Below are 50,150 nucleotides of genomic sequence, written 5' to 3' on the forward strand. Positions count from 1 at the left end.
GGCAACCAAACCTGAGGGCAGGGTGATGGCCGGTCGCCTCATACCCCTTGCCAAAAGTTTGGAATACCATAATATGATATCCCGTAGACCTTAAATCTGCAGGCCGGCACCTACAATTAAAAACGGCCACCCAGACACTTTGTTTTAGCTGCTCCCCGAACACTGTTGGCGGGCGCACCACAAGCCCCGCCTCGAATAACAAAAGCAACGAGGGCGTAACCATGCTGTTGAGCAAACGTGTAACCGCAGTGCTGTCCGCCAGCCTGCTGACCCTGGCATGTCAAGCCGCCCAAGCCGCTGACAGCCTCAACTTCGTCAGCTGGGGCGGGACCACCCAGGACGCCCAGAAAGAAGCGTGGGCCGTACCCTTCACCAAAGCCACCGACATCAAGGTCGTGCAGGACGGCCCCACCGACTACGGCAAGCTCAAGGCCATGGTCGAAAGCGGCAACGTGCAATGGGACGTGGTGGATGTCGAAGCCGACTTTGCCCTGCGCGCCGCCAGCGAAGGCCTGCTCGAACCCCTCGACTTCAACCAGATCAAGCGCGACAAGATCGACCCGCGCTTCGTGTCCGACCACGGCGTCGGCTCGTTCTTCTTCTCCTTCGTACTGGGCTACAACGAAGGCAAGCTCGGTGCCAACAAGCCGGTGGACTGGACCGCACTGTTCGACACCAAGACCTACCCTGGCAAACGCGCCCTGTACAAATGGCCCAGCCCCGGCGTGCTTGAACTGGCCCTGCTGGCCGACGGCGTAGCGCCGGACAAGCTGTACCCGTTGGACCTGGACCGCGCCTTCAAGAAGCTCGACACCATCAAGAAAGACATCGTCTGGTGGGGCGGTGGGGCCCAGTCGCAGCAGCTGCTGGCTTCGGGTGAAGCTTCCCTCGGGCAGTTCTGGAACGGCCGTGTCTACGCCCTGCAGCAAGACGGCGCTCCCGTGGGCGTGAGCTGGAAGCAGAATCTGGTCATGGCCGATTTCCTGGTCATCCCCAAAGGTGCCAAGAACAAGGAGGCGGCCATGAAGTTCCTGGCCAACGCCAGCAGCGCCGAAGGCCAGGCCGAGTTCGCCAACAAGACCGCCTACGCCCCGGTGAACGTCGACAGCGTGGCCAAGCTGGACAAAGACCTTGCGCCAAACCTGCCCACTGCCTACGCCCAGGACCAGGTCACACTCGACTTCGCCTACTGGGCTAAAAACGGTCAGGCCATCGCGGCCCGCTGGAATGAGTGGTTGGTCAAATGAAAGTCGCCATCAACGCCCTGCATAACGCGCAAGGTGCCCCCACGGGCACCGGCGCCCCTGGGACGGCCCCTCGCCGCACCAGCCTGAGCCAACGCTGGAAAGGCAGCCGCAACCTGCTGCCGGCCCTGCTGTTTCTTGGCTTGTTCTTCTTCGCACCGCTGGTCGGCCTGTTGCTGCGTGGCGTGCTGGAGCCAACGCCGGGGCTGGGCAACTACGAGCAGCTGTTTGCCAACTCAGCCTACGCACGGGTGCTGTTCAACACCTTCTCGGTAGCTGGCGTAGTCACCCTGATCAGCGTGCTGCTGGGCTTCCCACTGGCTTGGGCGATCACCCTGGTGCCCAAGGGCTGGGGCCGCTGGCTGCTGAACATCGTGCTGCTGTCGATGTGGACCAGCCTGCTGGCGCGCACCTACTCGTGGCTGGTGTTGCTGCAAAGCTCGGGGGTGATCAACAAGGCGTTGATGGCCATGGGTATCATCGATACCCCGCTGGAAATGGTGCATAACCTCACGGGCGTGGTAATCGGCATGAGCTACATCATGATCCCGTTCATCGTGCTGCCGCTGCAGGCCACCATGCACGCCATCGACCCGATGGTGCTGCAGGCCGGTTCCATCTGCGGCGCCAGCCCGTGGACCAACTTCTGGAAGGTGTTCCTGCCGCTGTGCCGTTCGGGGCTGTTCTCCGGGGCGCTGATGGTGTTCGTGATGTCGCTGGGCTACTACGTTACCCCTGCGCTGCTGGGCGGGGCGCAGAACATGATGCTGCCCGAATTCATCATCCAGCAGGTGCAGTCGTTCCTCAACTGGGGCTTGGCCAGCGCCGCTGCGGCATTGCTGGTGGCGATCACCCTGGTGCTCTTCTACCTGTACCTGAAGCTGCAGCCGGAATCCCCGGTCGGCAACGCGAGGTAAACCGCCATGCTCCTGTCTCCCAATGCCATGGGCCGCCCGCTGCGTACGGGCCTGTACCTGACCACCGGGGTCATCGCGGCCTTCCTGCTGCTACCGGTGGTGTTCATCGTGTTGCTGTCGTTCGGCTCGTCCCAGTGGCTGGTATTTCCGCCCCCGGGCTGGACCTTCAAGTGGTACGGCCAGTTCTTCTCCAACCCGGAGTGGATGGACGCCGCGCTGGCCAGCCTCAAGGTGGCCGTGCTGACCACCGTCGCCGCCGTGCTGCTGGGCCTGCCCAGCGCATTCGCCCTGGTGCGTGGCCGCTTCCCGGGCCGTGAGCTGCTGTACGGCCTGTTCACCATGCCGATGATCGTGCCGCTGGTGATCATCGCCGTGGCGGTGTACGCACTGTTTCTCAAGCTCGGCTACACCGGCACGCTGTTCGCCTTCGTGGTCAGCCACGTGATCGTCGCCCTGCCCTTCACCATCATCTCGATCATCAACTCGCTGAAGCTGTTCGACCAGTCGATCGAAGATGCCGCGGTGATCTGCGGTGCCTCGCGCCTGCAGGCTATTTTCAAGGTCACCTTCCCGGCCATTCGCCCGGGGATGATCGCCGGTGGCCTGTTCGCCTTCCTGGTGTCGTGGGATGAGGTGGTGCTGAGCGTGATGATGGCCAGCCCCGACCTGCAGACCCTGCCGGTGAAAATGTGGACCACCCTGCGCCAGGACCTCAGCCCGGTCATCGCCGTGGCCTCGACCCTGCTGATCGGCCTGTCGCTGCTTGTCATGTTCATTGCCGCCGCCTTGCGCCGGCGCACCGAAACAAACGCCTGAGCGCGCGGAGAAAACAACAATGAGTGCAGTGATCAAAGACAACGCGCCAGGCAAGACCCTGGTCAGCCTGCGCGGCCTGAACAAGCACTACGGTGACTTCACCGCCGTGGACAACCTTGACCTGGAAATCCAGGACGGCGAGTTCCTGACCTTCCTCGGGTCCAGCGGCTCGGGCAAATCCACGACCCTGTCGATGCTGGCCGGCTTCGAAACACCCAGCAGTGGCGAGATCCTGGTGGATGGCCAGTCGCTGGTGAATGTACCGCCGCACAAACGTGACATCGGCATGGTGTTCCAGCGTTACTCGCTGTTCCCGCACCTCAACGTGCGCGACAACATCGCGTTCCCCCTGGCCATCCGCAAGCTCAGCACCAGCGAGACCCAAAAACAGGTCGACGCCATGCTCAAGCTGGTACAGCTGGAGCAGTTCGCCCACCGCAAGCCGTCGCAGATGTCCGGCGGGCAACAGCAGCGCGTGGCGATTGCCCGGGCACTGGTGTACGAGCCACGCATTCTGCTGATGGACGAACCGCTCGGCGCACTGGACAAGAAGCTGCGCGAAGACCTGCAGGACGAGCTGCGCCAGTTGCACCGTCGGCTGGGTATCACCATCGTCTACGTCACCCATGACCAAGAGGAAGCCATGCGCCTGTCCCAGCGCATCGCCATCTTCAGCCATGGCAAGATCGTCGGCCTGGGCACCGGTTACGACCTGTACCAAAACCCGCCGAATGCCTTTGTCGCCTCGTTCCTGGGCAACTCCAACTTCTTGCGCATCAAAGCCAGCAGCAACGGCGCAGGCAGCTTCGAAGGCCAGTCGGTGGCCATCCGCCTGACCCCGGGCCTGACCGCTGCGCAGGATGCGCTGATCATGGTGCGCCCGGAAAAAGCCCTGGCCCTGACCGTCGAACAGGCCGCCCGCGAACCACTGCCGGCGGGCTGGAACGAGGTGAGTGCCAAGGTTGGCGAAGTGCTGTTCCTGGGTGAAAGCCAGACCTGCCATGTGGTGACTGCAGGGGGCACCGAGCTGACGGTGAAAGCACTGTCGGCTGCGGGCATGCCGATGCAGCCGGGTGACAGCGTGAAGGTGCGTTGGGCGGTAGCCGATGCGTGCATCTATACCGAGTGGGCCGAGAGTGACCTGAGCAAATCCGCCGGGGCGCATTGAGTCCATCACTCGCCGCACAGGGAGGGCAAGGCCCTCCCCTAGCGGCTGTCACATTATCATCACGCCACTGTCGTAATCTGCCGGCCATCTCTATGCCATAGGCCACCCGGCATGCCCCGCCTGTTTGTCTTGCTGCTCACTTTGCTACCGCTGGCCACCCTGGCCGAGCCTGTACACCTGCGCGTTCAAGGCTCCAACACCATCGGCGCAGCGCTGCTCCCTGCCCTGGTAAAAGGGCAACTGCGCGCGCAGCAGGCCACAGTCGTCGAGCAGCAGCCGGGCAAGGTCGCCAACGAGTTGGTGATAACCGCGCGCGACGCACAGGGGCAAACCGTACGCATCGACATCGCCGCTCATGGGTCCAGCACCGGCTTCGCCGCCCTCGGCCGTGGCGATGCCGACCTGGCAGCTGCCTCGCGGCCGATCAACGACAGTGAAGTGCGCCTACTACGGGCCCTTGGCGACCTGCGCACTGCCAGCGCCGAACAAGTGATCGGCCTGGACGGTGTCGCGGTCATCGTCCACCCCGACAACCCGCTACCACAATTGAACACGCAGCAGCTGGCGCAGATTTTCTCTGGGCAGATCCAACGCTGGGAGCAATTGGGCATTCCTGGCGGCGCCATTCACCTGTACGCCCGCGACGACCGCTCCGGCACCTTCGAGACATTCAAGGCGCTGGTGCTGGAGCCCCATCACAACGAGCTGTCAGCCAAGGCTCTGCGTTACGAGTCCAGTGACGAACTGGCCGCGCAGGTGGCCACCGACCGCCAGGCCATCGGCTTCAGCAGCCTGGCTGCGGTGCACGGGGCCAAGGTGCTGGCGGTAGCCGAAGGCGACGCACCGGCCATGCTGCCGGAGCGCGCCTTGGTGGCCAGCGAAGATTACCCGCTGTCACGGCGCCTGTACTTCTACCTGCCGGCCAACCCCAAGCCACAGGCCAGAGCCCTGGCCGACTTTGCCCAGAGCCCGGCCGGCCAGGCCATCGTCGCCCAGCAGGGCTTTGTTTCGCAGCAGATCAAGGCCCAGCCAGTCGTGCCCCAGGCAGACATGCCGCCGCGCTACCGTACCTTGGCCCAACAGGCGCAGCGGCTGAGTGTGAACTTCCGCTTTCAGGAAGGCAGCGCCAGCCTCGATAACAAGGCCCTGCGTGATGTGCAGCGGGTGGCCGAATACCTGCGCCAGGCTGGCAAGCTGCAGAGCAAAGCGGTGCTGGTAGGGTTTGGCGACCCCAAGGAAACGCCTGGCCGCGCCGCCCTGCTCTCGCGCCTTCGGGCCCAGGCAGTGCGCCGCGAGCTGGCGCGCGATGGCGTGGAGTTGCTGGAGGTGACGGGCATGGGCGATGAACTGCCGGTGGCCGGCAATGAGCTGGAGCAAGGGCGACTGCGCAATCGGCGGGTTGAGGTGTGGGTGTACTGAATTGATGCAGGGACCCTGGCAAAGAAATGTAACAGCTCCCCATTCGGTATCTCCTGCAATCGGGTCTAGGCTCAAAGTCATGTGATACCGGGCCCCTCTGACGGCTGCCAAGCCGCCATGTCGGATCACTGTTGCCATGCAACGTCGACATTCAAGGAGGGGCTCATGACAGCTCTGCAAGCATTCCTCACCACCCCCGTACTCGGTACCAGCACCTGGTTGTGGCTGGTGTTCATTGCCATCGTCATCGGTTTGCTGGTGCTCGACCTGGGCGTGCTGCACCGCCACGACCGGGAAATCGAAATGCGCGAAAGCCTGCTGCTGTACTCGGGCTACTTCAGCGTTGGCGTCTTGTTCGGCGTCGGGGTCTGGTACCAGCTGGGCGCGCAATCGGCGCTGGAGTTCTACACCGGTTTCCTGGTCGAGCAATCGCTGTCGATGGACAATGTCTTTGTCATGGCGATGATTTTCAGCTACTTCGCCATTCCCCGCCGTTACCAGCATCGCGTGCTGTTCTGGGGCATCCTGGGGGTGGTATTCCTGCGGGCGATCATGATTGGTGTAGGCGCCGCGCTGGTGCAGAACTTTGCCTGGGTGCTGTATCTCTTCGGTGCTTTCCTGTTGTTTACCGGGGTGAAGATGGCGCTTTCGAAAGAAGACAGCCACCCTGACCTGGCCAACAACCCGATACTCAAGTTCGTGCGCCGGCACATGCGGGTCACCGACCAGATCCACGGCTCGCACTTCTTCGTGCGCCAGACCCCGCCCGGGCACAGCAAGGCGCTGCGCTACGCCACCCCGTTGTTTCTGGCGCTGGTGCTGATCGAACTGGCCGACCTGGTGTTTGCAGTCGACAGCGTGCCCGCGATTTTCGCCATCACCCAGGATCCATTCATTGTCTACACCTCGAACATCTTCGCCATTCTTGGGCTGCGATCGTTGTACTTCGCGCTGTCGGCGTTGATGCACCGGTTTGTATACCTCAAGTATGCGTTGGCGCTGGTGCTTATCTTTATTGGTTGCAAGATTTTCTATCACGGCATGGTGGGCAAGGTGCCGGCACTGCTGTCGTTGGGGGTGACGTTCGGGTTGTTGCTGGGTGGGGTGGTGGTTTCGTTGGTCAAGACGCGGGGGGAGAACCCGGCGATCGCGGATCATTCGCCTGAGCAGTCTTCAAATGCCGATTGTCCAGTCAGCCCAAAAGACGAAGACCCGCAGATGCGGATCTGATACGGCTACTTGATTTTAAATAATGCCCATACAACTACCATCCAGATGAATCCAGTCATGCTTAGCCACGCAGCAACCTTCAACTTACGCTTCAGCTTCTGCGGAAAGGCATTCAACTCGCCAGCATCCAGTTGCCCCATACGCAGCGCTAACCACGGAAATGCAACTAGTCCACTTACCGTACAAAGGGTCAGCCAGCGCCACTTAAATGATCCAGAACCCCATACACGCTTAATGCTTTCGAAGTAGGGATTGCTCGTGATGGCCGAGCAGGCGACGCCATAATCTTTCGTCAACGTCGCGACAACACTAAGAGCTAGCCCAGGTATACCGATAACAAAAGGACTTAGTAGAATTACCAATTTGGCAAGTGGTTGCCAGCCAGTAATATCAATCACTGGTCGCCTCGTAGATAACCTCGCCTACCGACTCACCGAGCTTGCCGCCCAGCACTCCCCCAGCCATACCGCTGGCACCCACCAGCACTATGCCGCACACTGGCCCGGCCAGACCTGCAGAGCCCATAGTAACCACGGCACATACTGTTCCGGATACGAGGACTGCTCCTGAGGAGCCAAGCATAGCTCCGGCGGTTCCAACAGCAAAACCTCCTGTCTCGGTCAGTCTGACCTTTTTACAAGCTGCGAAAAACGCTGGGCTGTTCAAGTGGCCATGGCGCATGAACTCTCGCTGGTGCAACTGCTCGATACTGGTCAATGTATGACTGACCTGTTTCAAACCTTGATCGAGCATGCCCTTGCCGACGCCCATGGTCAGATACTTCCTACACATTGCGGGAGTTTGCGCGATCACTGTGGGAGCGGGTTCACCCGCGAAGAGGCCGGTGCAGGCCGCTGACTCAGCGCCCGCTACGCAACAGCTCCACCGGCACATACTTGCCAATTTCATATTTGCCAATCGCCGCCCGGTGCACTTCATCCGGCCCGTCGGCCAGGCGCAGGGTGCGCTGCATGGCGTACATGTAGGCCAGCGGGAAATCGCCACTCACCCCTGCCCCACCGTGAATCTGAATCGCCCGGTCGATCACCTTCAACGCCACGTTCGGCGCCACCACCTTGATCTGCGCGATCTCGCTGCGGGCCACCTTGTTGCCCACGGTGTCCATCATGTATGCCGCTTTCAGCGTCAGCAGCCGGGCCATGTCGATTTCCATGCGTGAGTCGGCGATCTTGTCGACGTTGCCGCCCAGCCGTGCCAGTGGCCGACCAAATGCAGTACGTTCCACCGAACGTTTACACATCAGCTCCAGCGCACGCTCGGCCATGCCGATCGAGCGCATGCAGTGGTGGATACGGCCAGGGCCAAGGCGCCCTTGGGCAATCTCAAAGCCGCGCCCCTCACCGAGCAGCACGTTTTCATAAGGCACCCGCACGTTCTCGAAAAGCACTTCGGCATGGCCATGAGGGGCATCGTCATAGCCGAACACCGGTAACGGGCGGACGATCTTCACGCCCGGCGCATCGGTGGGCACCAGCACCATCGAATGCTGCTGGTGGCGTGGCCCTTCAGGGTCGGACAGGCCCATGAAAATCATGACCTTGCAGCGCGGGTCGCAGGCGCCGGAGGTCCACCACTTGCGGCCATTGATGACCCATTCGTCACCGTCACGCACGGCAGTGGCTGCCATGTTGGTCGCGTCCGAGGAGGCCACGTCCGGCTCAGTCATGGCAAACGCCGAGCGGATCTCACCGCGCAACAACGGCTCCAGCCACTGGCGTTTCTGCGCTTCGCTGCCATAACGCACCAGCACTTCCATGTTGCCGGTGTCCGGCGCCGAGCAGTTGAACGGTTCTGGCCCGAGCAGCGAGCGGCCCATGATTTCCGCCAGCGGGGCGTATTCCAGGTTGCTCAGGCCGGCGCCGTATTCCGATTCGGGCAAGAACAGGTTCCACAGCCCTTCGGCGCGGGCCTTGGCCTTGAGTTCTTCCATGATTGCCGTGGGCTGCCAGCGGTCGCCCTCGGCAACCTGGCGCTCGAACACGGCTTCGGCGGGGTACACGTAGGCGTCCATGAACGCAGTAACGCGCTCGCGCAGTGCCTGGACCTTGGGCGAATAGGCGAAATCCATCGGGGCTACCTTCACGGTTCGGAGTACATGGGCAGAGCCTAGAGCAGCGCAGCCCCATCCACCTAGTCTATTTTCCGCGTGTATAAACATTCATAACCGATATATGATCGGCCAATAATTCCAACAAAGAGCGGCGCCCATGAACCTCAGCAAGGTCGACCTCAACCTGTTCATCGTGTTCGATGCGATCTACACCGAAGCCAACCTGACCCGCGCCGGGCAGATTGTCGGCATTACCCAGCCAGCGGTGTCCAATGCCCTTTCGCGGCTGCGCGAAACCTTCAACGACCCGCTGTTTGTGCGCACTGCACAAGGCATGGTGCCCACGCCGATGGCGCAGAACATCATCGGCCCGGTGCGCAACGCTTTGGCACTGCTGCGTACCTCGGTGCAGGAAAGCCGCATCTTCAACCCGCAGCAGGCCAACAAGACCTTCCGCATCAGCATGACCGACCTGACCGAAGCGGTCATCCTGCCGCCGCTGTTCCAGCGCCTGCGCTGTCTGGCGCCTGCGGTGCTGATCGAAAGCTTCCTGTGCAAGCGCCGCGAGACCACCAAGGAGCTCGCCGCCGGCCGCCTGGACTTCGCCATTGACGCGCCCCTGAATACCGACCCGCAGGTGCGCCACATCAAACTGATGCAAGACCGCTATGTGTGCGCCCTGCGCCAAGGCCACCCGCTGGCTGACAGCAAGCTGACCCTCGACAGCTACCTGAGCATGACCCACATCCATATTTCCAGCCGCCGCAACGGCCTGGGTTACGTCGACCTGGCGCTGGGCAAGATGGGTGTACAACGCAAGGTCGCCCTGCGTTCGCAGCACTACCTGATGGCCTCGCAGGTGTTGCAGCAGACCGACATGGCGATGACCGTCCCCGAGCGCTTCGCCCGTCGCCACCAGTTGCGTTACCAGCCACTGCCAGTGGAGGTGCCGGCACTGGAAACGCACCTGTACTGGCATGAAAGCACCGACCAGGACCCGGCCAACCGCTGGATGCGCGAGCAGATCACCGAATTGTGCGAACGCGTGGTAGCCGAGGAAGAGAAAGCCCCACAGCCCGCCTGAAGACGCCTGCGAGCGGCGGCGCCTCAGCCCCGCCCGACTGTAGAAAAATATTCTCCAAATAGTTCGCAGGGGAGAAATTTTTATTACAGAGATTCAGAAAAAATTGCCGGGAAGCGAAAACTATCTTCTTCATGGCGGGTACGCTTATCCCAACAATCGCCGATTTCACGGCGACAGATATGGACCCGCCCGAATGCCTAGCGCCCCCCTTTATTTCGATTACGCCGCCACCACCCCCGTCGACGACCGGGTCATCGAAACCATGCTTGCCTGCCTTGGCAGCGAGGCCAACTTCGGCAACCCGGCGTCCAGTGGCCATGCCTACGGCCAGGCCGCGCGACAGGCCGTGGAGCACGCTCGCCAGCAGGTGGCCGAGCGCGTCGGCGCGCAAGCCGACAACCTGGTCTGGACCTCGGGCGCGACCGAGTCCAACAACCTGGCACTCAAAGGCATTGCCCAAGGCATCGACCAGCCCGGGCACCTGATCACCAGTCAGCTAGAGCACAAAGCCGTGCTTGACACCGCGGCCGAACTTGAACGCCAAGGCTGGGCCGTCACCCGCCTGGCGCCGGATGCTGCCGGCCTGATCCAGCCTGCAAGCGTGCAGGCAGCGTTGCGCGCCGATACCCGCCTGGTGTCGCTGATGGCGGTCAACAACGAGCTGGGCACGGTTACCGATTTTGCCGCCATCGGCCAACAGGTGCGTGACCACGGTGCCCTCCTGCACGTGGACGCCGCACAGGCCGTAGGCAAGCTGGCCATCGACCTGAAGGCGGTGGCCGTGGACATGATGTCATTTTCGGCGCACAAGGTTTACGGGCCAAAAGGGATCGGCGCGCTCTATGTCGGCCCACGCGCCCGTACGCTGATGCGTGCGCAGATGCACGGCGGCGGCCATGAGCAGGGCCTGCGTTCCGGCACCCTGGCAACCCATCAGATCGCGGGCATGGGCAGCGCCTTTGCCTTGGCCGGCGAACCAGGTGACAGCGAGCACCAGCGCCTTGAGCAACTGGCCACGCGCCTGCGCGAGGGCCTGCTGGCTTTACCCGGCGTCACCCTCAACGGCAGCGCCAGCCAACGCATCCCCCACACCCTGAACCTGTGCATCGACAGCAAGGGCTTCAACAGCGCGGCCCTGGCCAGCGAGCTGGCCTTGTCGACCACTTCGGCCTGCAACTCGGCGAGTAACGCCGCCTCCCATGTGCTGCTGGCACTGGGGCTGGACGAGCGTCAGGCGCGCAACAGTGTGCGCTTGAGCATCGGCCGATTCACGACCGAGGCGCAAGTGGACCAGGCGCTCGCAGTGTTTGGCCGGGTGCTGACGACGGCATCGGCTGCACTGTGGTGAACACACGCTAGAACAAGCGGCTGTCCGGGGTAAAATCCTCGACCTGGATTTTCGCACGCTGTGCCTGCGCGTGCCGTGGGTTGAACAGGTAGTTGATGGTGCTGGGCATGATCGCGCTCGGCACGGGCAGCAGTAAAGCCGAGCAGTCATCCAGAAAGCGATTGCCCAGCGCCCGGGTCAACTCAGGCTGAGCGGACCAGCCGGGCTGCAGGGCGGGCAACTGCGCCTGTGAAACCGTGTCAGGCAATTCGATACGGATCAGGCGCATGGTGGTAGGAAAATCCTCTGGGTCGATCTCCAGGTGCACAAGCACCTCGAGCATCGCCCCGGAAGGGCTGGTGGCGGCATACACCACGGGCCGGCCCGCCTGGTGCCAGCGTCCGCTAACACGCAGCCCCCCAGTGCCGCTCAAATCTGCATAGGCGCTGATACGCCACAAAATCACAGGCCAAAACCCTCGGCAATCTGCAGCAGCATCTCTTCGACCTGAGTGGTGCCTTGCTGGGTTGTGAGCATCTGCATCGGCGTCAGCCCCGAAAAACGTTCCTTGGGCTTGGACAGCCAGCGCTTGGCCTTGTCCGCCTCGCCAAACACGGCTTCGGCCATGGCGGTGATGTGGGCCGAACGGAACAGCCGATCACTCTCTTCCACGGTCAGCGGCTGGTCACGTTCGATACGGGTTTTCAGGGTGCGCAGGGGAATGATCTGGTCCCGCTCCACCGGCGTGAACACACCGCGCTCGGTCAGCTTCACCAGCCAGGTAGCGGCAAAACCGTGGGTGATCCGGGTGTGGATTTCGAAGTCACTGGCAAGTTCGGGTATTTCCAGCAGCGCCTGCAGGCGCGCCCGGTACTCGTGGTAACCGTTGTCACGAAGCACTTCGGCAAGCATGGCATACTCCTGTTTCGGCGTTTGCCGACAAGTATGCGGTATTCACCGGATCATTGCCAGTTTGACTGGCCCCTTGGTTGTAGGGGCACTGCGCCCCCGCACCTTTCAGAAGGTACCCGGATAAGCCCCGCCATCGATCAGCAGGTTCTGCCCGGTGATATAGCCGGCATGCGCACTGCACAGGAACGCACAGTACGCGCCAAACTCCCCGGCATCGCCAAAGCGCGCCGCCGGGATGGCCTTGCGCCTGGCCTGGGCAGTGGCTTGCACATCGCCACCCGCCGCCTGCAACGTTTTTTGCAAGCGCGCGGTGTCGAACGCCCCAGGCAGCAGGTTGTTCAGTGTCACATTGCTGCCCGCCAGGCGCTGCTGCCGGGCCAGGCCGGCAATGAAACCGGTCAGGCCACTGCGGGCGCCGTTGGACAGACCAAGCATGTCGATCGGCGCCTTCACCGCGCCTGAGGTGATATTCACTACCCGCCCGAAGCCCCGCTCGGCCATGCCGTCGACAACTGCCTTGATCAGCTCGATGGGGGTGAGCATGTTGGCGTCCAGCGCCTTCAGCCAGTCGTCACGCCCCCAGTCACGGAAGTCCCCCGGTGGCGGGCCACCGGCGTTGTTGACCAGGATGTCGACCTGCGGGCAGGCCGCCAACAGCGCCTGGCGCACCTGGGCATCAGCAACATCGCCGGCCACGGTAAGCACCTCGATGCCCGGGCAGGCCGCACGCAACTCGCTGGCGGTCTGTACCAGGGTGGCTTGGGTGCGGGCATTGATGACCAGGTTCACGCCTTCTTTGCCAAGCGCCTCGGCGCAGCCTTTGCCCAAGCCTTGGCTGGCCGCGCAGACGATGGCCCAGCGGCCGGTAATGCCTAGATCCATTGTGTTGGTCCTTGATGCAGTAGGGTTTCAGGGGGGTAATCTAGAGCACAGGACAGGGCCGCCGATAATGAAAAGAGCTGATCCACCAATAACCGGCATTTATCCCCGCCAGCAACAGGCTGAAGGGCTGGCGCCAACAAGTTTCAATCGGCCGTCAATTCCTCTACCAGCAACCGCGCCGCTGGCGCTAGCGGCGTCGCCACACGGTGCACGATGCCGAACGGCTCGCTCAAGGCCCGTAGCTGCACCGCCAGCGACACCAGTAACCCGCGCTGCTCGGCAAAGCTCGCCACAGCACTGGGAATGACCGCCACCAGCGTCGGGTCATCTTCCAGCAGCATGAAAGTAGCGAAGGTTGAAAAGGTTTCCAGCGGATAACGGGGCACCTCCACCCCTGCCTCGCTCAACTCGCGCTCCAGCGCCTGGCGCATGGGCATGTTCGCCGGGTAGACCACCCAGCGGTAATGGCTCAAGTCGCTGATATGCAGTGACGCTACCCCGGCAAGCGGGTGTTGCGGGTGCGCGACCACTACCAATGGCTCCTGGGCCAGTTCGACAAAGGCATAGTCTGTGGCGTTGCGGCCCAGCCCCGGCCGGCAGATCGCCAGGTCCAGGCGCCCCTCGTCCAGCTGGGCGAGCAGGTTGGCGCTGGTATTCTCGGCAATTTCCACTGCCAGCTGCGGCTGCTTGCGGCGCAAGCGCCCCAGGGCGCTGATTAGGGTCGGCATGGCCCCCATGATGCTGCCCACCGCCAGCCGCCCACCCTGACCTTGGACGATGCCCAGCACCTCTTCGCGCAAGTGCCCCAGGTCGCTGTGGATCAGCCGCGCGTAGCGCACCACGCAACGGCCCACGTCGTTGGCTACCAGGCCGCTGGGCAGGCGCTGGAACAAGGGTACACCCAACACCTCCTCCACCTCGCGCAACGCCTTGGTGGCCCCGGGCTGGGAAATGGCCATGGCTTCGGCAGCCTTGTGCAGCGAACCACAGCGATCCAGCTCGATCAGCAGGCGCAACTGGCGCAGGCGCAGGCGAGAAAAAATGGAATCCAGGGAAGGGATCATCAGGCAGGCTCGACATGGGTCTTGTAATGCCGAGCACTATAGAGGGTCGTCAACGGGGGAGTATTGAGTTTCAAGCAAATGACCCTTGATCGCAGAACACGCATACCAGCCCGTTATGCTGCGCTGTCGCCCGTGGAACAAGGCTTCGGCAAACGCCGCTTTATCCTGTGGGAGCGGGCGCGCCCGCGAAGAGTGCGACGCGCTGCATGGCACCGGCTGCGCCGGTGTTCGCGGGCTTGCCCGCTCCCCCAGGGGCCCCGCCCAATCAGGTATTTATGTTCGAGTAACGCGCTTACCGCAGTCTACGCCGTGCCAGGCAGGCGTAACCCAGGCCCAGCACACTGATCGCCAGTACGCTCAGCAACACCATCAACTCGCGGCTGTAGCGCGCCACCATGGCCGGAAAACCGATGACTTCGTGGTACACCTGTACATTGGCCACGCCGTCGGCGTGGCTGATGCTGACCCCGCCTTGGCGGATCTGCAAATAGTCTGCATCGAAATAGACCCAGACCTTGCACGTGCCACCCGGCTCGATGGCCGGGATGTCCACCTGCGCGGTGGCGGTTTCCAGCAGGGTGTCGTTGCCGGCAGCATCACGCACCTGCACCAGGCCCTTGGCTGGCAGACGGACCTTGACCTCCCGTACTGGCGCATCACCCCTGTTGCGTAGTTCGATGAGCAAGCCAGTACGGTGATCGACCAGCCCGGCCTCGAAAGGCTTGGCGAACAGCTGGGCATAGGGTGCCTGGGCCATTTCTATCAACCGCTCGACCTGATCGTGGCTTAGCTCGCCTTGGCCAATGTTGTTGATGCGCCCCTGCAACTGCTCATACTTGAGTTGCCCGCTGGCTTTGCTTATGCGCTCGCTGAACTGGGTGGGATAGGTGAGGTAGGCATAAGTCAGTGACGCCTCCAGACGCGGGTTTCCCCTGAGCAACACGTAGGCGGCCAAAAGGACCATCAGGCCCGCAAGCACGGCTACGAGGAATTTCCCCACCTTGTCCCAGCTCAATGCGAACTTCCTTTTGTGGTGATACAGACGATTCAAACCGCCCAAGGGTGCCAAGTTAAGGCCCCCCAGGCAAGCTTGACTAGCGTTCGCGTTCACCTTCCCGCGCCTGACGCATCTGCAGCAGCTGGCCATCGATCAGTGCTTTGGCCATGCCCGCCAGGTAAACCGTGGCCTGCATCATCACCTTGCGGTCGCCAGGCCTGTCGATGGCCTTGCGAGTGATTTCAGTCATGCAGCCCATGATGCTAGATGCCTCCATCAGTGCGGTCCTCATCGGCAGCTGCGGTTTCATCTGCACCAGTTCGGCATCGGCGTTGCCAAACCGGCTCGCTGCACGCACAACATTGAGCTTGCTGCTTTTCGGGTTGTCGTTGTCCATGTCCATTCCTCGGGCGGTTGCGGGCATGCCCAGACTAGGACGCTGCTTTGCCCCCCACAATGACCAGCAGGGTGGTAACAATCACTTTCGGAAATGGACTACAAGCACTCCATGAAGTGTGCCCTCCGCCACCGATCAGCCCTTGACCGCCACCTGGCAGTGTCGGACGATCAACCTCCCCCACCCCAGGACGAACACCATGCTACGGATACTCGGCAGAGCCTCCTCCATCAATGTGCGAAAAGTGCTGTGGGCCTGCGCTGAATTCGAGGTTGCATTCGAGCGCGAAGACTGGGGCTCTGGCTTCAAGGCCACTGACAGCGCCGAGTTCCTGGCGTTGAACCCCAATGCCATGATCCCGGTGATCCAGGATGGCGACTTCACCTTGTGGGAATCCAACAGCATCATCCGCTACCTGGCCAACCGCTATGGTGCCACCGCGTTCTACCCCGACGATGCCCAGGCGCGGGCCAGGATCGACCAGTGGATCGACTGGCAGGCCTCAGACCTGAACCGCTCGTGGAGCTACGCATTCATGTCACTGGTCAGGCACTCCCCCGCGCACCAGGACCCGCAAGCACTTGCCGCCGGTTGCGCGGACTGGTCTCGCTACATGCACATCCTCGACCACCAACTGGCCAGCACCGGTGCGTATGTGGCCGGCAGCCAGTTCACCCTGGCCGATATCCCTATCGGCCTGTCGGTCAACCGCTGGTTCGAAACGCCGTTCGAACACCCGCACCTGCCAGCGGTGCGCGATTATTACGAACGCCTCAGCGAACGCCCGGCCTATCACCTGCACGGCCGTAACGGTACACCGTAAACGTACAACACGGGTTTCACTGCCGGGCATTGGGTAATACTGCGAGTCATTACCACTAGTCCTTTACCCCCGGGTGACCTGGCCGGCAAATACAGCGCCGGGCTGCGTGGCAGCTTCAGCCAGCAAGCCCTGCAGCAGTTACTGGTCCTGCGGCCTGCAAGCCATGCCGCAGGACGGCGGTTACCGCCTGATCCCGGCCAACCGCTGCCATTGGGTGCTGTGGCACTGGACCCGACCAACGTGACCGGCACTGCCAGCCTCGGCGAGCAGACCGAAAACGGCATCACCGTGGTGGCGGCAACGGCACTGCTGGATTCTGGGGCTGCTTTGCAGCCCATCGCGACACAAGGCCGCGCCTACAAGAGATCCCATTTTCCCTGTAGGAGCGGCCTTGTGTCGCGAAAGGGGCGCACAGCGCCCCCGGCGATCTCAGTTTGTTACACCGCAACCTGCCCCCCCGCTGCCACCACCCGCCCACGCCAGGCAAACAGCAACACCATCACCAACCCCAGTGCCGCCATCGCGGCGCCCGCCAGGGAAATCGCCGGGTAGCCCAGCCCTGCGTTGATCACTGCGCCACCCAGCGCGGCGCCAATCGCATTGCCCAGGTTGAACGCACCGATGTTCACCGCCGAGGCCAGGTTGGGCGCATCCTTGGCTGCCTCCATCACCCGCATCTGCAACGGCGGCACCAAGGCAAAACTGGCCGCGCCCCAGAGCAGAATCGCCACGGCTGTCGGCAGCGGCCAGTCGAGCACCAGCGGGAACACCAGCAGCACGGCAATCAACAACGCCAACGACAGGATCAGGGTACGGTCGATCGAGCGGTCTGCCGCCTTGCCCCCCCACACATTGCCCAAGGTCAGGCCAACACCGAACAACACCAGCATGGCTGTCACGAACGTGGTGGATGCGGCCGCCTCACTCTGCAGGATCGGCGCAATGTAGGTGAACACCGTAAACATCGCACTGGAACCCACCACCGTCAGCAGCAAAGCTGCCAGCACCGGGCCGCGGCCCAGCACACGGATTTCAGCCATGGCCCCGTCGCCTTTGGGCGACGGCACATTGGGCAGCGCGTACCAGAGGGTGGTCATCGCCACCAGGCCAAGCCCGGCGATACCCCAGAAGGCTGTGCGCCAGCCCAGCATTTCACCGAACCAGGTCGCCAGCGGCACGCCGCCGATGGTGGCCAGGGTCAAGCCCATGAACATCGCCGCCACCGCCCCGGCACGCTTCTCGGGTGGTACCACGCTGGCTGCGACAATCGAGCCGATGCCGAAGAAAGCACCGTGGTTCAGTGAGGTGACAACGCGGGCCACCAACAGGCTGGCGTAGTCGCTGGCCAGGGCCGACATCAGGTTGCCCAGTGTGAAAATGGCCATCAGCCCGATCAGCAGATAACGCCGCGGGATCTTCACCGTGGCCAGGGTCATCAGCGGTGCGCCGATCAGCACGCCGATGGCATAGGCGCTGACCAGCAGCCCGGCAGCAGGGATGGAAACGCCAAGGTCAGTGGCGATACTGGGCAACATGCCCATGGGGGCGAACTCGGTGACACCGATGCCAAAGGCACAGATGGCGAGTGCGACAAGAGGTGGATTGATACGCATGGCAAGCTCCTTATCTATGCCGCAAATGCTACGATCTGTTTCAAAAGCGCACTAGACTGCTTTTTTGCTAACCACCTTTGCGCACGAGGCACAAATGGACTTCAGTGGAAGATCCGGCGAGATGGAGATATTTGCCAGGGTGGCGCAAGAAGGCAGCTTGTCGGCTGCCGCGCGGGCACTGAACCTGACGCCTTCTGCGGTCAGCCGTATCCTCGCCCGCACCGAACAGCGCCTGGGCACCCGCCTGCTGCTGCGCACCACACGGGCAATCACCCTCACTCCCGAGGGTGAGGCGTACCTGCGCGGTGCACGGCGGGTGCTGGCCGACATGCTCGAAGTGGAAGAAGCCATCACCGACCAGGGGGTGCCGCGCGGGCGCTTGCGGGTGAGCGCCGCACTGGGCCACGCCCGGTTGACCGTAGTGCCGCTGCTGGCGGCCTTCAGCGCCCGCTATCCGCAAGTGCTGGTTGACCTTACCCTCAGTGACGAAGTGGCCGACATTCTCGGTGGCCAGGCCGACGTGGCATTACGCTTCGGGCACCTGCCGGACAGCTCGTTGAGCGCCCGCGCCATTGGCGAAACCGGCCAGGTGGTGGTCGCCTCACCCGAATACCTGCAACGCTGCGGTACCCCGCTTGAGCCTGAAGACTTGGCCCGGCACAACTGCCTGCGCTTCAATTTCCGCCGCGCGGCGCCCGACTGGCCGTTCCGCCGCGACGGGCAGGCGTTCTCGTTGAAGGTGACGGGGAATATCGAATGCAGCAGCGGCGAAGCCTTGGCGCAACTGGCCAGGCTCGGTGCCGGCGTGGCACGCATCGGTACCTTCACGGTGGTCGATGACTTGGCCAGCGGGCGGCTGGTGCCATTGCTGGAGGCGTACAACCCTGACGACCGCGAGCCGATCCATGCGGTGTTCGTTGGCGGGCCGGCCATGCCGGCGCGGGTCCGGGTGTTCGTGGATTTTCTGATAGAGCACTTGTCGGGCGGCCTGCGCACCCGCTTGTAGAAAGTCTTCCGGGCTACGCGTTGGGAGCGGCCTGGTGTCACGACAGGGTGCATGAGCCGGTCGTGGTGCGCTGCGACCACAGTCTGACCTGACGTTGATATCTACAGTTGGGTTATCTTCGACGCTTCACTGTACGGCCAGGGCCAGACCACCATGCGCATTGTCATTCCCGACGACTACCAGGATGTGATCCGCACGCTCGACTGCTTCGCCAAACTGAGCGGGCACGCTGTCAGCGTGCTTCATGAATGCCAACCCGCCACGCCAGAGCAACTTGCAGCACGCTTTGCCGACGCCGACGCACTGGTACTCACCCGCGAACGTACCCGCATCGACGCCGCCTTGCTCGACCACCTGCCTGACCTCAAGCTGATCAGCCAGACCGGCAAGGTGTCCAGCCACCTGGACCTGGCAGCGTGCACGGCGCGGGGCATAGCCGTAACCGAGGGGCGTGGCTCGCCGGTGGCGCCTGCGGAACTTGCCTGGGCGCTTATCCTGAATGCCCGTCGGCAGCTGGTACCGGCCATCGATGCCTTGCGCCAAGGCCATTGGCAGGTCAACCTGGGGCAGGCGCTGGCCGGCCAGCTGCTGGGCATTTGGGGTTACGGCAAGATCGGCCAGCGCCTGGCGCGTTACGCACAGGCATTCGACATGCACGTGCTGGTGTGGGGCAGCGACAGCAGCCGCGCCGCAGCCCAGGCTGATGGCCACCGCGCAGCCGCCTCGCGTGAGGCATTTTTTGCTGAAGCGGACATTGTCAGCCTGAACCTGCGCCTGTCGGCAAAGTCGCGCCACGGGGTCACCTTCCGCGACTTGTCCAGCATGAAGCCCGATGCCCTGCTGGTAAACGTCAGCCGCGCAGAACTGATTGCCCCAGGGGCATTGCTGCAGGCACTGGATGCCGGGCGGCCGGGTTACGCGGCAGTGGATGTTTTCGAAGAGGAGCCGGTGCTCGACCCCGCCCATCCGCTGCTGCGCCACCCTCGTGTACTCAGTACACCGCACCTGGGGTATGTGGAGAAGAACGGTTACGAGCTGTACTTTGGCGACGCCTTCGACAATGTGCTGGCGTTTTTCGAAGGAACGCCAAAGAACGTTGCCAACCCCGAGGTGCTGGCGGCTCGGCGCTGAGCCCTGTGGGCGCGGGCATGCCCGCGATGGGCCGCATAGCAGCCCCAGTCATTACGTATGGACTGCACGCGCCCATTGGGCATGTGCCTTCAAGTTGCGTTCAACCGAACAGGTTCAGCCCCAGCGCAAAAACGGCCACCGCCAGCGCTACCAATGGCACAGCATTGCGCTCCAGGTACGCCGCCCAGCCAGGGCCGGCCAGCTGCTGCAATTGCAGCTCGCATTCACGCTGGCGCTCAGCCAGGCTGGCCAGACGCGCCTCGACGCTGTCAACGCGCTGAGCCTGGGTGCTGGTGGCCAGCGCTAGCCGCTTCAACGCCGTAGTCACAGTGGTGGACAACGCGTCCCGTGCCAGGTTGCTCGCGGCCAGTTGCTCCTGGTACTGCTCAAGGCTCTTGCGAATCGCCCCTTCCTTCTGCACGCGGGCCAGGGTACTTGCCACCAGCTTCCGGTTCTGCGCCTCGCCACTGGCCTGCAGCGCAGCCAGTTCGAGTGCATGCTGGGCCTGCACACTTTCAAGGCGCTCCACCTCTTGCCTGCAGAAAGCATGGCCCTCGGCCGGCGCCGGCAGGTCGTCGAGCTGTTGCTTGGGTTCGTATGGCTGGTTCATCAATTTCTGTCCGGATACAGCGGTAAAGGGCGGAAAGCTATCAAATTGGCATCACTGAATCCACCGGCCAACGAGAGAATTGAGCAGTTGATCGGGTAACGAGGGCACCGCAGGCCTGGGGGCTTTCGTCGCTGCGCAGGCGTACACTTCCCTTCAGCACAGGTTCAGGAGTTGCTCAATGCCCTACCCCATCGAACAGAAACTGGTCATTGGCGTTGCCTCGAGTGCGCTGTTCGACCTCACCGTCTCGGACGACATCTACAAGACCCAGGGGGTCGAGGCGTACCGCCATCACCAGCAGCAGAACCTGGACGAGCCATTCCCCAAAGGCGTGGCGTTCCCGTTCATCCGCCGCTTCCTGAGCATCAACCAGGCCTTTCCCGCTCAACTGCCGGTAGAAGTGGTGCTGCTTTCGCGCAACTCCCCGGAAACCGGCCTGCGGGTGTTTCGATCGATCAACCACTATCAGCTGGACATCACTCGCGCAGCGTTCATGTCGGGTCGCTCGCCCTACGAGTACATCCCGGCATTCAATGCCTCGCTGTTTCTCAGTGCCAACGAGGAAGACGTGCAGAAAGCCATCGATGCCAACTACCCGGCCGGGCGGGTGCTGCCGACGCGCATCTACGATGACGAGATCGACACTGAATTGCGGGTGGCCTTCGACTTCGATGGTGTGATTGCCGACGACGAGGCGGAAAGCGTGTACAAGCGCAACGACAACCTGGACGATTTTCAAGAGCACGAGCGCGTGCACAAGGGCATTCCACATTCGCCCGGGCCGTTGGCGGACTTGTACCGCAAGCTGTCGCTGATACGCATGCTGGAGGACCGCAAGCTGGCCGAGGACCCGGCGTACAAGCGGATCTTGCGGATTGCCATTGTGACAGCGCGCAATGCGCCCTCACATGAGCGGGTGGTGACGACGTTGAAGGATTGGGGGGTGTCGCCGGATGAGTGCTTCTTTCTCGGCGGGATGGAGAAACCCAGGGTGCTGTCGATTCTCAAGCCGCATGTCTTCTTTGACGACCAGCGCAGTCACCTGCAGTCGCCGGCAGGTGATTTGCCGATGGTGCATGTGCCGTTCGGGGTGGCGAACAGGGAGCGTTCAACGACGCGCTCCCCGCTCGACACGCCTGTGCAGGAGCAGGACGACACCGGCGTTGCCGGTGCCATCCAGCCTGTCTAGCGAGCAACTTCCTCGACAGGGGTATTGACGGCCGGGCGGCTACGCTGCCCCAGCAACGCACGCGCCGCCAATGCCGCTACTACAAGGCCAGGTGACGCTGCCAGCAGCAGACCACCTACACCGGCCCCGGCCGCCAAAATCTGCCCTGCAGCCAATGGCCCGGCCATCGACCCCAGGCGCCCTACAGCCACCGAAGCCCCCACGCCGGTCGCACGCACGTGGGTCGAATACAACGTCGGCGCAAGTGCATACAGCACCAGCTGGCCACCGATGGCGCAATAGCCTGCGGTAAATCCTGCCAGCAGCATCAGGCCGAAGCTGGTCGACAACCCAAGGCCTGCCAACGAAGCGAGCATGCCAGCATACGCAATGAAAACGGCCCGCCCCGCCAAGCCTCGGTCCATCATTCGCCCGGTGAGGAACGAGCCTGCTGCGCCCCCTAGGTTGAACAGTATCTGCACCGCACCTGCCTGAGGACGGCTGTAGCCCTGCCCGATCAGTAACGACGGCAACCAGTTGAGCAGCATGTACAGCACGGTTAGCGTGAAAAAGCACGCCACCCACAGCAACAGGGTACGGCTTACCTGCCCCGGGCCGAACAGCTGGGCCAGCATGCCGTTGCCGCCGGTGCTGGCAGCAGGCTGGGCACGGAACGCCTGGGACTCCTTCAGCCACACCATCAGCACAAAGGCAATCGCAATGGGGGCGATACCGCCCACGTAGAACACCGCCCTCCAGTCCTCGCCCAGGCCGGCCATGCCGATGACCGACGCGATCGCCCCTCCCAAGGGCACGCCGCAATAGGTGACGCTCACCGCCGTGCTGCGCAGGCGCTGCGGCGCGGCCTCGCTGGCCAGGGCAATCAGGATCGGCAAGGCTGCCCCCAATCCCAACCCGGTCATCAGGCGCGCGATCAGCAACGAGGTGTATGTATCAGCGTGGGCGGTACCCAGCGAGAAGCCGCCGAACAGCAGCACCGCCACGATCAGGATTGCCTTGCGGCCCAGGCGGTCGGCCAGCCAGCCGCCAATGAACGCCCCCGGCAACAGCCCCAGCAGCCCGGCACTGAATACCCAGCCAAGCATGGCGGGCGTCAGCGCGAATGCCTTGGCCATGTGCGGTGCAGCAACCCCGGTGGCCTGAAGGTCCAGCCCTTCCAGCAGCGCCACCAGAAAACACAGGCCGATGGTAAGCACCGGCTTGCTTGAAGATGAGGATGAATCACTCATGTATGGCCCCTTTTGTTGTTATGGGTCGGGAAGTCAAAGCCTGAACGTGGCACGCAAGGAAACGAACGACGAGTCTTCGCCACCGGCTTCCTTGATGGCGGAACCTACGTCGTAGTACTTCATGTCGAGATCCAGCGTGAGGTTGGGCGTCGCCAGCCATCGGGTGTTGGCGCGGTAGATGGTGCCCACATGCCGGCCGGTGCCGCGGGTGTTGGCCAGCATGCTCATGCCAGGCATGTACACGCCATCCTCTTCGCGCTGCTTCCAGACTTCGAGCACGCCTTGTTCGAAGCGCACCGTGCGCCAGGGCGAGAAGCCGAACGTAGGCCCGACCACGATCACGTTGCTCAAGGTGGTCAGGCTGGCCTCACCGTAAACGCCGTTTCGCGGGAACAGCGGGTCGAAGGTGCCGACCTTGCCGTCGCCTGGGTCGCTATCACCGCTGGCGGCGTCGGCACGCATGCCCAGGCGCGGCTGCCAGGGGTGGTCGAAGGTGTAACCACTGTCGCTCGACACTGCCCAGGCACGGATCGAGGCGCCGCCCAGGTGGCCGCCCTGCCCGGCCAGGTTCCAGCTCCAGTCCAAGGCCTGATAGCGGCCAAACAGGCGCGTGCCGTAGGTGTAGCGCTGTTCGTCCCCAGCCTCGCCGGCCAGGCTGCGGTCATCGGTTTGCAGGCCGAACGCGAACAAATCCATGTTCCATACGGCCGTCAGCGGCAGGGTGCCGTACAGACCGTAAAACTTCACCGCGTTGTTACTGCCATCGTCCCAGCTGTCTTCACCTGTTTTCAACGGCCTGACGGCAAAGGCATCGAGCTTGCGCCCGTCCTTGAGGTTGAGGCTGGCACGCACGCCATCGAAGCTCAAGCGCAGGTTGGGCACATCACGGTAAGTGACGAACACCTGGTCGCCGAAGGCCATCTCCTGGCGCCCGACCCGCGTCGTATAGCGCCCCGCAGCAAAATCGTGATTGAAGTCGATGAATGCCTGGCGGATTTCATTTCGGCCTTCGTCATTAGGTGAGTACAGGTCTTTGCCGAATGCACGGGTGTTCTCGACCTGCACGAAGGTGCGCAGGGCGTCATCAAACAGGTGCAGGTCAGCATGCGCTTGCAAGCGCTGCAACAAATAGGAATCGTCGTTCAGGCCACGCAAGCCGAAGAAGGGCTTGTTCAGTACGTCGGCGCGATAACGCGCCTCAGCCCCCAGTTGCAGCCAGGCCGACTCGGACAAACGATGGTAGCGCAGCCCATCGAACGGGTCGCCGGCCTTGGCGGGGTCATCCAGAAAACGGTAGTCCTCGACCCAGCGCGGGGCGCCAGGCCTGCCTGGCCGGCTGTCTTCAAGCGGACTGGCCGCTTGCACGCACTGGCACAGCGAAAGCAGCACAACGGGCACCAACGCCCGGTTCAACGACCTCGTCATCAGAATTTCCCTTTACTTGTTTTTATAAAATTGGATAACTCTGTTAACGATTATTTTTGTTAATCATCTTGCCGTCAATAGCCAATCGACTGCCCGCAAGAGGCAGGCGGCATTGAGCGTTCGCTGATCGAACGCTTATGCACGCAGGTGCTGCGATATGGCGCCATTGATGGCTACTATTGGCCTTGCGCGCTGTCTGCTACGCGGTCATACGCGTCTAAACACTCATTAAAACAACAAGAGCACCTACATGAACTGCCTCAAACCCCTTGCTGCCCTCGGCCTGCTGATGCTTGGCGCAAGCCAAAGCCTGGCTGCGCCAACCGTTAAGCAACCAAACATTCTGCTTATTGTTGCCGATGACCTCGGCTTTTCCGACTTGTCTGCGCTTGGAAGCGAAATCCAGACCCCGCATCTGGACCAGCTACTGGCCGACGGCCGCCTGATGCTGGACTTTCATGCCGCGCCCAGTTGCTCCCCCACCCGCGCAATGCTGATGTCGGGCAACGACCCGCACATTGCCGGGCTGGGCATGATGGCCGAAGCACGCAAACGGCTGCCCTCGGGTTCCGAAGTGCGCGCAGGCTACGAAGGCGTGCTCGGGGCCAACGTCGCCACCTTGGCCGAACTGCTGCACGATGCCGGGTACCGCACCTACATATCTGGCAAATGGCACCTGGGCATGCAGCCCGCTCAGCAGCCGCAAAATCGCGGTTTCGACCAGGCCTACGTGCTGCTGGAAGGGGGCGCTGCGCACTTCAAGCAAGCCAACATGGACTTGCAGTCGAACTACAGCGCAACGTTCCAGCACAACGGCAAACCCATCGAACTGCCCGACGACTTCTACTCAAGCACCTGGTTCACTGACCGCCTGATTTCCGCCATCGACGAAGGCAAGGCCAGCCAAAAACCCTTCTTCGCCTTCGCCGCCTACACCGCGCCACACTGGCCCTTGCAGGCGCCAGACAAATACCTGGCGCAGTACCGCGGCCGCTACGATCAGGGTTACGAGGCCATTGCCCACGCACGCCTGGAGCGCCAGCGCAAAGCCGGGCTGGTGCCGGCGGACTTCCCGCGCCAAGCGCAACTGGAGGGCGTGCCGAGCTGGGCATCACTGACCGTTGAGCAGCAACGCCAGTCAGCGCGCACCATGGAGGTGTACGCAGCCATGGTCGCCGCACTGGATGCCGAAGTCGGTCGGCTGGTAGATCACCTGCGCAAGGCCGGCGAGCTGGATAACACGCTGATCCTGTTCATGTCCGACAACGGGCCGGAAAACGCTACCCGCGTCGACCCGAACTGGATCAAGCAGCATTTTGACAACAACCTGGACAACTACGGCAAACCTGCCTCGTTCCTGATGATCGGCCCGGCCTGGGCCCAGGTCAGCGCCCTGCCCAGCCGTCGCTACAAGATGACGACCTACCAAGGCGGCATCCGCGTGCCCGCCTTTGTCTATTACCCGGCAACGATCAAGCCTGGGCGCAGCGAAGAACTGGCCAGCGTCAGAGACATCATGCCCACCCTGCTGCAACTGGCGGGTGCCCCCATGCCCGGCATCAAATACCGGGAACGCGATATCGTGCCGCCGCAAGGCACCTCGGCGTTGGCCTACCTGCAGGGCCAGGACACGCGAATACATGCCGAGGACGAAGCCCTGGGCTGGGAAATCAACGGCAGCGCCTCGTTGCGCAAAGGCCCGATGAAACTGCTGTGGGATGCCACCGATGGCAAGCCGGCCTGGCACCTGTACGACCTGGGCAAAGACCCCGGTGAGCACCACGACATCGCTGCCGATCACCCCGAGCAGGTCGCCAGCATGCTGCGCGACTGGAAAGCGTATGCGCAGCGCAGCAATATCGCTATCGACGCCGATGGCCACCCCGCAAGCCCCGCCAAACCGGCCACCCCGACCGTGGCCAGCAAGCCATGATTGCCCGAGTAGCCGGCTGCGCACTGGTCGCCGCCGGCCTGCTCGCCGTGGGCTACAGCGCCTGGCCAGAAGCCCCGGCGCCGGTGCTGCTGTGCAACGGCTACAGTGGCCTGCCCGCAGCACGCCAGGGCGCCTGGCGTGACGGCCTGGTGCGCGTGCCAGGCGGCACGTTCAGCTTTGGCTCGGACCGCTTCTACGACGAAGAAGGCCCGCCCCATACGGCTAGCGTGGCGGATTTCTGGATCGATGTGCATCCGGTCACCAACGCCCAGTTTGAACGCTTCGTAGCCGCTACCGGTTACCTCACCCATGCCGAGCGGGGCATCAGCTTCAAGGACGACCCCACCCTGCCCGAGCACCTGCGGGTGCCTGGCGCGATGGTATTCCAGCAAGGGCCGGACGTGCTCAGCCCTGGCTGGCAATTCATCCCTGGGGCGAGCTGGCGTCACCCGCAAGGCCCGGGCAGCAGCTTGGCGGGGCTGGAAAACCACCCGGTGGTGCAGGTGGCGCTTGAAGATGCCCAGGCGTATGCCCACTGGGCCGGGCGCACGCTTCCCACCGAGGCCCAGCTGGAATACGCCATGCGCGGAGGCTTGCAGGATGCCGACTTCAGCTGGGGCAAAACGGAACTGCCCAAAGGCCGGATCATGGCCAATACCTGGCAGGGCCAGTTTCCATATCACAACGCGGCAGCCGACGGCTTCACCGGTACTTCACCGGTGGGCTGCTTTCCGGCCAACCGCTTTGGCCTGTTCGATGCCGGGGGCAATGTGTGGGAACTGACCCGAACGGGCTATCGTCCTGGCCACGACCCACAGCGTGACGCCGCCCTCGACCCGCCAGGACCCACCCTGGACCAAAGCTTCGACCCCGCCGAACCTGGGGTGAAAGTGGCCGTGATCAAGGGCGGTTCGCACCTGTGCTCGGCAGACCGGTGCATGCGCTACCGGCCCTCGGCGCGGCAACCGCAGCCGGTGTTCATGGCGACCTCACACGTAGGGTTCAGAACGGTTGGTGAATAAACGGCAAAGGTGCTGCGGCCGCGTCGATGGCCGCCACCTGCCGGTCGAAATCGGGCAACAGGTAGTCGAAGAAGTAACGGGCACTTTCCTGCTTTTCCAGGCGCTGCGGCGCGTCGACAGGCAGCGCCTGGATGCAGCGGCACGTGCGGGCCCAGGCATAGGCCTGCAAGGCTGTACCGCAAAGTTGCAGAAAGTCGCCCGCGGCCCGGTACGGGTACTCGGGGTCGTCTGCTGCGCTGAGCTGCACCTTGGCAAGCACCATTTCCAGCGTGTCGCAAACCCTGCGCAACGCATCGCCCTCCTCGCCCGCACCCGTTTCCTGCCGCAGCTCGACCAGCAGCAGCGCAAAGCCTTCGCCCCCATCCCCCAGCACCTTTCGCAGCAGCAAGTCGTTGGCCTGCACTTCATTGGTGCCTTCGTAGATCATCGCAATGCGGCTGTCGCGCAGCGTTTGCTCGATGGCGAACTCGCAGGTGTAGCCATAGCCGCCGAACACCTGCAGCGCCTTGCTGGCCAGGTTGAAACCGAGGTCGGTGAACACGGCCTTGATGATGGGCGTCAACAGCGCTGCCAGCTTCGAGGCCTTCGCCCGTTGTGCGAGGTCAGCTGATGCATCGGCAATATCCAGCCAGTGCGCTGCCCAGTAGCCCAGGGCCCGCATGCCTTCGGTGCGCACACGCAGCTCCAGCAAGATGCGGCGCATGGCAGGGTGCAGGTGAATGGGGTCGGCAGCGCCCTTGGCCTGCCCCGGTGCATTCATCTGCCGGCGCTCCCAGGCGTACGCGCTGGCGTACTGCCAAGCCGCCTGGGCATGCGCCAGCCCCTGCAGGCCGACATGCAGCCTGGCCGAGTTCATCATCACGAACATGGCGGCCAGGCCACCGTGCGCCTGCCCCACCAGCCAGCCGCTGGCCCCTTCGAAACGCAGCGCGCAGGTGGCGCTGCCGCGAATGCCCAGCTTGTGCTCAAGGCCATCGCAGTACACGGCATTGCGCTGGCCATCGTCCAGCCATTTCGGCACCAGCAGCAGCGACAAACCACGGCTGCCCGCTGGCGCATCCGTTAGCCGCGCCAGCACCAGATGCACGATGTCGTGTGTCAGGTCGTGGTCGCCGCCAGAAATGAACAACTTGTTGCCGGTGACGGCGTAGCGGCCGTCGCCCATGGGTTCAGCGCGACAACGTAGCAAGCCGAGGTCACTGCCGGCCTGAGGCTCGGTCAGGCACATGGTCGGCAAGGTCTCGCCGCTGACGATGCCCGGCAGATAGCGCGCCTGCAGTTCGTCAGACGCATGGGTTTTCAGGCACAGGTAGGCGCCATGGGCGATGCCGGTGTACATGGCCCAGGCGTGATTGCTGGCGAACAGCATCTCCTGCAAGGCAGCATCCAGCACCTGGGGCAGCCCTTGCCCGCCGAGTTCCGGGGCACAGGCCAGCGCCGGCCAACCACCCTCGACATAGGCTCGATAGGCCGCCGCAAAACCCTCCGGCGTGCGTACATCACCGTCGTCCAGGCGGCAGCCTTGGCGATCGCCCGGTGCATTCAGCGGGGCCAGCACCTGTTCACTGAAGCGGGCGGCCTCTTCCAGCACCTGAGTGGCCAGGTCGAGATCGATATCTGCATAGGGAGGCATTGCCTGCCAGCCCTGCTCGGCCCGCAGCCAGTGTTGCAGCACGAATTGCATGTCCGCCAATGGCGCCTTCCAGGGCATGGGCTACCTCGCGTTCAAGCCGTGAATTGGGGGTTTTCGATCAGCAGCGCCATGCCTTGGCCGCCACCGATGCAGGCGGCTGCGATCCCGTAGCGCAGGCCGTCCCGGCGCAGTTGCCGAGCCAGGGTGTGCACCAGCCGCAGGCCGGTGGCGGCCAAAGGGTGGCCCAGGGCGATGGCACCACCATGAACGTTGAGCTTTTCCACATCGAGCTGCAGCGCCCGGGCCACGGCCAGCACCTGGGCAGCCTGGGCCTCGTTGATTTCGAAACGGTCGATCTGCGCCAGGCGCAGGCCGCTGCGTTCCAGCAGCAGCGCGATGGCTGGGGCAGGCCCGATGCCCATGGTGTGCGGCGACACACCAACCGCCGTGGCCATCAGCAAGCGCGCCAACGGCAGCCGGGTACAGGCTGAGTAGCGCGCCACCACAGCTGCGGCAGCGCCATCGACTACTGCACAACTGTTGCCCGCCGTTTGTACGCCGTCACGGTGCACCGCACGCAGCCGGGCCAACGCTGCAGCATCCGTCGTGCGTGGGTGGCTGTCCCGGCTGATTTCGCTTACCCCACGGGGCAGCTCGATCCCGCGTGGCAAGCAGCCTTCAATATCGAATGCCTCAGCCGTGACACCGACGATCTCCTCATCGAACCAGCCCTGCTGCTGGGCGCGCAAGGCGCGCTGGTGGCTGCGCAAGGCCCAGGCATCCACGCATTCACGGTGCAAGCCGTACTCACGCGCCAGGTTGTCAGCAGTACCGATCATATCCACCCCGGCAGCGGGGTCGTACAGCGCTTCCCAGAGGAAGTCCTTGAAGCCGACCGGCGCACCCAGCCGAAAACCGTTTCGATGTTCGTAGGCCGCAACCGGGTTGCGCGACATCGACTCGGCGCCCACGCACAGCACCTGCTGGGCGCCACTGCGCAGCTGCTCGCCGGCCTGGCGCAACAGTTCAAGGCCGGTGCCGCAGATACGTTGCACCGCCAGCGCCGGGACGGCCTGAGGCACGCCGCAGTACAAGCCCACATGGCGCGGCAGGAAGTAGGCATCGAAACTGGCCTGGGCCATGCTGCCGGCGAGCACGCTGTCCACCGCCTGCGGGGCAATACCTGCCCGAGCCAGCACCGCACGCCCGGCCTTGATCCCCAGGTCGATGGGCGACACAGCGGACAGTGCGCCGCCCAGGTCTACCCAGGGGGTACGCACCATGCCCACAATGGCTGCGTCATCGAACGCTGTACACAGGCCGGCACTGCTCATGACCGACCCTGTGCGTGCAGCTGGGTCGGGCCTTCACCGCGGTACAACGCATCTACCTGCACGGCCCGCCGCTGCAGCACCGCACGCTGGTTGATCGAACCCTTGTCGGTGATTTCGCCCGCGTCGATCGACGGCGGCTCTTCGAGCAGCGCCAGCCACTCGATGCGGCTGGCGTTGCCCTGGGCGTCACGGTTCAGGCGCGCCAGCCACGCGGCAAACCAGTGGCGTACCGTTTCGCAGCCCAGCACCTCGGCATCACTGGCATCGGCCGCCAGGCCAGCAAGTGCCCGGCACTCGGGCAAACGCGGGAACACCAGCAACCCCAGGCACTCGCGGTCCGGCGCGGTTACCACGATGTCCTGCACATAGGGCGAGCCTTCCAGTACCGCTCGGTTACGCAGCGGGCCGACACTGACGAATACCCCGGACGATAACTTGAAGTCCTCGGCGATACGGCCATCGAACATCAGCCCCTGCTCGGGCTGCTGCAGGTCGGCCAGTTTCAGCGCATCGCCAGAGCAGTAGAAGCCCTCCTCGTCAAAGGCTTCGGCGGTTTGCTGCGGCGAACGCCAGTACCCCGGCATGATGTGCGGGCCACGGAAGCGCGCCTCCAGCTTGTCGGCCTGGGGTACCAGCTTCACTTCGCAACCCGGCGCCGGCAGCCCCACATAACCGGCCATCGATAACGGCCCGGTGGTGAAGGTGCAGGACGGCGCCGCTTCGGTCATGCCCAGGCCAGCCATCATGCGGATGCGCTCGCCACAGTGCTGCTCGGCGATGCGGTCCAGGCGGTCCCATACGCTTTGCGACAGGCCCGCGGCGGCGAAGAAGAACAGCTTGATGCGGGCGAAGAACACGTCACGCAACTGGGCGTCCTGTTCCAGTGCCTTGGCCAGCTCTTCCCAGCCCTTGGGTACGGTCAGGTAGGCTGTTGGCGAGATTTCGCGCAGGTTGCGCAAGGTTTCGCCGAAGCCTTGCGGGGTGGGTTTGCCCGCGTCCAGGTAAAAACTGCCACCGTTGTACAGTACGATGCCAAGGTTGTGGCTGCCGCCAAAGGTGTGGTTCCAGGGTAGCCAGTCCACCAGCACCGGCGGCTCTTCAGCAAACACCGGAAAGGTCTGCAGCAACATCTGCTGATTGGCGCAGAGCATGCGCTGGGTGGTGATCACTGCCTTGGGCAGTTTGGTGGAGCCCGACGTGAAGAGGAACTTGGCGATGGTGTCGGGCCCGGTGGCGGCAAACGCTGCATCGCCAGCAGCGGTGTCGCACGGTTGCAGCAGGCTGTCGAAGCTCAAGTGCCCACGCCCCGGCGCTTCGCCGCGCATGCTGACCACGGGTACCGACGCATCAAGCACGGCATCGAAGGCGCGCAAAAACGGCTGAGTATCGGTGGTGAACACCAGGCCGGGGGTCAACACCTGGCACACATGCCGCAGCTTGGCAAAGTCCTGCGACAGCAGCGCATAGGCCGGCGACACCGGGCAATACGGGATGCCGGCATACATGGCGCCCAGCGCAATCTGCAGATGCTCGATGTCATTGCCGGAAAACAGCGCCAACGGCCGCTCGGCGCTCAGGCCAAAGCCCAGCAGGTGGGTGGCGATGGTGCGCACCTGGCTGAGCATTTGCGCATAGGTGATCTCGCGCCAGGCGCCGTCAGGCTCACGCGCGGCAATAAAAACTGTATCGTGGCGCATCTGCGCCCAGTGCAGCAGCCGGTCGAGCAAGCGCGCAGGCAGCGGCGCCAGCGGCTCGACCGGCTGCATGCGCAGGATGCCGTCGGCTTCACTGACCTGCACCTGAGGGTGCCCGATGGACACCTGCCGGTAGGGCGTGCATTGGCCAGGGTCGGACGACCGTAAGCGGGCTTCGGTATTCACGCAGGTTGCTCCTTGTTCTTGTTGTACATCCTGCCGCCGCCCGGCGCTGCCGGTGGCGGCCAATCGCGTGTTGCTCAGATGGGATAATGCCGCGGGCCATGCTGCAGGGTGACCCAGCGCAGCTGGGTGAACTGGTCGATGGCCGTGCGGCTGCCGAAGCTGCCGTAGCCACTCGACTTGACCCCGCCAAACGGCATCTGCGCCTCGTCGTGCACGGTCGGGCCATTGATGTGGCAAATGCCCGACTCCACCCGCTGGGCCAAGGCCAGCGCACGGCTGGTGTCGCGGCTGAAGATGGCTGACGACAGGCCGAACTCGGAGTCGTTGGCCAGCTTCAGCAGGGCCTCGTCACCCTCACCGCGCAACACCACCGCCACCGGCCCGAAGGACTCCTCGCGGTACAGGCGCATGCTGTTGTCGACGTGATCGAGCAGGGTCGGCTGCAGGATGCTGCCCTGCAGCTGGCCGCCGCATACCAGGCGTGCGCCCTTGGCCACGGCATCGTCGATCAAGGCCTTGATGCGCTCACCAGCCGCACCGCTGACCAGTGAGCCGAGCACTGACGTACTGGCCTGCGGGTCGCCGGCGCGCAGCCCGGTCACCTTCGCCGCCAGCTTCTCGACGAAGGCATCGGCGATGCGACTGTCCACCACCAGCCGCTCCGTGGACATGCAGATCTGCCCTTGGTTGAAGTAGGCACCAAACGCCGCGGCTTCGACTGTGGCGTCCAGGTCGGCGTCGTCCAGTACCAGCAACGGGGCTTTGCCGCCCAGCTCCAGCAAGGCTGGCTTGAGGTGCCGAGCGGCCAGCTCACCGACAATGCGCCCGACGTGGGTAGAACCGGTAAAATTCACGCGGCGCACGGCCGGGTTGGCGATCAGCCGTTCGACGATGGCCGGGGCGTCTTGCGGGGCATTGCTGATCACGTTGACAACGCCATCACCCAGGCCTGCATCGTGCAACACCTGGCCGATCAGCCGATGCACTGCCGGGCTCAGCTCCGATGCCTTGAGCACCACCGTGTTGCCGCACGCCAGCGGCATGGCGATGGCCCGGGTGGCAAGTATGACCGGCGCGTTCCAGGGCGCGATGCCCAGCACCACGCCACAGGGTGCGCGCAAGGCCATGGCGAAACTGCCGGGTACATCCGATGGGATGACTTCGCCGGTTATCTGCGTGGTCATGGCTGCAGCTTCGCGCAGCATGTTGGCGGCCAGTTTCACGTTGAAGCCATACCAGTTGGCCATGGCCCCGGTTTCACCCGCCAGCGCGATGAACTCGTTTGCCCGCGCCTGCAGCAAGTCTGCACCGGCCAACAACCGGCTGCGGCGCTCGCCGGGCGCCAAGGCGGCCCAGGCCGGGAACGCAGCACTGGCAGCGGCTACCGCCGCATCAGCATCGGCCAGCGTGGCGGCGGCGGCTTGCGACACCCCTTCGCCGGTGACCGGATTGCAGCGTTCGAAAGTACGTCCGTCACTGGCGGGGCACGCCCGCCCGCCGATCAGCAAAGGCACCTGCAACATGCTTATTCCTCTTTTTGTACTTGTCGGGAATATCTGCAGGCTGTGACCGGTAATGGCCCAGCCCGCTTGAACTCAGCGCTTGTAGGCCTGCAGGCCTGGCTTGATGCTCTTGTCGTCCAGGAACTGCTTCATGCCCTGCTCGCGCCCGCCTTCGGTGTCCAGCAGGCGGGACTGGTCGAGCTTGGCGTACAGGTAGTCTTCGTTCTGCTCCCAGGTCAGTTCGCGGCAGCGCTTGAAGCCGTGCTTGGCCGCACGCAGCACCACCGGGTTCTTTTCCAGCAGGTTGAGCGCCAGTTCGCGGGTGACGTCGCGCAATTGCGCCAGCGGCACGCTTTCGTTAACCAGCCCCATCTCGGCGGCTTTAGGCCCGCCGAACGTCTTGCCGGTCATGATGTAGTACAGCGACTGACGGTGGCCAACGGTATCGGCCATGGCTTTGCTGACCAGGTTGCCCGGCGGGATGCCCCAGTTGATTTCCGACAGGCCAAAGGTGGCCTCGTCGGCACAGATGGCCAGGTCGCAGGCCACCAGCGGGCTGAAGCCGCCGCCAAAGCACCAGCCGTTGACCATGGCGATAGTCGGCTTGGCGTACATGCGCAACAGCTTCCATTGCCATTGCGAGGCTTCGCGGCGGATTTTTTCCTGGAGGATTTCCGGGCCGGCGTCCACTTCACGGAAGTATTCCTTCAGGTCCATGCCTGCGGTCCACGACTCACCTGCCCCAGTCAGCACCAGCACCCCGGCGTCGCTGTCCTGCTCCAGGGTTTCCAGCACGTCGACCATTTCCCGGTTCAGCGTGGGGCTCATGGCATTGCGCTTTTCCGGGCGGTTGAGGGTGACCCAGGCAATGCCCGACTCCAGTTCGACCTTCACGGTAGCCCAGCGGCCTTCGTATTTGCTCATGGTTCTGCACTCTTGTTGTTCGAGGTGGTGAACACCAAGCTAAGCGAGCTAATTAGTTATGTCAATTAACTATTATGAAAATTATCTTTCCTGCACTGCCTGTTGGACGGTGATTTCCCAGACACTCCTCTAGCCGGATTACGCCAAGGCAGGCAGACTGGGTAACTTTCTTATCCATGAGCCAGGAGCCTGTACCCCCATGGCAAGGTCTGCCCGCACTACCGAAACCGCTTCCATGCCCGCTGCAGCTGCGGATGGAGTGCTTGAAGACTTGATCGGTTACGCCCTGCGCCGCGCCCAATTGAAGCTGTTTCAGAACCTTATTGGCCGGCTCTCGGCACACGACCTGCGCCCGGCGCAGTTCTCGGCGCTGGCGGTGATCGAGCAGAACCCTGGGTTGATGCAGGCGGACCTGGCGCGGTCGCTGGCGATCGAGCCACCGCAGGTGGTGCCCCTGCTGAACAAGCTGGAGGAACGAGCCCTGGCCGTGCGCGTGCGGTGCAAGCCCGACAAGCGCTCTTACGGGATTTTTCTGAGCAAAGCGGGTGAAGCGCTGTTGAAGGAACTGAAGCAAATTGCCCATGACAGCGACCGCGAGGCGACCTCGGCGCTGGATGATGAGGAACGCGGGCAGTTGTTGCGGTTGCTGACGAAGATCTACCAGGCGTAAGGAGAACACCCGCCCAGGCATCACAAAAAATGCACTTTTTCGATTTTACAAATTTGATTTAATCATTTTTGAGAATATTAGCTTAGGTTGAAAAAGTATTTCAAAAGCGTTTTTCATAGAGATATGTTCTCACCAGACCGACCCCTGACTGGCGGAGGCAAAGGAACCTAATACCTCCTTCAGCCTCAGGTCACCTCACCCGGCTCCGGTATCCAGGTATCCGAAATCCCATTCGATGCTGGTTATCTGGAAGCTGCAGCATGAAGCCCTTGCCCTACCCTGTTCGCCATCACCTGTCCGCCGCCGTTGCGTTCGCCCTGTTCACGCCCACAGCCTTCGCCGAGCCTGTCGAAAAGCCTGGCGACAAGCTGCCAACCGTCACCGTCACGGCGGAGCACCGGGAAGAAAACCTGCAGAAAACCCCGCTGGCGATCAGCGCCTTCGACGAGCGCACCCTGCAGGACGCGCAGATCAACAACATCCGCGACCTGTCTGGCCGGGTGCCCAACCTGACGCTTAACCGCCAATCCATTTCCTACAGCGCACAAACCTACGGCATACGCGGCATTGGCGAGACCGACCCGATCCAGGAAGCGGCTGTTGCGGTCTACGCCGACGACCTGTACATCCCGCGGGCGATTTCTTCGATGCTGGACTTCAACGACGTGGAGCGCGTTGAGGTGCTGCGCGGCCCACAAGGCACCCTGTACGGGCGCAACAGTGCAGCCGGCGCGATACGGGTAATCACCCGCGACCCGACCCAGCAGGCCCGCGCCTTCGTCGAGCTGGGTGCCGGCAACTTCAATGCACAGAACGGGCGCCTGCTTGTCAGCGGGCCATTGGTGGACAACACCCTGTTCGGCAGCTTTTCAGCGATCCGCCTGACCCGCGACGGCACCGTGTACAACCGCACCCGTGACAAGGATGTCAACAACATCGACATCCAGTCCTACCGCGGCAAGCTGCGCCTGGCCCCGCAGGATTCGCCCTGGGACGTGCAACTGACCCTGGCCGGCACCTTCGACCGTGGCGATACCACCAGCTATACGCCCTTCAACCCGGCCAACGGCCATTTCGACAAATTCAAGACCTACAGCAGCCTCGACCCCAAGAACCAGCTGGATCAGGGCAGCGCGGTGCTGCGCGCGATCTACAGCATCGATGACCACCTGAATTTCAAGTCGGTCACGGCGTGGTCGGAATTCGACCAGCCGGTGGACTACGACAACTCCGGCCAGGCCAACAGCGGCACCGCGTCACCGATCCAGAACAACCTGATCACCTACAAGCAGCGCTACGCCACCCAGGAATTCCAGCTCAACGGCGAATACGACAGGTTCAGCTACACCCTCGGCGTGTACCTGTACAAGGAGCGCTTCCGCGCCGAGCGCGACAGCCTGACCTTTTCGGTGGCGCAAAACCGGGTCAATGCCAGCGGCCAATACAGCACCACCGATACCGAAAGCTACGCGCTGTACGGGCAGAGCAATTACAAGCTCACCCCACGCCTGTCGCTGACTACCGGCCTGCGCTTCACCCACGAGCACAAGCACTTCGATTACACCAACTACGCCATCACCACCGACAGAGCAATTACTGGCACCAACTTCGCTGCCGAAACCAGCGACTCCTGGGCATCACTCAGCCCCAAGATCGGCCTGGAGTACGCCTGGAGCGACAACCTGGTGCAGTACGGCTATGTGGCCCGGGGCTTCAAGGCCGGCGGCTTCGACAACCGCGCGCCAACCCGCGCCGCTGCCGAGCAGGGCTTTGAGCCGGAAAACGTCACCACCTATGAGGTGGGCTTCAAGGGCGACTTTGCCGATGGCCGCCTGCGCAGCAACATCGCCTTCTTCTATAACGACTACGACGACCTGCAGACCAATGCCTGGGACCCAGCCATCAGCGCCAACCTGCGCACCAATGTAGGCAGTGCCCACACCTACGGCGTGGAACTGGAAAACACCGTGCTGCTGGCGCGCGACCTGCGCCTGACCGCCAACCTGGGCTACCTGAAAAGCCAGTACGACGACTTCCAGAACGCCAGTGGCCCAGGCGTGAGTGCCGACGGCAAGGAAATGATCTTTGCACCGCAATGGAACGCCAGCCTTGGCCTGAACTGGACGCTGCCCGTCAACCTGCCGGGTGAGCTGGTGGCCAACACCGACTACCAGTACCAGACCCGCTCCTACGCCAACCCGCTGAACGCCGACATCTACGAAGTACCTGCCCAGGGCTTCTGGAATGCCAGCACCAGCTATGCCAGCGCGGACGGCCACTGGACCACCACCCTGTCGGTCAAGAACCTGCTCGACCGCGCCTACCCGCAAAGCATCGCCTACTCGGCCGCCAGCCGCACCGCCTACTACTCGGTCAACGACCCACGCACCGTGCTGCTGAGTGTGCGCTACGAGCTGTAGCGCCGCGCTGAACGGACTCACTTTCCACTTGCAAGGAGAACACACCATGGGCTTGACCCGTAGAGACCTTATTGCCCACCTGATGGCCGCTGGCAGCTACGGCGCCGCGCTTGGCAGCCTGTCCGCGCTGGGCCTGTTGCCCGCAGCAGCCACGGCCAGCACCTTCCAGCCGCTGGGCCTGCCGACCACGTCCGGCAACGGCAAGCGCGTGCTGGTGGTGGGGGCTGGCATCAGCGGCCTGGTGGCAGCCTATGAACTTGGCAAAGCCGGTTTTGACGTGCGCGTGCTGGAAGCCCGCGAGCGAATCGGCGGGCGTGCCTGGACGCTGCGCAACGGTGACGAGGTCCTGCACAATGACGGCAGCCGCCAGCAGGTGCGGTTCGACAACGGCCACTATTTCAATGCAGGGCCCGCACGCCTGCCCAGCCATCACCTGACCATCCTCGGCTACTGCCGCGAGCTGGGCGTGCCGCTGGAAGTGCTGGTCAACAGCAGCCGCAACGCCCTCGCCCAACCGGACCTTGCGCAGCCACCGTTACTGCTGCGCCAGGCGGTGAATGACACCCGTGGACACCTCAGCGAACTGCTGTCGCGCAGCATCAGCGGCAAAGCGCTGGACAAGGAGCTGGACACGGGCGATCAGAAGGCCTTGCTGGATTTTCTCAAGGTATACGGTGACCTCGACGAGCAGCGTCATTACAAGGGCTCGGTTCGCGCCGGCTACACCCGCTTCGCCGGGGCGGGCGACCAGACACCGATCCAGCGCCAGCCAGTGGCACTCAAGCAACTGCTCAACCCTAACCTGATGCTGCCGCTGGTGTTCGACGAGATCCCGGAGTTTTCCGCCACCATGTTCCAGCCGGTCGGCGGCATGGACCAGATTGCCAAGGCCCTGTACGCCAAGGTGCAGGACAAGGTGCAACTGCATGCCGAAGTGCAGGCGATCCGCACCGGAGACAACGGTAGCCAGGTTACCTGGCGTGACCGGCGCAGCGGCAAGTCCCAAGTGGAAACCGCCGACTACGCCATCGTCACCATCCCCCTGCCACTGCTGGCCCGGGTTGACCACAACTTTGGCAAAACCACCCAGGCGGCCATCGCCCAGGCTAAGCCGGACCTGGCCAACAAGGTGGCCTGGCAGGCACCCCGGTTTTGGGAAAGCGAGTTCCAGATCTATGGCGGGCTCTCCTATATCAACCACGAAGCGCGGCTGCTGTGGTACCCCAGCGACCACCTGAACAGTGCCCAGGGCATCCTGGTGGGCACCTACAACACCGGCGAAGTGGCGCGCACATTTGCCACGCGCTCGACAGAGCAGCAACTGGCAGCGTCGCGCCAGGCCGTGGAGTCGCTGCACCCGGGCCACGCCGGCAAGTTGCAGCGTGGGGTGGCGGTCAACTGGTCCAAGGTACCGTTCAGCGAAAGCCCGTGGATTGTCCATGACGTGCTTGCCGAGCCCGGTTATTCGCACCTCAACCAGCCCCAAGGCCGCACCTGGCTGGCCAGCGATGCACTGGCCCATGGCGGGGTGGGTATCTGGCAGAACAGTGCTGCGGACTCGGCCCGCCATGTGGTCGGGCAGATCGCCCGGCACGCCCTGCAACAGCAACGCGGCGTCGCCGCCTGAACAAGGAAGCCCTTTGATGAACACAACTGCCCTGCTGCTTGGAGCCTTCATGTCACTGTCCGCACTGACCGCCCAGGCCGACACCATCAAGCGTGTCGACCCGCCAGGCTCGAAGTTCCCCATTTCGCAACTGGTCACCGTACCCGCCGGCACCTCGCTGACCTTCGTCAGCGGCACCTTGCCCGACGTTGCCGACCCCAAGGCACCACCACAGACCATTGCCGCCTATGGCAACACCGAAACCCAGACCCGCTCAGTGCTGAACAAGATCCAGGCTGCGCTGCAAAGCCAGGGTCTGGGCCTGGGTGACGTAGTACAGCTGAGGGTGTTTCTGGTAGGCGACCCGGCCACTGAGGGCAAGCTGGATTTTGCCGGGCTGCAAGCCGCCTACACCGAGTTTTTCGCCACTGCCGAGCAACCGAGAAAGCCAACCCGCACCGCCTTGCAAGTGGTGGCCCTGCCCCTGCCGGGCGCCCTGGTCGAAATCGAAGCGGTCGCTGCAAAAGCGCCCTGAAACGCCGCTAACCCACCCCTATTGCTTGCCTGCCGGGACCACCCGGCGGGCGGCCCCTGTGCACCCGCTGTTCAACAGCGCTCATGGAGAGCGAACATGCTTCACGCCCTGAAACTGCCCAGCCCGCGCCTGCAACCCGCACTGCTGACCATGGCCCTTGGCACCACCGGCCTGGCCACGCCTGCTGCATTTGCCGAAACCACAGCCCAGGCCAACGACCCGGCACAGCTGGGTACCGTGATCGTCACAGGTAACCGCGGCTCGGAAAAACGTACGGTCACCACAAGCCCTGTGCCGATCGATGTGATCAGCGCCAAGCAGCTGCAGCAAACCGGTAAACCCGGCCTGATGGAAGCCCTCAGTGCCAGCGTGCCGTCTTTCACCCTGCCGGAGAAAACCGGCTGGGACGCCAGCGGCATGGCCCGTGCGCCCAGCTTGCGCGGGTTAAATGCGGCCCAGGTGCTGGTGCTGGTGAACGGCAAACGCCGCCATACCAGCGCCACCCTGAACATCAGCGGCATCCATGCGGGCGCTGCGCCCACCGACCTTGACCTGATCCCCATCAGCCTCATCGACCACGTCGAGGTGCTGCGCGATGGCGCGGCTGCCCAGTACGGCTCCGACGCCATCGCCGGGGTGATCAACGTGATCCTCAAGGCCGACGCTTCCGGCACCTCGGTGACCAACGCAGGCCAGGGTTACGACGGCAAAAAGCAGACCGTGCAGCAAGGCTTGAACAAGGGCTTCGAGATCGGCGACAGCGGCATCGTGCAGCTGGCCCTGGATGCGCGCAGCCAGAACGACGACAACAAGGCCAGTGCTAACGGCTACAGCTATGCCGAAGCCTTCGACAAGGCTGGCAAGTCAACCTACGGCGGCTACGGCACACCGAAGATCAACCTGCTGACCTTGGGCTACAACGCCGAGCTGCCGCTAAGCGACGACCTGGCCCTGTATTCGTTCACCACCTATTCACACCGCAAGGCCGAGCAGGGGCAGAACTTCCGGCTGCCGACCATCACCAACACCATCACCACCGGGCCTAACGGTTACCCCAGCGGTTACACACCCACCTGGTACATCGAGGAAGAGGATCTGCAGGGCGCCTTCGGCGCCAAGGGCAATGTCGGGGAATGGGCCTGGGACCTGTCCAGCACCTACGGGCGCAACGAGGCGCTGCAAGGCACCACGCACAACCAGAACGCCTCGCTGGGCGAGGCCACGCCCAACCATTTCGAATCGGGCACCTGGGTCGCCACACAGCTGACCAGCAACCTGGACCTGCAGCGCAGCTTCGACATTGGCCTGGGCAAGCCGCTTGACCTGTCCTGGGGCCTGGAGCACCGCCGTGACACCTACCAGGTGCGCGATGGCGACTGGGCCTCGTGGGCCAACGGCGGCTACTGCCGTGCGCCCGGGGACTGCGCCGCCTCCGGTGCACAGGTCACCAACGGTATCTCACCGGAAGAAGCCACCAGCACCAGCCGCAACAGCGTGGCCAGCTACATCGACGTCGGCTTCAACCCGCTGCCGCAGTGGTACCTGGGCAGCGCGCTGCGCTACGAACACTACAACCGCGGGGTGGGCGCCACCCGCAGCGGCAAACTGACCACCCGCTATGACTTCACCCCCGCGCTGGCCGTGCGCGCCACGGTCAGCAACGGCTTTCGCGCACCGTCGCTGGCCAACAGCCTGTTCAGCGCCCGCTCGACCACCTACGGTGTGGTCAATGGCGTGTACCAATCGATCAACTACGGCGTACTGCCTGTGGACTCGGCGGCAGCCAAGGCATTGGGCGCCACCGCACTCAAGCCCGAGCGCTCGACCAACTACAGCCTGGGCCTGACCTACCAGCCTGCACCGCAGCTGTCGTTCACCGCAGATGCTTACGTGATCAACGTGCGCGACCGCATCACCCTCACCGGTACCCTGCTGGGCGACGAAGTGACCCAGACGCTGCTGGACAACGGTATCGATTCCACCTCTGGCGGGCGCTATTTCACCAACGGCGCCAATACCCGCACCAAGGGCCTGGACCTGGTGGGCAATTTCGACCAGAACCTGGGCAACTGGGGGCAACTGAAATGGACCGCCGCCTTCAACTGGAACCAGACGCAGATCCTGAGCTACAAGGAGAACGTCAATATCCAGGGCACGGACTACAGCCTGATGGACCGCCAGGCGCGCAACTTCCTGACCGAGGTGCAGCCGCACACCAAGTTGATTCTGGGCGCCAACTGGCAGCGCGACCGCTGGACCAGCAACCTGACCCTGACCCGCTATGGTTCATGGCGTGAAGTGAACTCGGCGACTGACCGCAGCCTCGACCGTGAATACAAGGCGCGCTGGATCACCGATATCGACGTGGGGTACCAGCTGAGCAAAGACCTCAACCCGGCGGTGGGAGCGCAGAACCTGTTTGATGTTTACCCCGAGCGGCAGAACCCCAGCAGCAAGACCATGACCAAGGGGTATGGGGCCTATTCGCCTTATGGCTTTACCGGGGGTTACTACTTCACGCGGCTGACCTACAACTTCTGATGTGCATCGCTCGCATACTGGGGCCGCAAAGCGGCCCCAAAAATCCAAGCTAGCACGCATATTTAAAACCAAAAACCATGCCGGTGGGCTAGATTCATTCGAAAGACGAGGCGCACCCCATGAGCCTGATCCCCGGATTATCAGACAATGCTCGCGTGCTGATATGCGGTGCAAGCCGAGGTATCGGCCTGGCATTGTGTAAGGCGATGCTGGCCCGCGATGATGTAAGCCGCGTCTGCGCTGTGTCGCGGCACGCCCGCACCGCTGAGGGGCTGCTTGCACTTGCCCAGGCACATGGCGAACGCTTGGTACTGCTCAATTGCGATGCTCGCGACGAGCTGGCGCTGGCTGCGCTTGCATCCGAGGTGGGCCATGCCTGCCCACACCTTCACCTGGTTATCAGCACACTCGGTATCCTCCACCAGGAGGGCAGCAAAGCCGAGAAATCGCTGGCCCAACTGGACCTCTCCAGCCTGCAGGCCAGCTTCGCCACCAACGCATTCGCACCGATCCTGCTGCTCAAGCATCTGTTGCCGCTGCTGCGCAACCAGCCCGCCACCTTTGCGGCGCTGTCGGCCAGGGTAGGCTCGATCGGTGACAACCGACTGGGCGGCTGGTACAGCTATCGCGCGAGCAAAGCGGCGCTGAACCAGCTGCTGCACACGGCAAGCATCGAACTGAAACGCCTGAACCCGAACGCCACGGTGCTGGCGCTGCATCCGGGCACTACCGATACCGGGCTGTCGCGGCCGTTTCAAGGGAATGTGCCGGAGGGGAAGCTGTTTGAACCGGCGTTTGCGGCACAGTGCGTGATGGAGCAGGTGGGGCGGCTTGGGCCATCGGAGAGTGGCAGTTTTTGGGGGTGGGATGGCGAGCGGATAGCGTGGTGAGTGCGCTCGCGCCGGGTAGCGGTTGCAGCCCGGCCGAGGCAATGCGTTCCATCGCGAGATCAGCTCAGCGAGGGCCACCCCCCTGATGACCGCCGAAGCCACCCCCACCGCCACCATGACCACCACCGTGCCCCCCGCCACCACCTGGCGGCATGAACATCCAGCAACCCGACAGGCTGGATACCAGGACTGCAACCAGGGCTGCACGGAAAAGATGTTTCGACTTCATTGGAACGCTCCACAGGGTTAGATCTGCTGCCTGCCAGTAGCAGTCTGGCAGCGAGCGGATTCTAGAACTGCAGGGTGATGGCACAGGGAAACTTTGCATATCTTTACAGTCGGGTGGAGTGACTGACGCTCTAAAGCGTCCTTGACCCACGCCCTTCCACCGCCGCATGCTCGAACGCTTCCACCCCACGCTCAAGGAACGATTGCATGAAGCTGGAAACACTCGCCCTCCACGCGGGCTTCAGCCCCGACCCGACCACCAAGGCCGTGGCCGTACCGATCTACCAGACCACCTCCTTCGCCTTCGACGACACCCAGCACGGCGCGGACCTGTTCGACCTGAAAGTGGCAGGCAACATCTACTCGCGCATCATGAACCCTACCAACGATGTGCTCGAGCAGCGCATGGCCGCCCTCGAAGGCGGGGTGGGCGCGCTGGCGGTGGCCTCGGGCATGGCGGCCATCACCTACGCCATCCAGACCGTCGCCGAGGCCGGCGACAACATTGTCTCGGTGGCCAAGCTGTACGGCGGCACCTATAACCTGCTGGCCCACACCCTGCCGCGCATGGGCATCCAGACCCGCTTCGCCGCTCATGACGACGTCGCCGCCCTCGAAGCGTTGATCGACGCGCGCACCAAGGCGGTGTTCTGCGAGTCTATCGGCAACCCCGCCGGCAATATCGTCGACATCGCCGCACTGGCCGAGGCCGCCCACCGCCACGGTGTACCACTGATCGTCGACAACACCGTGGCCACCCCGGTGCTGTGCCGACCGTTCGAGCATGGCGCGGACATCGTCGTGCACTCGCTGACCAAGTACATCGGCGGCCACGGTACCAGCATCGGCGGTATCGTCATCGACGCCGGCACGTTCCCCTGGGCCGACAACAAGGAGCGTTTCGCCCTGCTCAACACCCCCGACCCGTCCTACCACGGTGTTACCTACACCGAAGCTTTCGGCCCCGCCGCCTTCATTGGCCGATGCCGTGTGGTGCCGCTGCGCAACACGGGCGCCGCGCTGTCACCGTTCAACGCCTTCCTGATCCTGCAAGGCCTGGAAACTCTGGCCCTGCGCATGGAGCGCCACACTGAAAACGCGCTGAAAGTTGCCCATTACCTGCAAGCCCACGAACAGGTGGCCTGGGTGAAGTACGCCGGGCTGCCCGACCATCCCGAGCATGAACTGGCACAGCGCTACACGGGCGGCAAGCCAGCGTCGATCCTGTCGTTTGGCATCAAGGGCGGCCAGGTTGCCGGGGCGCGCTTCATCGATGCGCTGCAGTTGGTAGTGCGCCTGGTGAACATCGGCGACGCCAAGTCACTGGCTTGCCACCCCGCCTCCACCACTCACCGCCAGCTCAACGACGAGGAGCTGGAAAAAGCCGGCGTGCCGCGCGACATGGTGCGCCTGTCGATTGGCATAGAGCACAGCGACGACATCATCGCCGACCTGGCCCAGGCCCTGGAGGCCAGCCGCGGGTGATGCATCCGCGCCCCACCCAATGCCGACGGCGGGCGCACCTTCATTTAGCCTGGATACACCCGCAATGACCCTGCTCTACCTGAAACTTATCGTCACGCCCCTGCTGATGTGGGCCATCTCCCTCGCCTCGCGGCGCTGGGGCGGTTTGCTGGGGGGCTTGCTATCCGGCCTGCCGATCACCTCGGCACTGGTGATGACTTTCCTGTGCCTGGAACAGGGCAATGCCTTCGCCTTGGGTGCAATAACCGGTGCACTGGGCGGCCTGGCGGCAGTGCAGGCCACCTACACCTTCTATCTGTTGGCCACGCGCAGGCTCGGCGTTGCCTTGGCAGCCCTGCTGGCGTTGCTTTTCTATGGTATGGCCGCCTATGCGTTTACCCACTGGGGCAACCTTAACCTGTCGATTGCCGTGGCACTGGTGCTGATCGGCGTGCTGATACGCGCCAGCGGCCGTGAACCAGAACCAGATACCTTGGCCCGCCCCAGGCACCGGTACTGGGAAATCCCGCTACGCATGGTGTCTGCCACATCCCTGCTGATGATCACCACCAGCCTGGCCAGCTGGCTGGGCCCGGCGACCAGCGGGATGCTCGCGCCGATACCGGTGATTGCCTGGCCGCTGGTGGTGTTCGCCCATGTGCAAGGGGGGCGCCCCGGGATGGTAGCAATGGTGCGGGGCAATGCGATCGGGGCGGTTGGGGTGATCGCATTTTATCTTGTATTGGCGGGGCTGCTCGAAACGTGGGGCGTTGGCGTTACCATCGGGCTGGCCATGGCTTGTGCTGTGCTGCTGACCGTTGGGCTCGCCACTGTGTTGCGGCGGCGTTGATGCGCCATTTGGGGCTGCTGGGCAGCCCATCGCGGCACAAGGCCGCCCCTACAGGGACCGCGTAAATCCTGGGCTGTGCACCCTGTCTGTGGGAGCGGGCTTGCCTCGCGAACACCGGCGCAGCCGGTGCCATACCTGATGGAAAAGCGGCCGATGAAGCCAGGCTGGCAGACCCAGGACGCCGCACTGAGTTGGCATCGGCCCTGAAATGCAAACGCCATCAACGCGGTTGAGGATGCTCGGCAGACACCGAGTTATTGGCCTCCACGTCTTTCATTTCCTCTTCAATCGGGCCGTCATCATCTGCGGGTAATGGCACCTCTGCGTCACCTGCACCAGCCTGGTCATCGTTGGTTCTTGCGGTGCCGTTGTCCCGGTCAAGCTGCCCGTCCTGGTCTGAACCGGGATTGCCGGGAGGTGGGTCCCAGTCTACGGGGCGATTCTCGGACCAAGCCTCACCGACGCCTTGCTTAGGCTCGGACTCAGCCTGTTCAAGGCCCGAGCCATGGCCCGCGCCTGCGTCGGTGGTATTTTCGGTTGGTCCCGGGTACGGCGAGTCGGGGCCATTGTGGTCGATTGCCATGGGCGTTCTCCTGGTTGCAGCGCAGCAAGGGTGCGCCTGTTGTTCAGAGAGCAATCGGCTGGCGAGAGTGCCTTGTGTTCGACCGGTGGTGCAAAAGGCCGGGCTCGCGGCTTTTGCTGGCCAGGTTGCAGGCGTGTTGCACCGGTATCCGTCAAGCCAGGTGGATTTGCGATAAACCCAGTACCTGGGCCTGCGCGAGAACCTGCTGAGGGGTGGCGTCGGCGGGCGGCATGACCAAGCTGTTCTCCCCATCACCAAAGTGCAGCACCATCAGGTGAAGCGCCGCTTCGTGCAGGGCGAGCTTGGGCTGCTTAAGTTCGAAGGTATGAGTGGCCGATTGGCCGTTGATCAGATAGCGAACTGTGTACGCGTGCATGAGAACCTCAAAAGCAGATAAGGGGCTCATTACCTGACCAACCGGGCAGGAATTAATTCATAATGCCTCGATGATGACGCAGCAGGCGCTTCAGCGCACCGCCGCGTCATACGCCGATCATGGCTGCTGCAGCTTCATCGTCTTGCGGTGCAGTTCGATGAACGGCGCCTCCGCCGGATCGATGCGGTCCATGCCTGCCGCAATGCGGTGCCAGTACGGATACTGCGGTGCAATGCGCGTTACTTGCTCGAGCTGCTCCAGGTCGTCTGCCGTGAGCACCAGCTCCACCGCCTGCAGGTTGTCGTGCAACTGCTCGAAGGTACGCCCTGCGGTGATGACGCTGGTTATCCCAGGCCGGTCTTTGAGCCAGGCCAAGCACACCCGTGCCGGTGAGCACGCGTGGCGCTGGGCGATTTCAATCAGTGCCTCGATGATGTCGTAGGCCCGCTCGCGGTCGTGCACGTAAGGCTCCGGCCAATCATTACCCTGGCGGGTACCCTCTGGGGTCGGCTGCCCGCGCCGCACCTTGCCGGTCAGCAAACCCTCCCCCAGCGGCCCCCACACCAGCGTGGCGAAACCCTGGTCGATGGCCATCGGCAGCAACTCGTACTCTGCCTCGCGGGCCTCAGGGGTGTAATAGATCTGCTGGGATACCGGCTGCTGCCAGCCGTTGAGGCGGGCGCAGCCGAGGGTTTTCATCATTTGCCAGGCGGTGTAGTTGGAGGTGCCGAAGTAACGGATCTTGCCGCTTTGCACCAGGTGGTCCAAGGACGCCAAGGTTTCCTCGACCGGCGTGACACCGTCCCAGTTGTGGATCTGGTACAGGTCGATATGGTCGGTACCAAGGCGCTTGAGGCTGGCCTCGCAGGCGCGAATCAGGTGATAACGCGACGCCCCGCTGTCGTTGGGGTTGTCGCCCATCGGGCTGCGGGCCTTGGTGGCGAGGATGATGGAATGGCGTCGCTGCCCCAGCGCAGTGCCAACGATTTCTTCTGCCAGGCCGTGGGAGTACAGGTCGGCGGTATCCACCAGGTTAACCCCGGCATCGAAGGCCATGTCGAACATACGCCGCGCCTGGTCGACATCCACGCTACCCGTTTTTTCGAACGCGCCACGCCCGCCGAAGGGGACAGTGCCAACCACCAATTCTGAGACCAACAGGCCGGTGTTACCGAGTGCACGATACTTCATGGACAACCTCTTTTGCGCAAGACATGGAAGTACCGACGGTGCTGGGAGCTGAAACGTTCAATCTGATCAGCCGGCGAAGCTGCATGCACCTGAGTTGTGGGAGCGGGCTTGTCCCGCGAAGCAGGTGACGCCGTGCAGGCACCGGCTTTGTCGGTGTTCGCGGGCGCGCGCCCCCTACACGCCTGCGCCTGACTCGAGAGCCCGTCAGTGGAAAAAATGTCCAATGGTTGATTTAGAGACGTTTCCTACACGGTTTTAAGACGCCCTAGGAACCTCCGGCAAGCGATTCCTCGTTAGTGTTCAGGGACCATCACGGTCCTTTCAATGCGAGGTCGTTTTTTGACAATCAGCCAACGTATCGCCATTGCGGCAGCCGAAGCCGGGCTGCCGCACGACCAGTGCATGTCCTGCGAGCGCCAGGGCCTGCCGATGCTGCCGCTGCGCCGCGCCCTGGTACCGGATACCCGACAGGAGTGCATCACGACTGTGGCAGGTAGCCAACATATCTCGGGGAAGATGGGCCTGCGTACTTTGCGCATGGGTTACCTGTATGTACTGCTCGACCAGCAGGTCTGGCATGCCTACGAAGTCAGCGAACAGGGCCATCTGCGCCGCTTCAACCCCTACGAACCGTCAGAGGGCCTGCCCGCATCGCTGCCCGAAAAGTGCGTGAATGAAAACCACGATATCCCTTCTGCTTTCCTGAATATTGATACCGACCGGTATGGCACAGCCTGGCTGGCCTTCTCCAGCGATGCCTGGCCGGTCAGCGTGCTGAATGCCTACAAGAAGGGCCAGGCACCTGTACATCGCTTCGAGGGGATTGACCTGACCCAGGCGCGTAACAACCCAGAATTACTGGGCATTGCAATGACGCCGGATAACCTGCAGGTCGACAAGGATGTGTTCGAGTACGCCCAGCATGGGTGCTCGCCGTTTGACAGTGCGCATGGGTTTCACACTCGCAAGCTGCGCAGGTTTGCCTTGAAGGGATACCTGGTCAACGCGATGAACCGGCACACGCTGGAGAACGGCGTGCTGGCAGTGGTGCTCGACGATACCGTTGGCCTGATTCAGGAATTCAACCATCAGCGGTTGACCTGGGTGGTGAAGCGCCAGCTCTGGCGTGAGGACCCCATGCGTGCCTACCAGTTGCAGACCTCGCAGATCCTGCAGGCCATTCGCGCCACGCAGCGGGAGTGGGCAGCGCAGAAGGTGCCTTCGCTGGAGCCAATGGCGGGTAGAGGGCCGTTTGTACCGGTTGATCCGACGGTAGAGCGGCTGCGCATGGTCGAGCAAGCGATGAAGGACAGCGACGATAAACTCGAACAGCGCTACCACGAACCGCAACGGGCGGCGTTCCAGGCCGGGTATGACCAGCAGGAAGCCGAGTTCCAGCGCTTCATCGACAAGGACGCCCGTGCTTACGCCGCGCTGTTCGACACGCCCATGTTCAAGGTGGCCGAGCAGTACGATTACGACGGTGATCATCGTGAGTCTGGCGTGGCGTATGCCAAGACCATGGCCTTATGCCTAGGTGGCAGTATTACCGAGGCGGTGGCGTCCGATGTGAGTCCCGCTGCCGGCACCAGCGAAACGCTCTGGCAGAAATGGCTACAGGATCCTGATAGCCCTCCCTATCGCGCGTTGTTGATGCGTGACCGTGCGTTGTTGGCCGGGCTGCTTCCCAGCTTTTCCGACGTCACCAACTGGAATGACAGCGACAAGCTCTACGGCATGTTGAGCAAGATCATTGCGAGCGACGACGCCGGCTTGCGCATGCGCAATACCTTGAAGCAGGCCATTGCCGAAACCCAGGGCGCGCTCAACGCTGCCAGCCAACGTTTGTCGCCCAATTTGCCACCTGGCATCCAGACCGCCGTGCGGCACCTGAACAGCGCGACGCAGTTTCTCTACAACGGCGTGCACCTCATCGAGCTGGAAGTGAAGATGAAGCTGGGCGAGTACTACGCCCTGCAGAGTGCCCATTTACGCGAATTGCAGCACAAGGCCA

General features: G+C 63.2%; 44 protein-coding genes. 23 read left to right on the forward strand and 21 right to left on the reverse strand.

Translation table 11 applies throughout. From position 1 onward, the window contains the following. The first annotated feature begins 221 nt into the window (after positions 1-221). The 6 genes from ACK1VC_RS16670 (at position 222) to ACK1VC_RS16695 (ending at position 6,794) form a co-directional block, all read left to right on the forward strand. Positions 222-1,247: an ABC transporter substrate-binding protein gene (locus ACK1VC_RS16670; protein WP_016487672.1), complete on the forward strand. Its 1,026-nt coding sequence runs from the start codon at positions 222-224 to the stop codon at positions 1,245-1,247. Beyond that, positions 1,244-2,161, forward strand: a complete 918-nt coding sequence (locus tag ACK1VC_RS16675; RefSeq protein ID WP_016487673.1) for an ABC transporter permease — start codon at positions 1,244-1,246, stop codon at positions 2,159-2,161. The genes ACK1VC_RS16670 and ACK1VC_RS16675 overlap by 4 nt, the downstream gene beginning before the upstream one ends. Positions 2,162-2,167: 6 nt before the next feature. Beyond that, on the forward strand, positions 2,168-2,977 hold the full coding sequence (locus ACK1VC_RS16680; RefSeq protein ID WP_016499074.1) for an ABC transporter permease: 810 nt from the start codon (positions 2,168-2,170) through the stop codon (positions 2,975-2,977). 19 nt (positions 2,978-2,996) lie between these two features. After that, entirely contained in the window at positions 2,997-4,145 is a 1,149-nt protein-coding gene (locus ACK1VC_RS16685) for an ABC transporter ATP-binding protein (protein ID WP_145914023.1), read from the forward strand. A gap of 111 nt (positions 4,146-4,256) precedes the next feature. After that, the gene (locus ACK1VC_RS16690) at positions 4,257-5,564 is read left to right on the forward strand and encodes a substrate-binding domain-containing protein (protein WP_060517285.1); all 1,308 of its coding nucleotides are present in this window, start codon (positions 4,257-4,259) and stop codon (positions 5,562-5,564) included. A 165-nt stretch (positions 5,565-5,729) separates the two neighbouring features. After that, complete coding sequence (locus ACK1VC_RS16695; RefSeq protein ID WP_070086374.1) at positions 5,730-6,794, forward strand: TerC family protein; 1,065 nt, start codon at positions 5,730-5,732, stop codon at positions 6,792-6,794. Positions 6,795-6,799: 5 nt separating this feature from the next. On the opposite strand, the gene ACK1VC_RS16700 is transcribed toward ACK1VC_RS16695, so the two are convergent. The 3 genes from ACK1VC_RS16700 to ACK1VC_RS16710 form a co-directional block, all read right to left on the reverse strand. Then, entirely contained in the window at positions 6,800-7,192 is a 393-nt protein-coding gene (locus ACK1VC_RS16700; protein ID WP_224372338.1) for a hypothetical protein, read from the reverse strand. Continuing rightward, a complete protein-coding gene (locus tag ACK1VC_RS16705; RefSeq protein ID WP_191086726.1) occupies positions 7,185-7,565 on the reverse strand; it encodes a hypothetical protein in 381 nt (126 codons plus the stop codon). Before ACK1VC_RS16705 ends, ACK1VC_RS16700 begins: the two co-directional genes overlap by 8 nt. Before the next feature lie 88 nt (positions 7,566-7,653). Further along, on the reverse strand, positions 7,654-8,883 hold the full coding sequence (locus ACK1VC_RS16710) for an acyl-CoA dehydrogenase (RefSeq protein WP_016487680.1): 1,230 nt from the start codon (positions 8,881-8,883) through the stop codon (positions 7,654-7,656). A 139-nt stretch (positions 8,884-9,022) separates the two neighbouring features. Between ACK1VC_RS16710 and ACK1VC_RS16715 the strand changes: the two genes are divergently transcribed. Together ACK1VC_RS16715 and ACK1VC_RS16720 are read left to right on the forward strand one after the other, a co-directional pair. Beyond that, entirely contained in the window at positions 9,023-9,949 is a 927-nt protein-coding gene (locus ACK1VC_RS16715) for a LysR family transcriptional regulator (RefSeq protein WP_449117993.1), read from the forward strand. A gap of 193 nt (positions 9,950-10,142) precedes the next feature. Continuing rightward, the gene (locus ACK1VC_RS16720; protein WP_016487682.1) at positions 10,143-11,297 is read left to right on the forward strand and encodes a cysteine desulfurase family protein; all 1,155 of its coding nucleotides are present in this window, start codon (positions 10,143-10,145) and stop codon (positions 11,295-11,297) included. Positions 11,298-11,304: 7 nt separating this feature from the next. Here the strand turns inward: ACK1VC_RS16720 and ACK1VC_RS16725 are convergent, their stop codons facing one another. The 6 genes from ACK1VC_RS16725 to ACK1VC_RS16750 all read right to left on the reverse strand — a co-directional run bounded on the left by ACK1VC_RS16725 (position 11,305) and on the right by ACK1VC_RS16750 (position 15,528). After that, positions 11,305-11,742: an RES family NAD+ phosphorylase gene (locus tag ACK1VC_RS16725; protein ID WP_016487683.1), complete on the reverse strand. Its 438-nt coding sequence runs from the start codon at positions 11,740-11,742 to the stop codon at positions 11,305-11,307. After that, the gene (locus ACK1VC_RS16730; RefSeq protein ID WP_016487684.1) at positions 11,739-12,188 is read right to left on the reverse strand and encodes an antitoxin Xre/MbcA/ParS toxin-binding domain-containing protein; all 450 of its coding nucleotides are present in this window, start codon (positions 12,186-12,188) and stop codon (positions 11,739-11,741) included. The genes ACK1VC_RS16725 and ACK1VC_RS16730 overlap by 4 nt, the downstream gene beginning before the upstream one ends. A 105-nt stretch (positions 12,189-12,293) precedes the next feature. Continuing rightward, entirely contained in the window at positions 12,294-13,070 is a 777-nt protein-coding gene (locus tag ACK1VC_RS16735; protein WP_095115508.1) for an SDR family oxidoreductase, read from the reverse strand. A gap of 143 nt (positions 13,071-13,213) precedes the next feature. Beyond that, a complete protein-coding gene (locus ACK1VC_RS16740) occupies positions 13,214-14,134 on the reverse strand; it encodes a LysR family transcriptional regulator (protein WP_191086727.1) in 921 nt (306 codons plus the stop codon). Between the two features lie 292 nt (positions 14,135-14,426). After that, entirely contained in the window at positions 14,427-15,149 is a 723-nt protein-coding gene (locus tag ACK1VC_RS16745; protein WP_191086728.1) for a hypothetical protein, read from the reverse strand. 79 nt (positions 15,150-15,228) lie between these two features. Next, the gene (locus tag ACK1VC_RS16750) at positions 15,229-15,528 is read right to left on the reverse strand and encodes a DUF3077 domain-containing protein (RefSeq protein ID WP_016487688.1); all 300 of its coding nucleotides are present in this window, start codon (positions 15,526-15,528) and stop codon (positions 15,229-15,231) included. A gap of 199 nt (positions 15,529-15,727) precedes the next feature. Between ACK1VC_RS16750 and ACK1VC_RS16755 the strand changes: the two genes are divergently transcribed. Next, positions 15,728-16,351, forward strand: coding sequence for a glutathione S-transferase family protein (locus ACK1VC_RS16755; protein ID WP_016487689.1), 624 nt, complete (start codon positions 15,728-15,730; stop codon positions 16,349-16,351). Positions 16,352-16,788: 437 nt separating this feature from the next. Here ACK1VC_RS16755 and ACK1VC_RS16760 read toward each other — a convergent pair whose 3' ends face one another. After that, complete coding sequence (locus tag ACK1VC_RS16760; protein ID WP_191086729.1) at positions 16,789-17,964, reverse strand: MFS transporter; 1,176 nt, start codon at positions 17,962-17,964, stop codon at positions 16,789-16,791. Positions 17,965-18,058: 94 nt separating this feature from the next. On the opposite strand from ACK1VC_RS16760, the gene ACK1VC_RS16765 reads away from it, so the two are divergent. Continuing rightward, positions 18,059-18,970 (forward strand): LysR family transcriptional regulator, encoded by a 912-nt coding sequence (locus tag ACK1VC_RS16765; protein WP_102690034.1) that lies wholly within the window; start codon positions 18,059-18,061, stop codon positions 18,968-18,970. 153 nt (positions 18,971-19,123) lie between these two features. Then, positions 19,124-20,101: a D-2-hydroxyacid dehydrogenase family protein gene (locus ACK1VC_RS16770; protein ID WP_191086730.1), complete on the forward strand. Its 978-nt coding sequence runs from the start codon at positions 19,124-19,126 to the stop codon at positions 20,099-20,101. A gap of 100 nt (positions 20,102-20,201) precedes the next feature. Here ACK1VC_RS16770 and ACK1VC_RS16775 read toward each other — a convergent pair whose 3' ends face one another. Then, positions 20,202-20,711 (reverse strand): hypothetical protein, encoded by a 510-nt coding sequence (locus tag ACK1VC_RS16775; RefSeq protein ID WP_016487693.1) that lies wholly within the window; start codon positions 20,709-20,711, stop codon positions 20,202-20,204. A gap of 178 nt (positions 20,712-20,889) precedes the next feature. On the opposite strand from ACK1VC_RS16775, the gene ACK1VC_RS16780 reads away from it, so the two are divergent. Continuing rightward, on the forward strand, positions 20,890-21,900 hold the full coding sequence (locus ACK1VC_RS16780) for a 5'-nucleotidase (RefSeq protein WP_060517267.1): 1,011 nt from the start codon (positions 20,890-20,892) through the stop codon (positions 21,898-21,900). Here the strand turns inward: ACK1VC_RS16780 and mhpT are convergent. Continuing rightward, positions 21,897-23,129 carry a 3-(3-hydroxy-phenyl)propionate transporter MhpT gene (gene mhpT, locus ACK1VC_RS16785; RefSeq protein ID WP_024717911.1) on the reverse strand — a complete coding sequence of 411 codons (1,233 nt, stop codon included), beginning with the start codon at positions 23,127-23,129 and terminating at the stop codon, positions 21,897-21,899. The two genes, ACK1VC_RS16780 and mhpT, sit on opposite strands and share 4 nt — an antisense overlap. 33 nt (positions 23,130-23,162) lie before the next feature. After that, entirely contained in the window at positions 23,163-24,554 is a 1,392-nt protein-coding gene (locus ACK1VC_RS16790) for an alginate export family protein (protein WP_191086731.1), read from the reverse strand. A gap of 250 nt (positions 24,555-24,804) precedes the next feature. On the opposite strand from ACK1VC_RS16790, the gene ACK1VC_RS16795 reads away from it, so the two are divergent. Beyond that, the gene (locus ACK1VC_RS16795) at positions 24,805-26,487 is read left to right on the forward strand and encodes an arylsulfatase (protein ID WP_096426238.1); all 1,683 of its coding nucleotides are present in this window, start codon (positions 24,805-24,807) and stop codon (positions 26,485-26,487) included. After that, positions 26,484-27,509 (forward strand): formylglycine-generating enzyme family protein, encoded by a 1,026-nt coding sequence (locus ACK1VC_RS16800; RefSeq protein WP_060517259.1) that lies wholly within the window; start codon positions 26,484-26,486, stop codon positions 27,507-27,509. The genes ACK1VC_RS16795 and ACK1VC_RS16800 overlap by 4 nt, the downstream gene beginning before the upstream one ends. Here the strand turns inward: ACK1VC_RS16800 and ACK1VC_RS16805 are convergent. From ACK1VC_RS16805 to ACK1VC_RS16825, 5 genes are all read right to left on the reverse strand, one after another. Further along, positions 27,490-29,220, reverse strand: a complete 1,731-nt coding sequence (locus ACK1VC_RS16805) for an acyl-CoA dehydrogenase (protein ID WP_191086732.1) — start codon at positions 29,218-29,220, stop codon at positions 27,490-27,492. The genes ACK1VC_RS16800 and ACK1VC_RS16805 overlap by 20 nt on opposite strands. A 14-nt stretch (positions 29,221-29,234) precedes the next feature. Next, on the reverse strand, positions 29,235-30,476 hold the full coding sequence (locus ACK1VC_RS16810; RefSeq protein WP_070086379.1) for a thiolase family protein: 1,242 nt from the start codon (positions 30,474-30,476) through the stop codon (positions 29,235-29,237). After that, a complete protein-coding gene (locus tag ACK1VC_RS16815) occupies positions 30,473-32,356 on the reverse strand; it encodes a feruloyl-CoA synthase (protein ID WP_191086733.1) in 1,884 nt (627 codons plus the stop codon). Before ACK1VC_RS16815 ends, ACK1VC_RS16810 begins: the two co-directional genes overlap by 4 nt. A gap of 74 nt (positions 32,357-32,430) precedes the next feature. Further along, positions 32,431-33,879 (reverse strand): aldehyde dehydrogenase, encoded by a 1,449-nt coding sequence (locus ACK1VC_RS16820; RefSeq protein WP_016487702.1) that lies wholly within the window; start codon positions 33,877-33,879, stop codon positions 32,431-32,433. A gap of 72 nt (positions 33,880-33,951) precedes the next feature. After that, the gene (locus tag ACK1VC_RS16825; RefSeq protein WP_016487703.1) at positions 33,952-34,782 is read right to left on the reverse strand and encodes a p-hydroxycinnamoyl CoA hydratase/lyase; all 831 of its coding nucleotides are present in this window, start codon (positions 34,780-34,782) and stop codon (positions 33,952-33,954) included. A 199-nt stretch (positions 34,783-34,981) separates the two neighbouring features. Here ACK1VC_RS16825 and ACK1VC_RS16830 point away from each other — a divergent pair, with 199 nt between their 5' ends. The 8 genes from ACK1VC_RS16830 to ACK1VC_RS16865 all read left to right on the forward strand — a co-directional run bounded on the left by ACK1VC_RS16830 (position 34,982) and on the right by ACK1VC_RS16865 (position 45,986). After that, the gene (locus tag ACK1VC_RS16830) at positions 34,982-35,452 is read left to right on the forward strand and encodes a MarR family winged helix-turn-helix transcriptional regulator (protein ID WP_023049344.1); all 471 of its coding nucleotides are present in this window, start codon (positions 34,982-34,984) and stop codon (positions 35,450-35,452) included. Between the two features lie 260 nt (positions 35,453-35,712). Further along, entirely contained in the window at positions 35,713-37,872 is a 2,160-nt protein-coding gene (locus ACK1VC_RS16835) for a TonB-dependent receptor (protein WP_060517253.1), read from the forward strand. A gap of 46 nt (positions 37,873-37,918) precedes the next feature. Then, positions 37,919-39,499 carry a flavin monoamine oxidase family protein gene (locus ACK1VC_RS16840; protein WP_016487705.1) on the forward strand — a complete coding sequence of 527 codons (1,581 nt, stop codon included), beginning with the start codon at positions 37,919-37,921 and terminating at the stop codon, positions 39,497-39,499. 16 nt (positions 39,500-39,515) lie between these two features. Then, positions 39,516-40,013, forward strand: coding sequence for a RidA family protein (locus ACK1VC_RS16845; RefSeq protein ID WP_016487706.1), 498 nt, complete (start codon positions 39,516-39,518; stop codon positions 40,011-40,013). Between the two features lie 96 nt (positions 40,014-40,109). Beyond that, positions 40,110-42,554 (forward strand): TonB-dependent receptor plug domain-containing protein, encoded by a 2,445-nt coding sequence (locus ACK1VC_RS16850; RefSeq protein ID WP_449117994.1) that lies wholly within the window; start codon positions 40,110-40,112, stop codon positions 42,552-42,554. A 119-nt stretch (positions 42,555-42,673) separates the two neighbouring features. Then, positions 42,674-43,444 carry an SDR family NAD(P)-dependent oxidoreductase gene (locus ACK1VC_RS16855; protein ID WP_024717913.1) on the forward strand — a complete coding sequence of 257 codons (771 nt, stop codon included), beginning with the start codon at positions 42,674-42,676 and terminating at the stop codon, positions 43,442-43,444. A gap of 435 nt (positions 43,445-43,879) precedes the next feature. Then, a complete protein-coding gene (locus ACK1VC_RS16860; RefSeq protein WP_023048182.1) occupies positions 43,880-45,157 on the forward strand; it encodes a bifunctional O-acetylhomoserine aminocarboxypropyltransferase/cysteine synthase in 1,278 nt (425 codons plus the stop codon). Between the two features lie 64 nt (positions 45,158-45,221). Continuing rightward, on the forward strand, positions 45,222-45,986 hold the full coding sequence (locus ACK1VC_RS16865) for a hypothetical protein (RefSeq protein ID WP_096426241.1): 765 nt from the start codon (positions 45,222-45,224) through the stop codon (positions 45,984-45,986). Between the two features lie 220 nt (positions 45,987-46,206). Here the strand turns inward: ACK1VC_RS16865 and ACK1VC_RS16870 are convergent, their stop codons facing one another. The 3 genes from ACK1VC_RS16870 to ACK1VC_RS16880 form a co-directional block, all read right to left on the reverse strand. After that, a complete protein-coding gene (locus ACK1VC_RS16870; RefSeq protein WP_191086735.1) occupies positions 46,207-46,569 on the reverse strand; it encodes a hypothetical protein in 363 nt (120 codons plus the stop codon). 151 nt (positions 46,570-46,720) lie between these two features. Next, positions 46,721-46,945 (reverse strand): hypothetical protein, encoded by a 225-nt coding sequence (locus ACK1VC_RS16875; RefSeq protein ID WP_016487712.1) that lies wholly within the window; start codon positions 46,943-46,945, stop codon positions 46,721-46,723. A gap of 117 nt (positions 46,946-47,062) precedes the next feature. Beyond that, a complete protein-coding gene (locus tag ACK1VC_RS16880) occupies positions 47,063-48,136 on the reverse strand; it encodes an aldo/keto reductase (RefSeq protein ID WP_191086736.1) in 1,074 nt (357 codons plus the stop codon). A 339-nt stretch (positions 48,137-48,475) separates the two neighbouring features. On the opposite strand from ACK1VC_RS16880, the gene ACK1VC_RS16885 reads away from it, so the two are divergent. Next, positions 48,476-50,150: T6SS effector BTH_I2691 family protein (locus ACK1VC_RS16885; protein WP_449117995.1), on the forward strand; the 1,675-nt coding region annotated here is incomplete at its 3' end.

This window comes from Pseudomonas sp. XP2 (assembly GCF_053557975.1).

Coding starts and splice junctions, on each gene's coding strand:
- ACK1VC_RS16670 (WP_016487672.1), top strand. CDS start 222: ATGCTGTTGAGCAAACGTGTAACCGCAGTGCTGTCCGCCAGCCTGCTG.
- ACK1VC_RS16675 (WP_016487673.1), top strand. CDS start 1,244: ATGAAAGTCGCCATCAACGCCCTGCATAACGCGCAAGGTGCCCCCACG.
- ACK1VC_RS16680 (WP_016499074.1), top strand. CDS start 2,168: ATGCTCCTGTCTCCCAATGCCATGGGCCGCCCGCTGCGTACGGGCCTG.
- ACK1VC_RS16685 (WP_145914023.1), top strand. CDS start 2,997: ATGAGTGCAGTGATCAAAGACAACGCGCCAGGCAAGACCCTGGTCAGC.
- ACK1VC_RS16690 (WP_060517285.1), top strand. CDS start 4,257: ATGCCCCGCCTGTTTGTCTTGCTGCTCACTTTGCTACCGCTGGCCACC.
- ACK1VC_RS16695 (WP_070086374.1), top strand. CDS start 5,730: ATGACAGCTCTGCAAGCATTCCTCACCACCCCCGTACTCGGTACCAGC.
- ACK1VC_RS16705 (WP_191086726.1), bottom strand. CDS start 7,565: ATGGGCGTCGGCAAGGGCATGCTCGATCAAGGTTTGAAACAGGTCAGT.
- ACK1VC_RS16710 (WP_016487680.1), bottom strand. CDS start 8,883: ATGGATTTCGCCTATTCGCCCAAGGTCCAGGCACTGCGCGAGCGCGTT.
- ACK1VC_RS16715 (WP_449117993.1), top strand. CDS start 9,023: ATGAACCTCAGCAAGGTCGACCTCAACCTGTTCATCGTGTTCGATGCG.
- ACK1VC_RS16720 (WP_016487682.1), top strand. CDS start 10,143: ATGCCTAGCGCCCCCCTTTATTTCGATTACGCCGCCACCACCCCCGTC.
- ACK1VC_RS16730 (WP_016487684.1), bottom strand. CDS start 12,188: ATGCTTGCCGAAGTGCTTCGTGACAACGGTTACCACGAGTACCGGGCG.
- ACK1VC_RS16735 (WP_095115508.1), bottom strand. CDS start 13,070: ATGGATCTAGGCATTACCGGCCGCTGGGCCATCGTCTGCGCGGCCAGC.
- ACK1VC_RS16740 (WP_191086727.1), bottom strand. CDS start 14,134: ATGATCCCTTCCCTGGATTCCATTTTTTCTCGCCTGCGCCTGCGCCAG.
- ACK1VC_RS16750 (WP_016487688.1), bottom strand. CDS start 15,528: ATGGACAACGACAACCCGAAAAGCAGCAAGCTCAATGTTGTGCGTGCA.
- ACK1VC_RS16755 (WP_016487689.1), top strand. CDS start 15,728: ATGCTACGGATACTCGGCAGAGCCTCCTCCATCAATGTGCGAAAAGTG.
- ACK1VC_RS16760 (WP_191086729.1), bottom strand. CDS start 17,964: ATGCGTATCAATCCACCTCTTGTCGCACTCGCCATCTGTGCCTTTGGC.
- ACK1VC_RS16765 (WP_102690034.1), top strand. CDS start 18,059: ATGGACTTCAGTGGAAGATCCGGCGAGATGGAGATATTTGCCAGGGTG.
- ACK1VC_RS16770 (WP_191086730.1), top strand. CDS start 19,124: ATGCGCATTGTCATTCCCGACGACTACCAGGATGTGATCCGCACGCTC.
- ACK1VC_RS16775 (WP_016487693.1), bottom strand. CDS start 20,711: ATGAACCAGCCATACGAACCCAAGCAACAGCTCGACGACCTGCCGGCG.
- ACK1VC_RS16780 (WP_060517267.1), top strand. CDS start 20,890: ATGCCCTACCCCATCGAACAGAAACTGGTCATTGGCGTTGCCTCGAGT.
- mhpT (WP_024717911.1), bottom strand. CDS start 23,129: ATGAGTGATTCATCCTCATCTTCAAGCAAGCCGGTGCTTACCATCGGC.
- ACK1VC_RS16790 (WP_191086731.1), bottom strand. CDS start 24,554: ATGACGAGGTCGTTGAACCGGGCGTTGGTGCCCGTTGTGCTGCTTTCG.
- ACK1VC_RS16795 (WP_096426238.1), top strand. CDS start 24,805: ATGAACTGCCTCAAACCCCTTGCTGCCCTCGGCCTGCTGATGCTTGGC.
- ACK1VC_RS16800 (WP_060517259.1), top strand. CDS start 26,484: ATGATTGCCCGAGTAGCCGGCTGCGCACTGGTCGCCGCCGGCCTGCTC.
- ACK1VC_RS16805 (WP_191086732.1), bottom strand. CDS start 29,220: ATGCCCTGGAAGGCGCCATTGGCGGACATGCAATTCGTGCTGCAACAC.
- ACK1VC_RS16810 (WP_070086379.1), bottom strand. CDS start 30,476: ATGAGCAGTGCCGGCCTGTGTACAGCGTTCGATGACGCAGCCATTGTG.
- ACK1VC_RS16820 (WP_016487702.1), bottom strand. CDS start 33,879: ATGTTGCAGGTGCCTTTGCTGATCGGCGGGCGGGCGTGCCCCGCCAGT.
- ACK1VC_RS16825 (WP_016487703.1), bottom strand. CDS start 34,782: ATGAGCAAATACGAAGGCCGCTGGGCTACCGTGAAGGTCGAACTGGAG.
- ACK1VC_RS16830 (WP_023049344.1), top strand. CDS start 34,982: ATGGCAAGGTCTGCCCGCACTACCGAAACCGCTTCCATGCCCGCTGCA.
- ACK1VC_RS16835 (WP_060517253.1), top strand. CDS start 35,713: ATGAAGCCCTTGCCCTACCCTGTTCGCCATCACCTGTCCGCCGCCGTT.
- ACK1VC_RS16840 (WP_016487705.1), top strand. CDS start 37,919: ATGGGCTTGACCCGTAGAGACCTTATTGCCCACCTGATGGCCGCTGGC.
- ACK1VC_RS16845 (WP_016487706.1), top strand. CDS start 39,516: ATGAACACAACTGCCCTGCTGCTTGGAGCCTTCATGTCACTGTCCGCA.
- ACK1VC_RS16850 (WP_449117994.1), top strand. CDS start 40,110: ATGCTTCACGCCCTGAAACTGCCCAGCCCGCGCCTGCAACCCGCACTG.
- ACK1VC_RS16855 (WP_024717913.1), top strand. CDS start 42,674: ATGAGCCTGATCCCCGGATTATCAGACAATGCTCGCGTGCTGATATGC.
- ACK1VC_RS16860 (WP_023048182.1), top strand. CDS start 43,880: ATGAAGCTGGAAACACTCGCCCTCCACGCGGGCTTCAGCCCCGACCCG.
- ACK1VC_RS16865 (WP_096426241.1), top strand. CDS start 45,222: ATGACCCTGCTCTACCTGAAACTTATCGTCACGCCCCTGCTGATGTGG.
- ACK1VC_RS16870 (WP_191086735.1), bottom strand. CDS start 46,569: ATGGCAATCGACCACAATGGCCCCGACTCGCCGTACCCGGGACCAACC.
- ACK1VC_RS16875 (WP_016487712.1), bottom strand. CDS start 46,945: ATGCACGCGTACACAGTTCGCTATCTGATCAACGGCCAATCGGCCACT.
- ACK1VC_RS16880 (WP_191086736.1), bottom strand. CDS start 48,136: ATGAAGTATCGTGCACTCGGTAACACCGGCCTGTTGGTCTCAGAATTG.